43 protein-coding genes and 1 pseudogene (2 of these 44 running past the window's edge) are annotated in these 57,671 nt (G+C 68.2%); 34 read left to right on the top strand and 10 right to left on the bottom strand.

Going from position 1 to position 57,671, the window contains the following annotated elements; genetic code table 11:
• The 13 genes from MLP_RS27785 to MLP_RS01200 form a co-directional block, all read left to right on the top strand.
• Positions 1-12,441 carry the 3' portion of a hybrid non-ribosomal peptide synthetase/type I polyketide synthase gene (locus MLP_RS27785; RefSeq protein WP_041789591.1) on the top strand. Its footprint begins 3,741 nt before the window's first position, so the window shows 12,441 of its 16,182 coding nt (coding positions 3,742-16,182); its start codon lies off the left edge, out of view; the stop codon is at positions 12,439-12,441.
• Positions 12,438-14,282, top strand: a complete 1,845-nt coding sequence (locus MLP_RS01255; RefSeq protein WP_013861169.1) for a polyketide synthase — start codon at positions 12,438-12,440, stop codon at positions 14,280-14,282. Before MLP_RS27785 ends, MLP_RS01255 begins: the two co-directional genes overlap by 4 nt.
• A 16-nt stretch (positions 14,283-14,298) precedes the next feature.
• The gene (locus MLP_RS01250) at positions 14,299-14,541 is read left to right on the top strand and encodes an acyl carrier protein (RefSeq protein WP_013861168.1); all 243 of its coding nucleotides are present in this window, start codon (positions 14,299-14,301) and stop codon (positions 14,539-14,541) included.
• Positions 14,538-15,878, top strand: coding sequence for an aspartate aminotransferase family protein (locus MLP_RS01245; RefSeq protein WP_013861167.1), 1,341 nt, complete (start codon positions 14,538-14,540; stop codon positions 15,876-15,878). Before MLP_RS01250 ends, MLP_RS01245 begins: the two co-directional genes overlap by 4 nt.
• 28 nt (positions 15,879-15,906) lie before the next feature.
• Positions 15,907-16,893 (top strand): hypothetical protein, encoded by a 987-nt coding sequence (locus MLP_RS28455; RefSeq protein ID WP_197536486.1) that lies wholly within the window; start codon positions 15,907-15,909, stop codon positions 16,891-16,893.
• On the top strand, positions 16,890-17,687 hold the full coding sequence (locus MLP_RS01235) for a thioesterase II family protein (RefSeq protein WP_156820983.1): 798 nt from the start codon (positions 16,890-16,892) through the stop codon (positions 17,685-17,687). The genes MLP_RS28455 and MLP_RS01235 overlap by 4 nt, the downstream gene beginning before the upstream one ends.
• Complete coding sequence (locus MLP_RS01230; RefSeq protein ID WP_013861164.1) at positions 17,680-19,050, top strand: MFS transporter; 1,371 nt, start codon at positions 17,680-17,682, stop codon at positions 19,048-19,050. The genes MLP_RS01235 and MLP_RS01230 overlap by 8 nt, the downstream gene beginning before the upstream one ends.
• A 2-nt stretch (positions 19,051-19,052) precedes the next feature.
• Positions 19,053-19,541 (top strand): DUF6790 family protein, encoded by a 489-nt coding sequence (locus MLP_RS01225; protein ID WP_013861163.1) that lies wholly within the window; start codon positions 19,053-19,055, stop codon positions 19,539-19,541.
• Complete coding sequence (locus tag MLP_RS01220; RefSeq protein ID WP_013861162.1) at positions 19,538-21,940, top strand: ABC transporter permease; 2,403 nt, start codon at positions 19,538-19,540, stop codon at positions 21,938-21,940. Before MLP_RS01225 ends, MLP_RS01220 begins: the two co-directional genes overlap by 4 nt.
• A gap of 11 nt (positions 21,941-21,951) precedes the next feature.
• Entirely contained in the window at positions 21,952-22,773 is an 822-nt protein-coding gene (locus tag MLP_RS01215; protein WP_013861161.1) for an ABC transporter ATP-binding protein, read from the top strand.
• A gap of 67 nt (positions 22,774-22,840) precedes the next feature.
• Positions 22,841-23,074 (top strand): acyl carrier protein, encoded by a 234-nt coding sequence (locus MLP_RS01210; RefSeq protein WP_013861160.1) that lies wholly within the window; start codon positions 22,841-22,843, stop codon positions 23,072-23,074.
• Positions 23,075-23,122: 48 nt separating this feature from the next.
• Positions 23,123-24,361, top strand: a complete 1,239-nt coding sequence (locus tag MLP_RS01205; protein ID WP_013861159.1) for a beta-ketoacyl-[acyl-carrier-protein] synthase family protein — start codon at positions 23,123-23,125, stop codon at positions 24,359-24,361.
• Positions 24,361-25,065, top strand: a complete 705-nt coding sequence (locus MLP_RS01200) for a 4'-phosphopantetheinyl transferase family protein (RefSeq protein WP_013861158.1) — start codon at positions 24,361-24,363, stop codon at positions 25,063-25,065. Before MLP_RS01205 ends, MLP_RS01200 begins: the two co-directional genes overlap by 1 nt.
• Before the next feature lie 53 nt (positions 25,066-25,118).
• Here MLP_RS01200 and MLP_RS01195 read toward each other — a convergent pair whose 3' ends face one another.
• Positions 25,119-25,796 carry an HAD-IA family hydrolase gene (locus MLP_RS01195; protein WP_013861157.1) on the bottom strand — a complete coding sequence of 226 codons (678 nt, stop codon included), beginning with the start codon at positions 25,794-25,796 and terminating at the stop codon, positions 25,119-25,121.
• A gap of 153 nt (positions 25,797-25,949) precedes the next feature.
• On the opposite strand from MLP_RS01195, the gene MLP_RS01190 reads away from it, so the two are divergent.
• The 6 genes from MLP_RS01190 to MLP_RS01165 all read left to right on the top strand — a co-directional run bounded on the left by MLP_RS01190 (position 25,950) and on the right by MLP_RS01165 (position 33,735).
• Positions 25,950-27,653: a hypothetical protein gene (locus MLP_RS01190; protein ID WP_013861156.1), complete on the top strand. Its 1,704-nt coding sequence runs from the start codon at positions 25,950-25,952 to the stop codon at positions 27,651-27,653.
• A 137-nt stretch (positions 27,654-27,790) separates the two neighbouring features.
• Positions 27,791-28,603 carry a class I SAM-dependent methyltransferase gene (locus MLP_RS01185; RefSeq protein WP_013861155.1) on the top strand — a complete coding sequence of 271 codons (813 nt, stop codon included), beginning with the start codon at positions 27,791-27,793 and terminating at the stop codon, positions 28,601-28,603.
• Positions 28,604-28,673: 70 nt separating this feature from the next.
• Complete coding sequence (locus MLP_RS01180; protein ID WP_013861154.1) at positions 28,674-29,288, top strand: TetR/AcrR family transcriptional regulator; 615 nt, start codon at positions 28,674-28,676, stop codon at positions 29,286-29,288.
• Positions 29,282-31,018, top strand: a complete 1,737-nt coding sequence (locus tag MLP_RS01175) for an ABC transporter ATP-binding protein (protein WP_013861153.1) — start codon at positions 29,282-29,284, stop codon at positions 31,016-31,018. The genes MLP_RS01180 and MLP_RS01175 overlap by 7 nt, the downstream gene beginning before the upstream one ends.
• On the top strand, positions 31,015-33,138 hold the full coding sequence (locus MLP_RS01170) for an ABC transporter ATP-binding protein (protein WP_013861152.1): 2,124 nt from the start codon (positions 31,015-31,017) through the stop codon (positions 33,136-33,138). Before MLP_RS01175 ends, MLP_RS01170 begins: the two co-directional genes overlap by 4 nt.
• Positions 33,139-33,432: 294 nt before the next feature.
• Complete coding sequence (locus MLP_RS01165; protein ID WP_013861151.1) at positions 33,433-33,735, top strand: antibiotic biosynthesis monooxygenase family protein; 303 nt, start codon at positions 33,433-33,435, stop codon at positions 33,733-33,735.
• Between the two features lie 244 nt (positions 33,736-33,979).
• Here the strand turns inward: MLP_RS01165 and MLP_RS01160 are convergent, their stop codons facing one another.
• The 3 genes from MLP_RS01160 to MLP_RS01150 form a co-directional block, all read right to left on the bottom strand.
• The gene (locus MLP_RS01160; RefSeq protein ID WP_013861149.1) at positions 33,980-34,786 is read right to left on the bottom strand and encodes an alpha/beta fold hydrolase; all 807 of its coding nucleotides are present in this window, start codon (positions 34,784-34,786) and stop codon (positions 33,980-33,982) included.
• Positions 34,787-34,901: 115 nt separating this feature from the next.
• On the bottom strand, positions 34,902-35,906 hold the full coding sequence (locus MLP_RS01155; protein ID WP_013861148.1) for an acyl-CoA thioester hydrolase/BAAT C-terminal domain-containing protein: 1,005 nt from the start codon (positions 35,904-35,906) through the stop codon (positions 34,902-34,904).
• Positions 35,907-35,937: 31 nt separating this feature from the next.
• Positions 35,938-36,126 (bottom strand): hypothetical protein, encoded by a 189-nt coding sequence (locus MLP_RS01150; RefSeq protein ID WP_013861147.1) that lies wholly within the window; start codon positions 36,124-36,126, stop codon positions 35,938-35,940.
• Here MLP_RS01150 and MLP_RS01145 point away from each other — a divergent pair.
• The 4 genes from MLP_RS01145 (at position 36,125) to MLP_RS29315 (ending at position 39,081) form a co-directional block, all read left to right on the top strand.
• Positions 36,125-36,733 (top strand): hypothetical protein, encoded by a 609-nt coding sequence (locus tag MLP_RS01145; protein ID WP_013861146.1) that lies wholly within the window; start codon positions 36,125-36,127, stop codon positions 36,731-36,733. The two genes, MLP_RS01150 and MLP_RS01145, sit on opposite strands and share 2 nt — an antisense overlap.
• A gap of 4 nt (positions 36,734-36,737) precedes the next feature.
• Positions 36,738-38,417, top strand: a complete 1,680-nt coding sequence (locus MLP_RS01140) for an ATP-binding protein (RefSeq protein ID WP_013861145.1) — start codon at positions 36,738-36,740, stop codon at positions 38,415-38,417.
• Positions 38,414-38,737, top strand: coding sequence for a response regulator (locus MLP_RS29320; RefSeq protein ID WP_013861144.1), 324 nt, complete (start codon positions 38,414-38,416; stop codon positions 38,735-38,737). The genes MLP_RS01140 and MLP_RS29320 overlap by 4 nt, the downstream gene beginning before the upstream one ends.
• Positions 38,738-38,814: 77 nt before the next feature.
• On the top strand, positions 38,815-39,081 hold the full coding sequence (locus MLP_RS29315; RefSeq protein ID WP_331442794.1) for a helix-turn-helix domain-containing protein: 267 nt from the start codon (positions 38,815-38,817) through the stop codon (positions 39,079-39,081).
• A gap of 20 nt (positions 39,082-39,101) precedes the next feature.
• Here MLP_RS29315 and ilvA read toward each other — a convergent pair whose 3' ends face one another.
• Positions 39,102-40,448 carry a threonine ammonia-lyase IlvA gene (gene ilvA, locus MLP_RS01130; protein ID WP_013861142.1) on the bottom strand — a complete coding sequence of 449 codons (1,347 nt, stop codon included), beginning with the start codon at positions 40,446-40,448 and terminating at the stop codon, positions 39,102-39,104.
• Between the two features lie 48 nt (positions 40,449-40,496).
• Between ilvA and MLP_RS01125 the strand changes: the two genes are divergently transcribed.
• On the top strand, positions 40,497-42,014 hold the full coding sequence (locus MLP_RS01125) for a molybdopterin-dependent oxidoreductase (protein ID WP_013861141.1): 1,518 nt from the start codon (positions 40,497-40,499) through the stop codon (positions 42,012-42,014).
• 7 nt (positions 42,015-42,021) lie between these two features.
• Here MLP_RS01125 and MLP_RS01120 read toward each other — a convergent pair whose 3' ends face one another.
• Positions 42,022-44,430, bottom strand: coding sequence for a sialidase family protein (locus MLP_RS01120; protein WP_041789584.1), 2,409 nt, complete (start codon positions 44,428-44,430; stop codon positions 42,022-42,024).
• Between the two features lie 269 nt (positions 44,431-44,699).
• Here MLP_RS01120 and MLP_RS01115 point away from each other — a divergent pair, with 269 nt between their 5' ends.
• The 3 genes from MLP_RS01115 to MLP_RS01105 are packed head-to-tail and all read left to right on the top strand — an operon-like array spanning position 44,700 to position 47,572.
• Entirely contained in the window at positions 44,700-45,869 is a 1,170-nt protein-coding gene (locus tag MLP_RS01115) for an NAD(P) transhydrogenase subunit alpha (RefSeq protein ID WP_013861139.1), read from the top strand.
• On the top strand, positions 45,866-46,186 hold the full coding sequence (locus MLP_RS01110) for an NAD(P) transhydrogenase subunit alpha (RefSeq protein ID WP_013861138.1): 321 nt from the start codon (positions 45,866-45,868) through the stop codon (positions 46,184-46,186). The genes MLP_RS01115 and MLP_RS01110 overlap by 4 nt, the downstream gene beginning before the upstream one ends.
• Positions 46,187-46,192: 6 nt before the next feature.
• The gene (locus MLP_RS01105; protein WP_013861137.1) at positions 46,193-47,572 is read left to right on the top strand and encodes an NAD(P)(+) transhydrogenase (Re/Si-specific) subunit beta; all 1,380 of its coding nucleotides are present in this window, start codon (positions 46,193-46,195) and stop codon (positions 47,570-47,572) included.
• A 34-nt stretch (positions 47,573-47,606) separates the two neighbouring features.
• Here the strand turns inward: MLP_RS01105 and MLP_RS01100 are convergent, their stop codons facing one another.
• Positions 47,607-48,893 (bottom strand): type II toxin-antitoxin system HipA family toxin, encoded by a 1,287-nt coding sequence (locus MLP_RS01100; RefSeq protein WP_013861136.1) that lies wholly within the window; start codon positions 48,891-48,893, stop codon positions 47,607-47,609.
• The gene (locus MLP_RS01095) at positions 48,890-49,168 is read right to left on the bottom strand and encodes a helix-turn-helix domain-containing protein (protein WP_013861135.1); all 279 of its coding nucleotides are present in this window, start codon (positions 49,166-49,168) and stop codon (positions 48,890-48,892) included. Before MLP_RS01095 ends, MLP_RS01100 begins: the two co-directional genes overlap by 4 nt.
• Before the next feature lie 739 nt (positions 49,169-49,907).
• Between MLP_RS01095 and MLP_RS28775 the strand changes: the two are divergent.
• From MLP_RS28775 to MLP_RS01070, 6 genes and pseudogenes are all read left to right on the top strand, one after another.
• Positions 49,908-50,378, top strand: a pseudogene (locus tag MLP_RS28775) (ABC transporter ATP-binding protein); the annotation flags it as partial.
• Positions 50,376-50,990, top strand: a complete 615-nt coding sequence (locus MLP_RS28770; protein WP_331442793.1) for an ABC transporter ATP-binding protein — start codon at positions 50,376-50,378, stop codon at positions 50,988-50,990. The pseudogene MLP_RS28775 and the gene MLP_RS28770, both read left to right, overlap by 3 nt.
• Positions 50,987-52,678 (top strand): ABC transporter permease, encoded by a 1,692-nt coding sequence (locus MLP_RS01085; RefSeq protein WP_013861132.1) that lies wholly within the window; start codon positions 50,987-50,989, stop codon positions 52,676-52,678. Before MLP_RS28770 ends, MLP_RS01085 begins: the two co-directional genes overlap by 4 nt.
• Positions 52,679-52,801: 123 nt before the next feature.
• Positions 52,802-53,815, top strand: a complete 1,014-nt coding sequence (locus tag MLP_RS01080; RefSeq protein ID WP_013861131.1) for an ABC transporter substrate-binding protein — start codon at positions 52,802-52,804, stop codon at positions 53,813-53,815.
• Positions 53,816-53,890: 75 nt separating this feature from the next.
• Positions 53,891-54,694, top strand: coding sequence for an inositol monophosphatase family protein (locus tag MLP_RS01075; protein ID WP_013861130.1), 804 nt, complete (start codon positions 53,891-53,893; stop codon positions 54,692-54,694).
• 64 nt (positions 54,695-54,758) lie between these two features.
• Entirely contained in the window at positions 54,759-55,526 is a 768-nt protein-coding gene (locus MLP_RS01070) for a GntR family transcriptional regulator (RefSeq protein ID WP_013861129.1), read from the top strand.
• Here MLP_RS01070 and MLP_RS01065 read toward each other — a convergent pair whose 3' ends face one another.
• Together MLP_RS01065 and MLP_RS01060 are read right to left on the bottom strand one after the other, a co-directional pair.
• On the bottom strand, positions 55,527-55,880 hold the full coding sequence (locus tag MLP_RS01065; RefSeq protein WP_013861128.1) for a universal stress protein: 354 nt from the start codon (positions 55,878-55,880) through the stop codon (positions 55,527-55,529).
• Between the two features lie 216 nt (positions 55,881-56,096).
• Positions 56,097-57,020, bottom strand: a complete 924-nt coding sequence (locus tag MLP_RS01060) for an ornithine cyclodeaminase family protein (RefSeq protein ID WP_013861127.1) — start codon at positions 57,018-57,020, stop codon at positions 56,097-56,099.
• Positions 57,021-57,186: 166 nt separating this feature from the next.
• Here MLP_RS01060 and MLP_RS01055 point away from each other — a divergent pair, with 166 nt between their 5' ends.
• Positions 57,187-57,671, top strand: partial view of a proline racemase family protein gene (locus MLP_RS01055; RefSeq protein WP_013861126.1) — the 5' portion only. 526 nt of this gene lie beyond the right edge of the window; 485 of the gene's 1,011 nt are visible here — the first part of the coding sequence; the start codon lies at positions 57,187-57,189; its stop codon lies beyond the right edge, outside the window.

Genomic DNA, 57,671 nt, shown 5'->3' with positions numbered 1-57,671 from the left:
CTGGCCGTGGCGGGGGGTGTCACCCTGGAGCTGCCCAACGACGGTGGCTACCGCTACGTCGACGGGATGATGCTGTCCCCGGACGGGCACTGCCGACCGTTCGACGCCAAGGCCCGCGGCACCGTGTTCTCCAACGGCGCAGCCCTGATGCTGCTCAAGCCGCTGGCGGCCGCCCTGGCTGACCACGACCCGATCTACGCCGTGATCAAGGGCTCGGCGGTCGGCAACGACGGCCGCCGAAAGGGCTCCTACACCGCACCGAGTGAGGACGGCCAGTACGAGACGATCCGAGCCGCCTACGAGTCCGCGGGGATCGATCCGGCCACAGTGAGCTACGTCGAGGCGCATGGCACCGGCACCTTGCTGGGCGACCCCGTCGAGGTGGCCGCGCTCACCCGCGCCTTCGCCGACGCCCCCGCGGGTCACTGCCTGCTCGGCTCGGTGAAGGGCAACGTCGGACACACCGACTCCGCCGCCGGGGCCGTCGGCCTGAGCAAGGTCGCCCTCAGCCTGCAGCGCCGGTATCTGCCGGGGACCTGCAACTACGAGTCGCCCAACCCACACATCGACTTCGCCGCGACCCCCTTCACGGTGCTCGACCAGGGCCGAGCCTGGCCCGGCGAACGACGTCGCGCCGGAATCAACTCCTTCGGCGTCGGAGGGACGAACGTCCACATGATCATCGAAGAGGCTCCGTCGGTGCTCGATTCCGGGTCACCCCGGGCCGGGACCGACGGCAACGACCGCTCGCGACCACAGCCGTACGAGCTGCTGCAATTCAGCGCGGCGTCGCCGCAGGCCCTGGAGCGGACCTCTGCCCGAGTGCTGACCCATCTGGTCGAGCACCCTGACATCGCGACCGCTGACGTGGCCACGACCCTGCGACGCGGCAGGGCGCAGCTGCCGCACCGCAAGACCCTCGTGGTCGCAGCCGACGAAGCCCGCGACACCTGGCCGCAGCGGATCGCCGCAGCGGCCGCGACGTCGACGGTCGCCGGCGCTCGCACCGCACTGCTCTACTCCGGTCAGGGCAACCAGTACTGCGGCATGGGTCGCGATCTCTACCACAGCTCCAGTGCCGATGGAGAGTGCTTCCGCCACTGGATGGACCAACTGGTCGCCCTGCTCCCCGCCGACGACGCCGACGTCTTCCGTGAGGTCATCTACGGGCAGGCCGACCCGCGGATCAACCGGACCGAGTGGTCCCAGTTCGCGCTGTTCAGCACCCAGTACGCGATGACGAAGGTCTTGCAGTCCTACCAGATCACGCCCGACGTCCTGGTCGGTCACAGCATCGGCGAGCTCACCGCGGCGGCGGTGGCCGGCGTCTGGAGCATCGAGGACGCGGTCCGCCTGGTCCGTCACCGGGGGATGCTGATGCAGGCCCAGCAGCCCGGGGTGATGATCGCCGTCTCGGCGCCTGCCGCTCGGGTTCGCGACGTCATCGCCGATCTGGAGGGGGTCTGGCTGTCCCTGGAGAACTCGGCCGAACGCTCCGTCCTGGGCCTGACCGGCGAAGCGCTCGACGCCGTACTGGACCGGTTGGAGCTCGAAGGGATCTGGGGCAGCCGCCTCCAGACCTCGCACGCCTTCCACACTCCGCTGATGGCCGAGGCCGCCTGCGCCTTCGCCGACGCCGTCGCCGAGGTCGAGAGCCGCGACCCCGAGCTCCCGGTCATCTCCAACCGCTCAGGCTGCGTGGCGCGGGCGGGGGAGCTGACCGATCCGCACTACTGGGGCCAGCACATCACCGACCAGGTCCGGTTCGCGACGTGCCTGAGCACGCTGCTGTCCGATGGGCCACTGTTCGGGATCGAGCTCGGTCCCGGCCAGACCCTGACCAGCTTCGCGGCCCAGGAACCCACGCGGCGGCCGGACCAGGTATTCGTCAACGTGTTGCGCCACGCGGCCGAGACGACCCCGGACGAGCAGCACCTGCTCGGCGCGTTGGGCAGGCTGTGGGGTGCCGGGCTGCCTCTCGACGGCGCCCACGACTCGGGCCGCCGGATCTCGCTGCCGGGTTACGTCTTCGACGAGACACCGCACGTGCAGGACCGCGGGGTCGGCGACCTGAGGCCGCCGGCGGAGCCCACCGTCTCGATCCCCTTCTCGATCGCCCCACCACCCCTGGGCGGCGCCGAGGCGTCCGGTGCCGGGACGTCTGGCCCCGGGAGGTCGGAGTCCGGGGCGCTGGGGGAGGTTCGGGCCGCGTTCCAGCACGTGCTCGGACACTCGGTCGTGGCCGACGACGACGACTTCTTCAGCCTCGGGGGCGACTCGCTCAAGGCGACCGGGCTGTCTGCCCAGTTGCGACAGCGGCTCGGCGTCACCGTGACGGTGGCCGATGTCTTCGCCACCTCGACGCCCGCCGGCCTGGCCCAGCGCTTCGGCGGAATCGGCGAAATCGGTGGTCCGCCGGTGGCTTCCGTCCGCTCGATGCGCAAGGCAGCACCAGCCCCGGACTATCCCCTGAGCCCCGCCCAGCAACGCATGTACCTCGCGGCGAAGCTGGATCCAGCAGGGCTCGTCTACAACATGGCCTCGGCCACCCGTCTGGACGGGTCACTCGATCTCGATCGGGTGCGCCTGGCGCTGCGCCGGCTGGCGGCCCGGCACGAACCGTTGCGGACGACCTTCCTCGAGCGTCAGGGTGACATCAGGCAGCGCATCACGCCGGTGGAGGAGCTGCCGGCGGAGTGGCCGCTGGAGCACCTCACGGCAGACACCGCGGATCAGGCCGTCGCCGGCCTGATGGCGGACTTCGTCCGACCGTTCGATCTGCAGCGCGGCCCGCTGTTTCGGATGGCGATCGTCGACGGCGGCGCGGCGGGCAGCCTGCTGCTGTTCGACATCCACCACATCGTCGCCGACGCGACCTCGGCCGAGATCCTCAGCCGTGACTTCAGCCGGCTCTACCGCGAGGAACTGCCGCCGCTGCCGCTGCAGTACACCGACGTGGTCATGCACCTGGCCCAGCTCGAGGGCTCCGATGCCCTCACCGCCTCCGAGGACGAACTCGTGGCCGGCCTCCGGGATGCTCCCACCGACGAGCTGCTGATCCCCGATCACCCTCGCGGAAGTCGGGAGCCATCGGCCGGGCGCGTCGAGCTGCGGCTCGGGGTGGACCGGGTGGAGGCGATCAAGCGGCTCGGCGACCGGCACGCCGCGACCCCGTTCATGACGATGCTCGCGGCCTGGGGGCTGGTGCTGGCCCGGACCGCCGGCCGCGCCGACCTGGTCGTCGGCGTGCCGGTGACCGGACGAACCCTGGCCGAGACGGCCGAGATGGCCGGGATGTTCGTGAACCTGATGCCGATCCGGCTGCGACCGACGGCGGACACGACATTCAGCGACTGCCTGGAGCAGACCCGGGAGTCGGTGCTGAGCGCCTTGACCCACCAGGATGTGCCGTTCGACCGGGTGGTCGAGCGCCTTGGCGTACGCCGCCACGCCGCACGGCACCCACTGTGCGACGTCTCCCTCGACTACCACAACATCGAACACCACGAGCTCGACATCGACGGCGTGACCGCTCATCAACTCGAGCTGCCGCCCGTCGCCGTCGGGATGGACCTCGTGATCACCTGCACCGAGTCGGCGGATGGGCTGAGGATGCAGGTGGACTACCCGGCGGACGTGTTCCTGGGCACCACCATCGAGCACCTGGTCGCGCAGCTCGACGCGGTGTTGGCCAGTGTGTGCGAGGACGCCGGAGCCCGGCTCGACCAGCTCCCGAGCCCCTCGGCGGCGGAGGAGATCCGTGCTCGTCTGATCGACGAGCCGTTCCGGTCGATCCACGACGTGATCGCCGCGCAGGCCGCCCGGACGCCGGCGGCGACCGCGCTCATCGACGCCACCGGTGATCGTTACAGCTACGCCGAACTAGATGAGATGGCGAACGCCCAGGCGGCCCGGCTGCGCGCCGCCGGTCTGCGTACGGGCGAGACGGTCGCGCTGTTCGCGGTCCGCGACGTCAACCTCTTCGTGGCCCAGCTGGGGATCCTCAAGGCGGGCGGGGCCTATCTGCCGCTCGACCCGTCGCAGCCGGCCGCGCGGCACGCCCGCATCCTGGACGACCTCCGTCCCCGCTTCGGGTTCGCGCCCGCGGGCCTGGCGTCGGCCGCGGCCATCCCGACCGTCTTCGACATCGCGACCTGCACCCAAGCTCGGCTCGGCACCCTCGATGCCTCCCATGGCACGGAGGTCGACGGCACAGGGGTCGACGGCACACGAGTCACCGCCGAGAGCCCCGTCTACGTCGTGTACACGTCAGGCTCGACCGGTGCTCCGAAGGGCATCGTCATCCCCCACCGCGGAGTGGCCAACCTGCTGCGTGACCACCAGGAGCGACGGTTGTTCGCGCCGGGCGACGTCATCATCAGCCTGGCCGACCCGACGTTCGACATCTTCACCTTCGAGAGCCTCATCCCGCTGGCATGCGGTGCGAGCGTGCACATCTGCCCGGTGGCCGACCAGAAGGACGCAGCCGCCATCGCGACCCGGATCACCGCCTTCGCCGTGACGCACGTCCAGATGCCGGTGTCGAAGATGGCTGCCCTGTGCGGGCACCCGCGCTTCCGCGACCGGCTTCGGGATCTCCGGGTCGTCGTCTGCGGAGGCGAGCACTTCGCGGAGAGCTTGCTCGGGTTGTTGCAGGCGGAGACCGACGCGCGCGTGTTCAACATGTACGGCCCGTCGGAGACGACGGTGACCGCCACCGTCAAGGAGTTCGCTCGCGGGGACGACATCACGGTCGGCACCGCCATCCGCGGTGCCGCCGCGTTGATCGTCGACGAGTCCGGCGCGATCGCGCCCGCGGGCGTGACCGGTGAGCTCTGCATCGCCGGCCCAGGACTGGCCCTCGGCTACACCAACGATCCCCAGCGGATGGCCCACGCGTTCACCGAGATCCGGGAACTGCCCGGGATCACGGTCTACCGCACCGGCGACTCGGGACTGCGCCGCGCGGACGGCGAGATCCAGGTGTTGGGGCGGATCGACCAACAGGTCAAGGTCAACGGCAACCGAATCGAGCTCGGCGAGCTCGAGCAGACGGCGATGCGCGTGGCCGGCGTGAGCTATGCCGTCGCCGCGGTCGAGGACGACGCGCTCGTCCTCTACCACTGCACCAGGGACGGCGTCGACCGCGCCACACAGATCCGGGCCGAGGTCGCCGCAGCCCTGCCCTCCTACATGCGACCCGCCCGCATCCGGCTGCTGGCTGAGCTTCCGGTGCTGCCGAACGACAAGGTGGACCGCGCCGCGTTGCGGCTCCTGACCACGCAGCGGGGCGCCGACGTCCTCGATGCCCCGACTCCCGCGTCGACCCCCGAACAGTCAGCCCCCGCACAGGCAGCCCCCGGAGTCACACCTCAGGAGACGCTGGACCACATCCTGGCGGCCTGGGAGTCCGTCCTCGGCCAGGCCGTCCGGGCGGGCGACAACTTCTTCGATGTCGGCGGCAGCTCCTACAAGCTGATGCTGGTCAACAACCGGCTGGCCGAGACGCTCGGCGTGGAAGTGCCACTCACCCAGCTGTTCGAGCACCCGACGCCCCAGAGCCTGGCGGACGTGCTGAGCCGGCCGCACGCCGACCGCCATGACCAGGGAGACGCTGCCGACCCGGAGACCGATCCGCCCATCACCCTGGACGATCTCGCGGCCCTCGACGACTGGCCCGAGCAGCGATCCGGCGACGAGCGCAAGATCGCGGTGATCGGGGTGGCCGGTGAGTTCCCCGGATCGCCCGACCTGAGCACGTACTGGGCCAACCGCTTCGACGGCCGGGTGAGCATCTCCCGGCACACACCCGCCGAGCTGCGGGACGCCGGGATCCCCGAGCACCTGATCGATGACCCCCGCTACGTCAACGCACGCGGTGTCGTGGAGGCCGACGTCTTCGACGCCGACTTCTTCGGCTACTCCGCCAAGGAAGCCGAGACGATGGACCCGCAGCTGCGGCTGCTGCACCAGACCGCGTGGCACGCCCTCGAGGACGCCGGCTACGTACCGGGAGAGCACTCGGCCACCATCGCCCTGTTCGCCGGCAGCGGCAGCAACGTCGCCTGGGTGGCCGGCCTGCTCGGTCGCAACAGCGACCCGATCGGCGCGTACGAGGTGTTGACCGCCAACGAGAAGGACTTCCTGGCCACCAAGGTGGCCTACAAGCTGAACCTGACCGGTCCTGCGATGACCGTCCAGTCAGCCTGCTCGACCTCGCTGGTCGCCGTCCACGAAGCGGTGAGGTGTCTGCGCCAGGGCGACGCCGACATGGCGCTGGCCGGCGGCGTCGCGCTGAACTTCCCCCGCCGGGAGGGCTACGCCTGGTCCGAGGGCATGATCTTCAGCCGGGACGGTGTGTGCCGGCCCTTCTCCGAGGATGCCGACGGCACCGTCGGTGGCCAGGGCTGTGGCGTGGTGCTGCTCAAGCCGCTGAACGCCGCGCTCGCGGACGGCGATCACATCTATGCCGTCATCGCCGGCAGCGCGGTCAACAACGACGGCGGCCAGAAGATGGGCTTCACCGCCCCCAGCGTCGGCGGCCACGAGCAGGTCATCCGGGCCGCGCTCGCCGACGCCGGTGTCGCCGCTGACGCGGTCGGGTTCGTGGAGGCCCACGGCACGGGTACCTCACTCGGCGACCCGATCGAGTACGCCGCCCTGGCCAGGGCTTATGGGCAGAATCGACCCTGCGCTCTCGGCTCGGTCAAGGCGAACATCGGGCACCTGGACGCCGCCGCCGGCATCGCCGGGCTCCTCGGAGCAGTCGGTGTGCTGCGACGCGGTCAGATCCCGCCGATGGCCGGCTTCACCGGGCTGAACTCCCGGATCGAGCAGCAGGGCTCGCTGTTCGTGCCCAGCAAGGTCATGGTGCCCACCGACGAGCTGCGGCTCGCCGCCGTGAGCTCGCTCGGTATCGGGGGGACCAACGCGCACATCGTCCTCGAGCGCGCGCCCGAGCGCCCCGCAGACGAGTCCGAGCTCGGTCCTTGCGTGCTCCCGGTCTCCGCGCGCACCGATGACTCCCGACGGCGCATGCAGGAAGCCCTGGAAGCGTTCTGCCATGGCGGCGCGCCGCTGCGCGACGTCTCGTACACACTGGCGCAGGGCCGCGCGCAGTATCCGTCACGGGCGGCCGCGGTGGCGGCTGCGGACCGCACATTCCGCTGGATCGAGCCGTCGGACGACAGCGCCGCCCTGAACGTCTCCGACGACGTGGACCTCGTGCTCGGGAGCACGGTCCGCGACGACCCGACGCCGGCGGGAGCCGCGCTGCGTGCGGCGCTCGAACGCGAGCTGCACGGTTTCGACGCCGACGTACGCGAACGACTGCGGGCCGCGCTGGAGGGTTCCCGCTCGGTGCCGGTCGGCGTCTGCCGGGTCGCCCAGTTCGTGCTGCGAGCCGCCGTCTTGCGCGTCACCGGCCCGGACGCCCTGTTCGCCCGACCGGGATCGGATCGACTGCTCCGCATCGCCGCCGCAGCGGTGCGCGGAGAGCTGAGGTCGGATCAGATCGTGACGCGCCTGCGCGACGGCGTCGCGCCGACGAGCCCGTCCACCTCGCCGGCTGATGCGGTGTCCCTCGTGTCCGGGCCCGTGGATGCCGCGCTGGTCCGAGAGCTGCTCGTCTCGCTGTGGGTGCACGGGACCGACGTCGATCGGAGCCTGTTCTGCACCCCCGGCCGTCGGGTGCCACTGCCCGGCTATGCCTTCGAGCGGCGCCGGTTCACCTCCGACGTCCGCCTGGACCACCTGCTGGGCCTGAGCCACCCCACGCCGACACCAGTGGCCCAGCCCGCCCTGCCCGCCTCAGCCCCCGCGCCGGCATCGGCGACGGCCGACCAGCCGACGGCGACGGTGGACGCGATCCGCGCCACCTGGTCGGAGGTGCTCGGGACCGCGCCGACACCCGACGCGGATTTCCTCGCCTCGGGCGGCGACTCGCTCACCGCCGTACGCTTCTGTGCCCTGCTGGCAGACCGGGCCGGCGCCGAGCTCACCGTGGCCGATGTCTTCGCCCACTCGCGCTATCGGGACCTCGCCTCGTTGGCCGAGTCCCGCCGCTCCCGGTCGGAGCCGGCCGCCTGCCTCGTGCCGGTGCTCCCCCAACCGGCCCCGGCCGACGCCAGGGCACCACAGGTCGTGCCGGCCTCGCCGGCGCAACAGCGCCTGTACGCCGCCTGCGCCCTGCAGGAGGACACCACCGCCTACAACCTGGCGCTGGCGTACCGGGTGGTCGGACCGTTGGACGTCGACGCCCTGCGCGCCGTCTTCGCCCGTCTCGTCGCTCGGCACGAGCAGCTGCGCACCAGCTTCCACCTCGAGGGCGGCCGCCTGATGCAGCACATCCACGCCTGCGGCGACGACGTCGTCTCGGTGTTGCACCTGAGCGCGGCCCAGGCTGCCGCACGGCGGCAGGCCCGGCCGCGATCGTTCGACCTCTCCAGCGCGCCGCTGCTGCGCGTCGAGGTCGTCCGGGTCAGCGCCGAGGAGCACTTCCTCTCCCTGGATCTGCATCACATCGTCGCCGACCAGACTTCACTGGCGGTCCTGTCCGACGAGATCACCGCCGAGCTGCAGGGCCACCCGGTGGCCGGAGCTCCGATCAGCTACACCGACTACGTCGCCGATCTCCAGGCACGGACCCAATCGGGCGCGTTCGACCAGGACGTGGCCTTCTTCGCCGAGCTGCTCGACGGGGAGATTCCCCGGCTGGAGCTGCCGACGGACCGGACGCCGTCCGGCGCCGCGACCCACGAAGGCGCTCGGCACACCTTCGTCAGCACCGCCCGCCGTCGAGACGTCGCCGACCTGGCACGAGCCTGCGGTGCTACGCCGTACATGGTTCACCTCACCGCCCTGACCCGGCTGCTGAGCCTGTACAGCGGCCAGCCGGAGTTCGTGGTGGGGACCGCCGTCTCCGGACGCACGATGCGCGGGTCCGAGCAGGTGGTGGGCATGTTCGCGAACACGCTGCCGCTGCGCCTGAGGGCTGCGGCCGAGCACTCCGTCGCCGACGCCGTCGGGACCGTTCGAGACGACGTTCTCGCCCTGCTCGCCCACCAGGAGGCCCCCCTCGATCAGGTGCTCGCCCAGCTCCGTCCCGCCGCCGGGGGACCGGACGACGCGCTGTTCGACGTCTTGGTCAACTACGTCACCGTCGGCACCGACGAGCCCGAGCTCGACGGTCTGCGGTTGGAACTGCAGCCCCCCGGTCCGATCATGAGCCGGTACGCGTTGTCGGTCAGCATCGCCGAGCGTGCCGACGACTTCGAGGTGGACATCGAGTACCGCACCGAGCTGTTCGACGCCGGCACGATCAGCCGCCTGGCGCAGCAGCTGGACCTCCTCCTGGTCGAGCTGACCGTGGACCCGTCGCGCCCGCTGCGCGACCTGCGTCTGGAGTCACCAGCCGAGCTCGCTCGGCGCCGGGCCGAGCTGACGGCCGCCGGCCCGGAGATCGACAGCTCCTTGCTCGACCGGCTGCGCACCGCCCTCACCGAGCATGCCCACCGGACGGCCCTGAGCTGGCACGGCCGCGAGTGGACCTACGCGGAGGTCGACCGGATCACGGACTCCATCGCGGGAGGCCTGCAGGAAACGGGTGTCGGCGTCGGTGACTTCGTGGTCTGCCTGGTGGAGCGCGACCCGTGGCAGGTGTTCTGCCGGCTCGCGCTGCTCAAGTGCGGCGCCATCGAGATCCCCCAGGACCCGCAAACACCCCTGCCCCGGCTTGCGCACATCCTCGCCGACAGCGGCGCCCGGGTCGTCCTGGCGACCGATCCCGGCGCCCATCCGTGGTCCGCCGAGGTGACTGCGTACCGCCCGGACGCCCTGGCGGGGTCCTACACGCCGCCGGCGGACCTCACCGCCGCCAGCCCATTGATCCTCATCTACACCTCGGGTACGACGGGACAGCCGAAGGGCACCCTGGTGTCTCACGGAGGTGTCCTGAGTGCCAGCGTGGACAACGGCTACATGGACTACCGGCCGGACCAGCGCATCATGTACCTGACCGGCTCGACGTTCGACCCGTCCCTCCTCGACCTGTACGCCACCCTGCTCAGCGGGGCGACTCTCGTCCTCGGTGACCACACGCTGAACCAGGACATGGCGATGCTCACCAGGTTCTTGCGCGAGGAGCGGATCGACGCGGGCATCTTGATCACCGCGGTGTTCCACCTGCTGATGGCCGAGGATCCCGCGGCCGTGAGCGGACTCACCGCGCTGTACGTCGGCGGCGAGGCCATGCAGCCATGGGCGGCCCGGCGCGCGTTCGACGTGCTGGGGCCCGGACGGTTGTACAACCTGTACGGGCCGACCGAGGCATCGGTGTGCTCGACGTGGTACCGCGTCGACGAAGCACCTGAGGGCGACCGGATGCCGATCGGCTACCCGGCACGCAACCGAGAGCTGTTCATCGTGCACCCGGACGGCACCGACGTGCCGCGCGGCGTGCCTGGGGAGCTGTGTGTGGCCGGACCCGGCGTCGCACTCGGCTACCACCATCGACCTGACCTGACCTCCGAGCGGTTCCCAGCAGAGATCGGCGCGATCCGCCGACGGCTGTACCGCACGGGTGACCGGGTGGTCTTGGACGAGCGAGGGCGGATCGTGTATCTGGACCGCACCGACCGGCAGATCAAGCACGCCGGCCACCGCATCGAGCTGTCCGAGATCGAGTTCGCCGTGCAGGCCTGCACAGGTGTCGGAGAAGCTGTCGTCGTCCACACCAAGGACGGCAACGACAGTCGGCTGACCGCGTTCTACACGGGCGCGTCGGCCCCGGACGAGGATGACCTGCGCGCCGCGCTGCACGCGGCGTTGCCACCCCATCTGGTGCCGCAGCACCTCGTCCGGCTTCCCGGCCTTCCCCTGACCCCGCACGGCAAGGTGGATCACCGGCTACTGGCGAGCCAGGCCCAGCCGGCTCGGACCGAGGACGCCGGCCCAACGGTGACCACGGCGGCGACCGACCTGACGATCCTGGCGACTTTCCGCGAGGTGCTGGGTCGCCCTGAGCTGGGCCTCGACGACGACTTCTTCGCGGCCGGCGCCCAGTCGCTGCAGGCCATCGCGGTGGTGCGCCGGCTGCGAGAGACCGGCCTCGAGGTGCAGATCAGCGACCTGTACCGGCACCCCAGCGCCGCGGCCCTCGCGGTGATCCTGTCGGCGACGGCCGGGAACGCGGGCGTGTGGAGCGAGCCGAGTGCCACCCGGACCCTGGCCGCCGAGCAGGTCCGGCGTCTGGTCACCTGGGCCGTCGCGGACAGCGTCCGGGTGGCCGAGGCGTTCACCGACGAGCAGCCCGACTACCGATTCGAGATAGGAGCGGCGGCTCGGCTGCACCGCTCCAGCGGCGCGGCGACGGGCGGGTACCTGCACGCCATCGACCACGTCGCCCTGTCGCAGCTGAAGGATGCCGTGGCCGCGATCGTGCTGCGGCACGAGATGCTGCGGGCGCGGCTCGTCGGGGATCACTTCGAGGTGCTACCGCCCGAGGCTTTCGAGGGACTGGCGCCGCTGCTGGCGGTGCTGGACCTGCGCGGTGTCGAACCCCAGCAGCTTCAGCAGGTCACCGAGGAGGTCGCGGCGGCCCTGCCGGAGGAGGCCTTCGGCAGCGGGCTGTTGTGGCGGTGCGTCATCCTGCAGGACACCGACGACAGCGTCCGACTGGTCTGGGCCTTTCACCACAGCATCTTCGACGGCTTCAGCGCCGGGATCCTGCGGGAGGAGATCACTTGCCTCGTCCGCGGCGCCGACCTCACCACGGTCCAGCCATACAGCCGCTACGCCGAAGCGGTCGCTGTCGAGCCGGACTGGGGCACCGAGCTGGCCAGCTACGACTACGCGGGCTGGCTCACCGCCAACGCCTCGCTGCTGGACGCCCCCGCCTCGGCACGCCCACGCGGCCGGCGCAGCCTCCGGCTGGAGCGGCACAACCCTCTCGAGCTGGCGATTCGCACCGTGCACGAGGAGTTGTCGCGGCTGAGCGGTCAGAGGTCGATCGCGGTCGGTCTGGTCAACGACTGCCGACGGTGGCTCGGCCAGGACTACACCGACTGCGTCGGTGAGTTCCTCGACGTCGTTCCGGTCCTGCTGCGCGACGGAGCAGGCACTCACGGCATCGCCGAGCGGCTCGACCGAACCCGGGAGGAGGGCGTCCACTTCCTGGACGGGCTGAGCACGACACCCGACCGATCCGGCTTGCTCGGCGACCTCCAACAGGTCTATCGCAACGAGCAGGGCAGGCTCCAGCTGACCCTGGTCAACTTCCAGGGCCACATTCCCGCCCACGAGATGCCGCAAACCACGGCGGACGGACCGGGTCTCGCTCACACCCACGTCAACGTGTGGCACGACGACGAGCACCTGCACCTGGAGTGGCTGGCCGACTCCGTGGAATCGCTCGAGGCCACCTCGATCGGAGCACGGTCGTGACCACCCCCATCGCGATCACCGGCCTCGCGCTGCGCTTGCCGGGCGCCACGACTCAGGACGAGTTCTGGCAGCTCCTGGTCGACGGGGTCGACCGCACCGCCGTGGTGAGCGAACGGCGTCGAGAACTGGCCCGTGCCCCGCACTGGCGCGACACCATTGGCGAGGTCGACGACATCGAGTACTTCGACGCCGGGTTCTTCGGGATCGAGGCCGACGAGGCGCGGTTCATGGACCCACAGCACCGGATGGTGATGGAGCTGAGCTACGAGGCCATGTGCGATGCCGGCCTCTTGGAGACTCGGCGTCAGGCAGGTCCCCGCGCGGCGGATCGTCGCTATGCCGTCCACATGGCGATCGCCAGCAACAGCTACTACCCGCTGGTCTGTCGCTACCTCGACGAGCACGGGACCGCGGACGTGCACCCGCGCACCGTGATGAACGTGATCAACAGCGCCCTCGCCGCCCGGGTGTCGCACCAGTACGACCTCACCGGTCCGGTGATGGCGGTGGACACGGCCTGCTCGTCGTTCCTGACCAGCCTGACGCAGGCGGCGGACGCGATCCGCCATCAGGACTGCGACGGAGCGGTCGTCGGGGGTGCCAACCTGTTCAGCGCCGCCTACAACGCGCAGCTGTGCACCATCGGGGGGATCACCACCTCACACCCCTACACGCGAGTGTTCGACGAGAAGGCGGACGGCACACTGCTGGGCGAGGGGGCGGTGGTCTGCGTCCTCGAGCGCGAGGACATCGCCCTGCGCCGCAACCGCCGGATCTACGGTCGGATCCGGGGGTACGCCATCAACAACGACGGATCGTCGTTGAACATCATGGCCCCCAATCCCCGTGGGCAGGCCAACGTCATCCGGGACTGCTACGCCGACGGACTCGACCACACCCGGGTCTCCTACGTCGAGGCGCACGGCACCGGGACCCGGATCGGCGACCCGATCGAGTTGAACGCCCTGTCCAAGGTGTTCCGCAAGTCCGACTTCGGGGACACGGCGGTCGGGATCGGATCGGTCAAGTCCAACATCGGTCACCTGCTGGGGGCGGCCGGAGGGGCCGGGTTGGCCAAGCTGCTGCTATGCCTCCAGCACGAGCAGCTGGTGCCCAACCTGCACCTGGAGACCGTGAACCCGCTGCTGCAGTTGGAGGACACCCCGTTTCGGGTGATCACCGAGCCGACACTGTGGCCACGGGTGGCAGACCGTCCACGTCAAGGGGCGATCACCTCTCTGGGTCTCGGCGGCACGAATGTGCACGTCGTCATCGAAGAGGGAGACCCGGAACGCCGCGGCACCGAGCTGTCGTGCCCCGTGCTGTGCCTGTCCGCTCAAGACGAGGACGCCCTGCACCGCATGCTCGACGACCTGTCGGCCCAGCTCACCAGGCGTGACGTCGACCCGTACAACCTGGCGATGACGCTGGCCCGGTTCCGACCCGCCTACGACTGGCGGGCGACCGTCCGGTTCGACCCAGCGAGCCGAGCGCTGTGCGAGGTCGGTGTGACACACGTGGACCGCCCGGTGCGACGGGTGCTGCTACGGCCGACCCTTACCGCATCAGCCGGCGAGGAGCGGCTCCGCGCGGCGCTGGCCTCGCCCCTGCTGGTCTCCGACGCCGAACCCGGCCGCAGCGAACTGGCCGTGTCACTCGGATCCGGGGACCACGACCCGCGGACGGTGGTCCTCGATCCCGGGTGGTTGCCGCTGGAGACCGCCGCCGCGCTGTTTGCCGCCGGAGCCGCCGTGGACTGGGAGCACTTCTTCCCCGCCGGCACCGGCACCGTCCTCACCCTGATGCCCTATCCGTACTCGAAGAAGCCGCACTGGCTCTGACCGCGAAAGAGGAACCATGACCAAGGAAACGATCAGGACCGTGCTCCTGCAGGAGATCTCCGCCGAGATCGCCATCCCACCGGCCGACATCGACGACCAGGCGAGCTTCATGCGGCTCGGTGTGTCCTCGGTGCAGGCGCTCAAGATCATCAGCCGGCTGCGCAAGCAGCTCGACCTGGACATCAACCCGGTCGCGCTGTTCGAGTTCAAGACGGTCGACGACATCAGCGAGTACCTCGCCGAGGAGGCTGCGGCGTGACCGTCCTGCAGACGGTCAGCCGCAACCTCGAGTACCACCAGCGGGTCAAGCGCGTCCTCCCCGGCGGGGTTCACTACAACTTCAACATGCCGTGGGCCGAGGTGCCGCTGCATTTCGTCGACGGCGCCGGCAGCCGACTGCGTGACATGGACGGGAACGAGTACCTCGACCTGTACGCCCGCTTCGGCGCGATGGTCCTCGGGCACCGCAACGAGGACTATCTCGATGCCCTGAGCGAGGCCCTGGAACGGGTGCTGTGCGTGAGTCACTGCGACTTCGACGCCGACGCGCTCGAGCTGATGAACACCCACATCCCCTCGGCGGAGATGGTCCGGTTCGGCCTGTCCGGCACCGAGATCCTGCAGACCGCCCTGCGGTTGGCGCGTGCCCACACCGGCCGCAACCGGTTCTTGCGCTTCGAGAACCACTACCACGGCAACGCCGACAACGTGATGGGCGGTCGCGTCCTCGACCCGGCGCGTCCGGTGCCGGTGGACTTCCGCGGCGACTACAAGGGCACGGCCGGTCGAGCCACCGACGTGATGGCCGACCAGTCATTCCTGCTGCCCTGGAACGACGCCGACCGGCTCGAGGACTTCTTCCAGACCTACGGCGAAACCCTGGCCGCGGTGCTGACCGAGCCCATCTGCGTCAACGGTGGTTCGATCGAGCCGTTGCCCGGCTTTCTCGAGCTGCTGCGTCGTCTGTGCACCGAGCACGGCGTGGTGTTGATCTTCGACGAGATGATCACCGGCGTACGGCTGGGGGTCGGCGGCGCCCAGAAGCGGCTCGGTGTCACCCCCGACCTGTCCACTTTCGGCAAGGCGATCGGTGGCGGCGGCGTGCCCGTGTCTGCGGTCGTCGGCAAGCGCGAGATCATGGGCCTGCTGGAGAGCAAGCAGGTGATCCACGCCGGAACCTACAACGGCTATCCGCTGGGTACCGCGGCCGTGAAGGCCACGTACGAGATCTTCGCCCGCGACGACGAGGCGCTGCTGCACGCGATGCACCGCCGAGCCGCCGCACTGCAGGACATCTTGACGCTCGAGGCCCACCGCGTCGGTCTGCCGTTGGTGGTGCAGGGCCCGCCCGGTGTGTCCGCCTTCCACTGCCGGGCGACACCGCTGGAGCGACCCAGCGACTACGACTTCGAGTTGATGGGCAAAGACATCATCCTCGCCACCGCCATGCAGCGCCATGGGGTGCTGATCTCCAGCATCTCCCGGATGTACCCGAACGCCCAGCTGTCCGAGGACGACCTCGACTTCTTCCAGCCGCGGGCCCGCCGTGCGGTGGCCGAAGCCAAGCAGTCCATCGACGACATCTACGGACTCTGAGCCCCCAACCGAACCTGGAGTGATCGTCGTGTTTGAAGCCGCTCGCGCAGCCAAGAAGCCGGCCCAGCCCTACACCAAGTACCTGGTCCTGTTCGTGGTCCTGACCATCGGATCGGTCTGGGGTCTGTCGCTGTTCTACCTGTTCGCCCATGACACCGCGGTGGCGGTGCTGGGCGACCTGGAACTGCTCAGCCCCGTGGTGATCGTGATCTTGCACAGCCCGGCCATCGCCACTTTGTTGATCTTGCTGCACTACGACGGCGGACGCGGCGTCGCCAACTTCGCCCGGACGCTCATCCCCCGCCGGCGTGATCTGATCTGGATCCCGGCGCTGATGCTGACGATGCTGGGCTACATCTTCGCGGTGCGTTACCTCTGCGTCACCTTCGGTGTTCCCGTGCCACCCGAGACCCTCACTCCGCCGGGCATGGCGCTCACGTTCCTGCGGCTGTTCGTGATGGAGGTCGGGATGGTGGCGATTGCCATCGGCTGGTTCGGGTTCTTCCTCCCGTTCGTCCAGCGGGTCACCGGCAGCCCCGTCGTCGCCGGTGTCGCCACCGGGTTGGGCATCGGCATCTTCGTCGCCCCGGGGAACCTGTTCGCCTCGTTCGAGCTGGCCACGGCCTGGCCGCTGTATGTGGCCCAGCTGTGTGTGCTCGGTGTCGGGATGGCCCTGCTGTTGAACCGGATGAAGGGCAACGTGTTGTTCTTCCTGCTCCCGTTCTGGGTCTCCGCGTCCGGCAGCCACTTCAAGCTGTACTACTTCATGGTCTCGACCCAACTGATCCAGCTGGTGCTGTTCAGCCTGTTGGTGCTGCTCGGCTACGTCGTGCTGAGGCGACAGGGACACGGAGTCCTCGACCCGCCGACCAGCTTCCCGGAGTACCTCGAGCACGCCTACACCACGCGCGTGCACGCCGTCGTGCCGGGAGTCGGGGACGCGAGCCGGGCGCCCCGGCCGAGCACGACGCATCCGCTCGAGCCAGTAGCGGTCGGGCAGGAGGATCTCACATGAGCTCGACAGCGGTCCGTGACCTCCGGTCCGTCCCGACCAGGCGTGCCACGCGCCTGGCTACGGCGACGACGTCGGTCCTGTGGAACCTCCGGCCTTCACCGAACGGACGTCAACTCGTCATGTTCCCTTACCTGGGCGGCTTCGGAGCCTCGTTCAACGGGCTGGTCGGCCACCTCAGCGGCAACTGGGACGTGTGGACCGTCAACCCACCGGGTCACGGGCCGTCGAACCTGGCGGCGCACCGTCGACTCGGACCGCTGGTCAGGTGCTATCTCGACGCTCTGCGGGAGATCCTGCTGCCCGGGGCGGTGTTCTTTGGTCACAGCATGGGCGGGATCGTGGCCTACCACGTCCTGCTCGCGATGGCGGACCGGCCGGAGTTCTGGCACCGGCAGCCCGGCGACCTCGTGCTGTCCGCCTCGTGCGCCCCGCGCGACCTGTCGGTCGCCGGCCATGCCGCCTCCTCCGAGCAGGATCTGCTGCGCCACCTGTCCGGGTTCGGGGCGATCCCGACGGAGGTGGCCAGCGACCCGGCTCTGGTCTCGTACTTCCTGCCTGCCTTCCGGGCGGACTACCAGGTGCTGGAGGAGGCCAAGCGGCAACCCGCAGGCCGTCTCGACGTCTCGACCCGGCTGGTGCTGGGCGAGCACGACCACCACACCCCCGAGGGGACGGCATCGGCCTGGCAGGACTACCTCGCGCGGCCGCTCCGCACCCACGTCCTCGAGGGCGAGGGACACATGTTCGTCCGGCACGCATTCGGGCCTCTCGACGCGATCGTGAACGATGTCTGAGTCCACGTCTGGGTCCACCGGCGCCACCGCAACGGTCCCGGCGCAGCCGCGCCGAGCCAAGTCCCCGGACGGGTTCCGCTCGTTCATGGTGATCTGGGCGGCTCAGCTCGTGGCCCGGGTCGGTAACGGGCTGACCGCGTTCGGCCTCGCCGTGCAGGTCTACCACCAGACCCGCAGCAGCACCGCGGTGGCCGTGGTCATGTTGGCGGCGTTCCTGCCCGGTGTGCTGCTGACCCCGCTGGGCGGCGTGCTCGCCGACCGATTCGACCGACGCCTGCTGATGATCCTGGGCGACACGTTCTCCGCGATCGGCTTGGTCGTACTCCTGCTGGCCTTCCGGGACGGAGTCGCGAGCACCGCCGTCGTCTGCGCGTGCGTCGCTCTCAGCTCGGTGTTCACGTCGGTGATGGACCCGGCCTACCGGGCGACCGTCACCGATCTCCTCACCCCCGAGCAATACACCCGGGCCGGCGGCCTGGTGCAGTTCGCCTCGGCGGCCCAGTTTCTGGTCTCCCCCGCGATCGCCGGCCTGCTGATGGCGCACTTCGGGATCCAGCTCGTGTTGGTACTCGACATCACCACCATGATCGTGACCACGTCGTGCATGGTGGTGGTCTGGCGCGGGATCGGGAGCACGAGGCCATCGGTCCGGCACAGCATCCGAAACGACCTGTCCGTCGGTGTGGGCTTCCTGATCCGCCATCGTGGGATCACGGTGCTGATGGTGCTGGCGACCCTGGTGACCTTCTGCATGGGGTTCCTGCAGACTCTGCTCACTCCGATGCTGCTGGAGCTCTCCGACGAGCAGAGCCTGGGCCTCGTCCGGTCCCTGGCGGCGGTCGGCATGCTGGTCTCCAGCCTGGCCATCAGCCTCTTCACCATGCGGCACCGGCAGAGCACGTACCTCTCGCTCTCGCTGGCCATGGCCGGAGTCGCCGTGGCCGCGATGGGGATCACGGTCGACGTCGTCTGGATCGGGATCTTCGCCTTCTTCTTCTTCCTGACGCTGCCGGTCCTGAACACCAGCGTCGAGGTGCTCGCTCGAGCGTCGATCCCGAACGCCGTGCAAGGTCGGGTCTGGGGCCTGATGGGGCTGATCTCACAGCTCGGCTACATCGTCGCCTACACCGTCTCCGGTGTGCTCGCCGACGCGGTCTTCACCCCGCTGCTCACCGCCGACGGCGCCCTGGCCGGCTCGCTGGGACGACTGATCGGCGTCGGAAGCTCACGCGGGATCGGTCTGATGCTGGTCCTCGTCGCGGCGGGCCTGATTGCGGTGGCCGCGGTCACCCCCCGGCTACGCAGCATCGGAGAGCTCGACAACCACCTGCGGCAGACGACTGCCCAAACCAAGGAGATCTGAACATGTGGATCGTCGCGATCATCGGCGCGGGATTGGTCACCGGTGTGGTGCAGCTCGCCCTGCAAGGCTTCCCCGCCGACCACGTCGTCGTGCTGGAGACAATGCTGCTGCACCAGTTCGCGGTCTCGCACGGGATCATCGCCGTGCTCGGGTTCATCATCAACGTGCTCATCCCGGAGAAGACCGCAGCGCAGCTGGGTTGGCCCGGTGGACCGTTCCAGGTCAAGTACGGGTTCGCCCAGCTCGGTCTGGGCGTGATGGGCGTGATGGCGATCTGGTTCCAGGGCAACTTCTGGGCCGCCACGCTCGTCACCCTCTACATCTATGGCCTGAGCGGGTTGTGGACCCACACGCAGGAGATCTGGCGCAAGCGCCGGAAGACCGGCAGGGTCGACTGGGTCGAGTTCGGCAACATCGTGCTGGACGTCGTCTACCACGTCGTGCTGACCGTGATGTCGTTGCAGATCCCCGGCGTCTGGAGCCTGGCATGACGAACCGCAACTCACTGCTGCTGCGCTACGCCGGCAACGACCTGATCAAGAACAAGGGCGTGAACCTCGCACTCCTCGTCGTCTTGGTGCTCTCAGCGTTCCTGATGGCCACGGGGGCGATGGTGATCGAGCGACTCGTGGGCGCGGTCGACCAGCTCTACGCCGAGGCGAAGCCCCCACACTTCCTCCAGATGCACAAAGGGGACTACGACGCCGAGGCACTGCAGCGGTTCGCGGCCGGACAGCCGGACATCCAGGCCTGGACCGTGGTTCGGATGTACGGATTCGACAGCTCGGCTCTGTCGTGGCAGCGCCCCTCGACGGGGCAGACCGGCGACCTGTCGGACAGCCTGATCGACAACCTGTTCGTCCAGCAGAATCCCGACTTCGACTACCTGATCGACCAGGCCGGCAACATCGCCCAGCCAGGCCCCGGCGAGGTCTACCTGCCGGTGGCCTACCAGCAGCGCTTCGGTCTGCAGGAGGGCGACCGGCTCAGGGTCGGTGCCGAGGCCGGCAGCCTCGAACTGGTCGTCCGCGGATTCGTCCGGGACGCGCAGATGGCGTCCTCGCTGTCGTCCTCGACCCGGTTCCTGGTCTCGCCGGCCGATCTGGTGACGCTCGGCCGCTCCGCCGGCGCCGAGCCGGAGATCATCGTGGAGTACCGGCTGAAGGATCCTGGCGCCACCGCGCAGCTGCAGGGCGCCTACGATGCGGACGCTGCGCTGCCCAAGAACGGGCAGGCGGTGACCTACCAGATGATCCGTATCATCAACGCCTTCAGCGACGGTCTGGTCGCGATAGCACTGATGTTCGCCAGCGTCGTGCTGATCATCATCGCCATGTTGAACCTCCGCTTCGTGATCCGAGGAACACTGCAGGACCAGGTCCGCGAGATCGGCGCGATGAAGGCGATCGGGATCCCCGATCGAGAGGTCTCGCGGCTGTACCTGGCGAAATACGGCGTGATGACCCTCGTTGCGTGCGTGATCGGCGGCCTGCTCGCGATCCTGGCGGCCGGTCTGCTGAGCCGAGACGTCCGGGTGAACTACGCGGCTGCGCCCCTCAGCGTCTGGACGTTCCTGGTGCCGACACTCGCACTGGTCGCCGTCTACCTCGTGGTCCTGGTCATCTGCCGGAGCGTCCTGCGCCGGGTGCGCCGGATCGAGGTGGTGAACGCGCTCGTGCACGGGAGCACCTTGACCGAGCGACAGACGGCGAAGCAGGCCCGGCGAGCGGCCCAGCGGGTCCGCAGTACCAGCTTGATCTCCTCCCGTGGCGGCAGTCTCAACCGTCGGCTGGCGTGGCTGGACCTCCGTGCGGAGGCGCGGCAGTGGGCGCTGCTACCGGCCGTGTTCTTCCTCGCCGCGGTGCTGATGGCACTGCCGATGAACCTGCTCAGCACCTTCGAGAGTCCTCGGTTCGTCACCTACCTGGGCGCCCCGGAGAGCGACATCCGCGCTGACCTCGCCTACACCGATGACCTCGACGCGGTGCGCTCCAAGCTGGCCGGTCAGCTCGCCGACGACGACCGGCTCCTCGACGTGCGCTCCTACGCCAAGATCCTCGGCGAGGTGGCGGGCCCCGAAGGTGCCGAAACACTCGATGTCGAAGTCGGTGACTACACCGGCCGCACGGTGGACTTCCTGGAGGGCGGGCCGCCGGCTGAGGGCGAGATCGCGCTCTCGGTGCTGAACGCGCAGAAATACCAGGTCGGACCCGGGGATCAGCTGCGCGTCCGCCAGGACCAGGAGTGGACGAGCCACGTCGTCAGCGGGATTTACCAGGACGTGACCAGCGGTGGCTACACCGCCAAGATGCAGGGCGAGGTGACGCAGGGAGCGGCGGGTTACGTCATCTACGCCGATGTCGCCGACGGCGTCGACCCGGCCGCGATCGCAGCCGAGTACGGTGCTCGGTTCCCCGCTGCCGCGGTGATCCCGATGCGGGACTACGTTCAGCAGACACTGGCGTACGTCACCGACGCCTTCGCCAGTGCCGCCGTGCTCAGCTTCGCGTTCGGCATCGGGGTCGCGGTGCTCATCACGAGCCTGTTCCTCAAGCTCCGGATGTCGAGCGACCGGCGCAAGATGGGGGTGCTGTCCGCCATCGGGTTCTCAGCCCGGGAGATCATCGCGCAGACCCGAGGCAAAACGCTGCTGCTGGCGGCCCTCGGGACCGTGGCAGGCCTGGTGTTCACCGCGACGCTGGGCGAGTCGTTGGTCGGCGGGTTGATCTCGCTGGCCGGGCTGGGCATTGCCCAGCTGGAGTTCCTGCCGACCGTCTGGCTGGTCTACGGGGTCTACCCGTTGATCCTCGTCGGCGCCGGCTACCTCGGGGCCGTTCTGCTTACCCAGCGGCTCCGCCGCACCGACAAGAGCGCATGGCTGAATCAATGACGGGAGCAATCATGACCATGACCGATCGAATGAACCTGGAAGGACAGCAGGTCACCCCGACACCCGGCACCAGTGATCAGCCGACGCTGGAGTGCCGCGGCATCACCAAGACCTACCAATCGACCGACCCGCCCACCCATGTGCTGAACGGGATCGACCTGCAGGTCCGCCCCGGCGAGTTCCTGGTGATCATGGGCGCGTCCGGGTCCGGCAAGTCGACGCTGCTGTACAGCATCAGCGGGATGGACCGTCCCTCCAGCGGGACCGTCCTGCTGGAGGGAGGTCCGCTGACCTCGCTCAGCGACACGGAGATGAGCCGGGTTCGGCTGACCCGGATGGGCTTCGTGTTCCAACAGGCCTACCTGCTGGCCAACCTCAACATCGGGGACAACATCTTGTTGCCGGCGCTGAAGGCCAATCCCAAGGACAAAGCGGCCGCCACAGCACGGGTCGATGCCCTGATGGAGCGGTTCGACATCGCGCACGTGAGAACCCACGGGATCACCCAGGTGTCCGGTGGGCAGCTGCAGCGCGCGTCGATCTGCCGGGCGCTGGCCTGCGAGCCGGCGATCCTGTTCGCCGACGAACCCACGGGGGCGCTGAACAGCAGCATGACCATCGAGGTCATGGACGCCCTGTCCGACGTGCACGCCGCTGGCACCACGGTCGTCATGGTCACGCACGACCCGTCCTGCGCGGCGCGTGGAGATCGCGTCATCTACCTCCGCGACGGCTCACTGGTCAACTCTCGTGAGTTGGGCCGGTGGACCGCGGAACGCGCCGGCCAGCGCGAGGACGACCTGCTCGCCTGGCTGCGCCACGAGGGATTCTGACCAATCCGACCCGAGGCATCGCCCCACCGCCCGACCGATACACCGACATCACACAAGGAGCAGGGACATGAATGAGAACGACTTCAAGCAGGCGCTGGCCCAATTCAGCCGGAAGCCGGCCGAGGAGCTGGCGATGAGCGACGATCTGACAGCGATCGGGGTCGACTCGATCGACGTCTTCGAGTTCACCATGAACGTCGAGGACGCGATCGGCAGCAGCGTGGACGTGTCGAAGGCCGTCACCTCCGTCCAAGACCTCTACGACTGCGTCGTCGAAGCCACCGGGGTCGGCGGCCACTGATCCGACCCCGGACACCACAGTTCCGTGAGATCAAAGGAGTAAGGTGCGATGCCACCGAAGGAAAGACGCCCGGAGCGGGCGGTGGTCACCGGTCTCGGCGTCATCAGCCCGATCGGGAACTCGGTCCACACGTTCGAACAGAGCTTGTTCGAGGGCCGCCATGGCGTGGTCCCCGTGGACCACATCGACAACTCGGACCTGGGCGTACGCGTGTACGCGCCCGTCGCCGACCTGCCGCCGGAGAGTTCCCTGCCGACCAGGGAAGCACGACGACTGGACGCCTTCGCCCTGTTCGGCCTGCTTGCCGCGAGGCAGGCGGTGGCGGACTCCGGCATCGTCGGCAGCGTCGACCCATTCCGCCTCGGCGTCTTCATGAGCACGGGACTGGCGGGGGTCGGCTCTGTTCTCGAGGAGCTCGAGACGATGCGGAGTCGCGGTCCGGGGCGGGTATCGCCCCTGCTGGTGCCCAAGATGGCCGGGAACATGCTGGCCGGTGCCGTCGCGATCGACACAGGAGCCCGTGGTCCCGCGCTGGCCCACCTGGCCGCCTGCGCGTCGAGCGCGGCGAGCATCGGCGAAGCCGTGCGGGCCATCCGCCACGGCTACGCCGACGCTGTCATCTGCGGCGGAGCCGAGGCCATCACCCAGAAGCTGATCATGGCCGGGTTCGAGAACCTCCGTGCGCTGAGCCCGGCAGCCGATCCGGACCGGGCCAGCATCCCGTTCGATCGCGACCGGGCGGGATTCGTGATGGGGGAAGGGGGCGCCGCACTCGTGCTGGAGAGCGAGTCCCACGCGCGGGCTCGCGGCGCGACCATCTACGCCGAGGTCTCGGGCTACGGCATCACCAGCGACGCGTCGCACATCACCGCCCCGGCGGAGGGTGGCGAGGCCGTCTGCCGGGCCATCACCGAGGCGATCGACGAGGCCGGTGAGATCGATCAGCCCGTCCACGTCAACGCCCACGGGACCGGGACGATGCTGAACGACCAGGTGGAGGCCAACGCGATCGAGCGCGTGTTCGGCGAGGCGACCGTGACCACCTCGACCAAGTCCATGACCGGACACATGCTGGGCGCAGCCGGCGCCGCGGAGGCCATCGTCTGCGTACTTTCCCTCCGGCGAGGACAGGTGCCGGCCACGGTCGGGACCGTGGACCTCGAGGACGGCATGGCCATCGACGTCGTCCGCGACCGGCCGCGCGCCGCGCCGCAGTCGCGGGCCGTATCGCTCTCACTCGGATTCGGCGGCCACAACGTCGCGCTCGTGATCGATCGGGCAGCCTGATGATCGAGCTGGCCATCTGCCGTTCCGACCTCGTCAACGAAGCCACGATCGACCGGCTTCATGCGGCACTGCCCGCGCACCGAAAGGTCAAGAGCGACGCCTACTACCGGCAGATCGACCGCCGGACCAGCATCGTGTCGTTTGCCTTGCTGCAGCTGCTGTGGTCGGAGAAGTTCACCGAGCCGCTGCCCGAGATCGTCCTCGGGGTCTTCGGCAAACCCGCCTTCGCCAGACGCGCGACCACGTACTTCAACATCTCTCACGACCAGACCGTGTGTGCCTGTGTGCTCGCTCCCATCGCTGTGGGCGTCGACATCCAGTCGCGCATCCCGTTCGACGACGACTTGTTCGACCGGATCGCGTCGCCTCCGGAACTGGAGCTGCGGGACCAGCTGGCGGCCCTGGACGATCTCAGCCCATTGTGGACGCGGAAGGAGGCAGTGGTGAAACGGACCGGGCGCGGTCTGACCACACCGTTCCAGGCGATCGAGGCGTTGTCGGCTCCCGGGGTGCTCACCATGACCTGCGACGACCCGGACGTGCGGCTGAGTCTGTCGGCGGCCGGGCGGACGACTCAGGACCTGCTCTGCGACGTCCGCATCCGCTTCCTCCAGCCGCACCGGGACGCGGACGCGTGGTCAAGCGTTCCCGGCGACGAGTTCGTGCGTCCCTTCACCGGCTTTGAGAACGCACTCGCATGCTGAGTCGCTCCGGGTCGGGGTGGGTCGACGACGGTCGGGTGACCCCGTGCATGCTGCTACCAGGACGACCGCGCCCGGACCCGGATGCTGCCGTCTGCCCCGAGCACGAACTCGACATCGCCGAGGTTGCGGACGATGCCGTCAGCCACCAGATCCTCTTCCCGAGTGGTGGTGACCACCGCCAGCCGATAGCAGCCTGCCGCCTCGGCGGCCACCAACCCGGCCGGTGCGTCCTCGACCACCAGGCACCGCCGCGGCGAGACACCGAGTCGTTCGGCGGCGAGCAGGAACGGGTCCGGTGCCGGCTTGCCGTGTTTGACCTGGTCAGCGGTCACCAGCACCGAGGGTGGAGTCAGCTGGGCGGCCGCGATCCTCGCTCTGGCCAGCGGCAACGTACACGACGTGGCGATCGCACTCCGCGCTGACGCCAGCGCCTCAAGCGCCTCGATCGCCCCGGGCAGCACGACGATGTCGTGCACGTCGTCGATCTCCAACGCGTTGATCCGGTCGATCGCAGACTCATGACGGTGCTCGGGCAACAGCCGGCGGACCACGCCCGCAGACGGCATCCCGTGATGCCCGGCGAGTTGCTCGGCAGTCACGCCGTGCTCCTTCGCCCAGATCGTCCAGGCCCGGATCACCGCCGGCGTGGAATCGATCAATGTGCCGTCCATGTCGAAGATGACGGCGTCGAAGTCCAGCTCCGTCAACCTGCCCAGCACCACCGTGCTCACTTCTTTCTCTGTTGCGGGTGTCAGCCCCGAGCGCGCGGTGACTCGACACCGCGAAACTGAGTCACAGTATCCCTGATGCCTCCCATCCCTGAGGCCTCCGCATGAGCCGTCAGCCAGTCACTGCCAGACTTGCACCTGACCGGGGGAGATCGGGTGGTTGTCTCGACAGATCAAGTGACACCGTGGCTGCTGCTGGTCGGCCTCGTCCTGATCGGCTATCTGCTGGCGGGACTGGGCTCCTGGCCGGTTTGCGCGCTCTTGTTGCACCGGTATCGACGGCTGATCGCCCGTGGCATGCGACCCAGCCTGCCGGGCGCCCCACCGGCCGCCGCACCACCCGCCGATCTGTCAGCACCCGCGGTCGCCAGGACGGGCGCGGAAACCGCGGCTCCGGGGCGAGTCACAATCCGGATCCAGTCGGCCGATCGACCGAGCCGTGGTCATCCGCTGCTGGACCGCGCCCGACGTCACTGCCACCGCGCCCAGGTGCTGTTCATCGTCCTCGGCGGGTGCTTCGGTCTGGGCAGCGCAACGGTCTTCTTGGTCGTCGACCCCGAGCAGCGACATCCCTGGACGTTCCTCGCATATGCATTGCTCGGCAGCTGGCTGATCGTCCCCACCGTGCTCGCCCTGTCGACTCGGCGTGGTCGATGGCCTTGGCTGCTGTGGCTCGGCTATTTCGGCGCCACGATTCCGATGCTCTATCTGGCGGGCGTGGGAGCGCAGCAGCTACCCGCGGCGACGCGACCGATCGCCGAACTCGTCGCCGCCGTGGGCATGCCCCTGATCTTCGTGCTCGCCACCGGTCGCCGGTCGATGCGCGGAGCAGTCTGGCTGGTCGGCCCCGTGCTGATGATGGTCGGTGCGGTGTTGAATGCAGCGCTGGTGATCAGCGGCGGGTACCTGCTCGCCGGTAACCCCTTGGATTCCTTCGGCTGGCAGGTGCTGGGGGCCGGCGTCGGGCTGCTCGTCGCCGGAACCGTCCTGGTGATCGCCATCGTGCGCCTCTACCAGGCCAAATGGCTCGGCGATCAGACTCTGCTGATCCTGCAGTGGTGGCTGGTGTTGGCGTTGTGGTGGACTCTCCTGCTCAGCGCCGCGGGACCGCTCGGCGCAGCCCTCGGCACACTGCCGTACGTGGTCTTGATCGGGCTGCTGCTGGTCGCCCTTGGTCGTCGAGTCACCCTGTCCGGTCGATTCGACGACGCCCACCAACCCGTACGGCTGTTGTTGCTGCGCACCTTCGGCGCCCGGGAGCGTAGCTCGCGACTGCTGCAGGATCTGACCCGTCAATGGCGCTGGATCGGCAGTGTCGAACTGATCACCGCACCGGACCTCGCCGGCGAGACGCTCGAGCCCGACGAGTTCTTGGACTTCATCCGCGGTCGGCTGCGAGACCGGTTCGTGCGCGATGCCGACGGGCTGGACCACCGGCTGGCGCATCTCGATCTGCGACGCGACCGCGACGGGCGCTACCGGGTCAACGAGCTGATGTGTGCCGACACGACCTGGCAACTCGCCCTGGACCGTCTGGCCGCAGACACCGACGTCATCTTGATCGACCTCCGTGGCTTCACTCCGCAGCATCCGGGTGTCGACCACGAGATCCAGCGGGTCGTCGCATTGCAGCCACTGTCCCGAGTGGTGGCCATCGTCGACCAGAGCACCGACGAGGTGACCCTCCGTACCTCGCTGGACCGCGCGGCGGACCTCGCCCCGCCGACGTCCCCACTGCACACGGATCCCGATCCTGCCCTGCGCGTGATCGGCTGGGACTCGGCGCGGACCGATGCCGAGGAACTGATGTCGGCGCTCGCCGCGGCCGCGGCTATCCCGCACCGAGCAGCGCCCGGCTGAACCGATCTGCTCACACCACCAAAGCTCTGGTAGCGATCCTTGGGGGCACCGGTGAGCACTGACTCCGTAGCGGCGCACATGATCTCGGTAGCCACTACCGATGCGTCACCTGGCCTGTTCGCGGCTCACTTGAGTGCATGACCATGACCAGCTCACCGTCCGCTTCCTCGGCCGGCGGCTACCTGCTCGACAACGCCGGCGATCAGGTGCCCGACCGTTGGGATGCGCTGTCCCGGCTCTACGATGAGCCGACGTTCCGGCGATTCCAGGAGGTCGGGATCAGGCCCGGCTGGCGCTGCCTCGAGGTCGGAGCCGGTAGCGGGTCGGTCGCCTGCTGGCTCGCCGAGCGGGTCGGGCCGGCCGGCCGGGTGACCGCCACCGATCTCGACACCCGCTGGCTGGACCGCCTACAGCTCCCGAACCTGACGGTCGCGCGGCATGACATCACGTGCGATCGGCTGCCGGTGCTCAGGTATGACCTGATCCATTGTCGACTCGTGCTCAGCCACCTGCCCAACCCGGAGGCGGTGATCGACCGCCTGATCCGGTCGCTGCGGCCACGCGGCTGGCTGGTGCTGGAGGAGTTCGACACCGGCTGTCTGGACGGGGCGTGCCCTCGACCACGGACCGAGCGCGAGCACCGCGCCAACCGGATCCGGGAGGCGTTCACCCGGCTGATCGAGAAACGGGGAGCGGACCTCGGATTCGCCTCGCGGCTGCCGGTGCTGCTCACCGACCGCGGCTTCCAGGCCGTCGAGGTCCGTGGCTCGTACGAGAGCGGGCCGAGCGTCCGGCTGCTGGAGCGCGCCAACCTCGAGCAGTCCCGCGCTGAGCTGATCGAGAACGGGGTCACCCCAGCGGATCTGGACGCGCACCTCGACCAACTTCCCCGATTGCCGCTGCTGATGCCGATGATGATCAGCGTGGTCGCGCGGAAGTGGCCGTCCTGAAGCCCCCGGGCCTGACTTCACCCCGAAAACCTATTGATGAGTGAGCACTCACTCATTACTGTGATTGGACGTGGCACGAGCAACACGCCTCCCGGCCGAGGAGCGACGAGCAGCGATCCTGGCGGCGACCGAGCCGCTGGTGATGCAGTACGGACGCGAGGTCAGCACCCGGCAGATCGCCGATGCCGCGGGCATCGCGGAGGGCACCATCTTCCGGGTCTTCCCGAACAAGGACGCCGTCATCGACGCCGTCATCGAGGAGGCGTTCGACACCCGGCAGACCGTCGCGTCGCTCATGGCGATCGACCCGGACCTCGATCTCAGCACCCGGCTCGCGCAGGCCGTGGAGATCCTCGAAGCGCGGATGCGGCGGGTCGTCGCCATGTTCGGCGCCCTGCGCGGCAGCCCGGCCCCACCGCCGTCGAGCTCGGCACACGAGTCGCACGAACGGCGTGGCCGGGAGAGCAACGCCAAGATCACCATGGCGCTGACGGCTGTGATCGGACCGGAGGCCGCCAGCCTCCGGATACCCGTGGAACACGCCGCCGACCTGCTCCGCGGGCTCGTCTTCACCGTCACCCATCCGGCGATCGGGGCCACCTTCTCCGATGAGCCCCCCGTCATCGTCGACATCGTGCTGCACGGCATCCTGACCCCCAGCACCCAGGAGTCCCGCCCATGTTGATGCGCCTGCTCCGGCAGTATCTCGAGCCCTACCGTTCCATGATCATCGCCACCATCGTGCTGGCCACCCTCGGCACCATGGGGGCGCTCTATCTGCCGAGCCTGAACGCCGCGATCATCGACGAGGGCGTCGCCAAAGGCGATACCGACTTCATCTGGCGGACCGGAATGATCATGCTCGCGGTCAGCGCGGTGCAGATCGTCTGCTCGATCGGCTCGGTCTATTTCGGCGCCAAGACCGCCATGGCCTTCGGCCGGGATCTACGGGCCGCGATCTTCGACCGGGTGCTGACCTTCTCCGCCCGAGAGCTGAACCGCTACGGCGCACCATCGCTGATCACCCGCAACACCAACGACGTCCAGCAGGTGCAGATGCTGGTGGTCATGTCGGCCACCATGCTGTTGTCGGCACCGATCACCATGGTCGGCGGCATCTTCATGGCCCTGCAGGAAGACGTTGGTCTCTCCTGGCTGGTCGTCGTCGCGGTGCCGGTGCTGGCCGGCTCGATCTGGCTGGTGATCCGCAAGCTCCCGCCGCTGTTCCGCGCAATGCAGACCCGGGTCGATGCGGTGAACCGGATCCTGCGCGAGCAGATCACCGGTATCCGGGTGGTCCGCGCGTTCGTGCGCGAACCGTACGAGACCGCGCGATTCGAGCGCGCCAGCGCCGAGCTGACCGAGAGCCAGACCCTGGTCGGGCAGCGCTTCGCCATGATGTTCCCGATCGTGATGCTGGTGCTGAACGTCAGCAGCGTCGCGGTGCTTTGGTTCGGCGCCCATCGGGTGGATGCCGGCAACATGCAGATCGGCTCGTTGACCGCGTTCTTGACCTATCTGATCCAGATCCTGATGTCGGTGATGATGGCGACGTTCTTGATGATGCTGCTGCCGCGGGCGATGGTCTGCGCCGAACGGATCGGTGAGGTGTTGGACACCGAATCGTCGGTGGTGACCGCGGCCGATCCGATCAGCCGGCTGGCGCAGACATCGGTGGTCGAGCTGGATCACGCCGAGTTCACCTATCCGGGGGCCGACTTCCCGGTCCTGCGCGACATCTCGTTCACCGCCCAAGCTGGTGAGACGACCGCGATCGTCGGGTCCACCGGTGCCGGCAAGACCACCTTGATCTCGCTGCTGCCCCGGCTGTTCGACGCGACCGGCGGATCCGTACGCGTCGACGGCGCCGATGTCCGCGAGATCGAGCCGGAACTGCTCTGGAGCAAGATCGGCCTGGTGCCGCAGAAGCCGTTCCTGTTCACCGGGACGGTCGCCTCCAACCTGCGCTATGGCAATCCGGACGCCACCGACGAGGAGTTGTGGCACGCGCTGCGGATCGCCCAGGCTTCCGACTTCGTCGGCGCCATGCCCGGCCAGTTGGACGCGCCGATCGCGCAGGGCGGCACCAACGTGTCCGGCGGTCAGCGACAACGACTCTCCATCGCGCGGGCGCTGGTGAAACGACCGGAGATCTATGTGTTCGACGACTCGTTCTCCGCGCTCGATGTAGCCACCGATGCCCGGCTGCGGGCGGCACTGCGTACGGAGACGACCGACGCCTGCGTGATCATCGTCGCGCAGCGGGTCGCGACCATCCGCGATGCCGACAAGATCCTCGTCCTCGACGACGGCGAGCTGGTCGGCAGCGGCAGCCACGACGACCTGCTGATCAGCTGCGCCACCTATGCGGAGATCGTCGACTCCCAGCTGAGCGCGGCGGAGGCAGCGGCATGAGTGAGCAGAGTCGGGCCGACGGCGTACGTCGAGACGGTGCGCCGACTGACGGCGTCCCCACGGACGGTGTCCTCGAGGGCGATGGGCGGGCCGAGGACGCGCCCCTGACCAGGGCACCCCAGCGGCCCAAGTACGCACCTCCGGCGGGACCGCGGCCACCCGGTGCCGCGATCGCGGTGGAGAGGTCGCTGAACTTCGGGCCGTCGCTGAAGCGACTGCTCGGGCACCTGTCGCCGGAACGACTGGTCATCGGCTTCTGCATCCTGCTGGCCGTGGCCGGCATCGTGCTCAGCGTGGTCGGACCCAAGATCCTGGGCTGGGCGACCGACGTGATCTTCACCGGCGTGATCGGCAAACAGCTGCCCGCCGGGGCGACCAAGGACCAGGTCATCACCCAACTCCGGGCCCAGGGACAGGACACGTTCGCCGACATGGTGCAGCGGCTGCCTGTCGTGCCCGGCAGTGGCATCGACTTCGGACATCTGGGCGAGATCTTGCTGCTGGCCCTCGGACTGTATGTGATCAGCTCGCTCCTGCTGTGGTGGCAGGGATATCTGCTCAACCAGGCAGTGCAGCGCTCGATCTACCGGATGCGCAACGAGGTGCAGGGCAAGATCAACCGGCTGCCGCTGTCGTACTTCGACCGCTCCCCGCGTGGTGAGCTGTTGAGCCGGGTCACCAACGACATCGACAACATCGCCCAGGCGCTGCAGCAGACCCTGTCCCAGCTGCTCACCTCGCTGCTGACGGTGGTCGGAGTGGTGGTCATGATGTTCGTGGTCTCGCCGGTGCTGGCCCTGATCGCCTTGATCACGATTCCGCTGTCGGTGCTGGTCACCGGCTTCATCGGCAAGCGGGCCCAGAAGCAGTTCGTGGCCCAGTGGCGCACCACCGGTGAGCTGAACAGCCACATCGAGGAGGCATTCACCGGTCAGTCCCTGGTCAAGGTGTTCGGCCGTCGCAAGGAGGTGGAGCAGGTCTTCACCGAGCGCAACCACGGGCTCTACGAGTCCTCGTTCAAGGCGCAGTTCATCTCCGGGATGATCATGCCGATGATGATGTTCATCGGGAACCTGAACTACGTCATCATCGCGGTGGTCGGCGGGCTCCGGGTGGCGACCGGGACGATGAATCTCGGCGACGTGCAGGCGTTCATCCAGTACACCCGGATGTTCACCCAGCCACTCACCCAGGTGGCGTCAATGGCCAACCTCTTGCAGTCCGGGGTCGCCTCGGCGGAGCGGGTGTTCGAGGTGCTGGATGCGCCGGAATCGGTGCCGGACGCCGACGGGGCGCTCAATCCGGTGCGGGGCGAGGTCGACTTCGAGCACGTGACCTTCTCCTACACGGCGGACAAGCCCCTGATCGGTGATCTGAACCTGCCCGTCTCGCCCGGGCAGACGGTCGCGATCGTCGGGCCGACCGGCGCCGGCAAGACCACCCTGGTGAACCTGATCATGCGGTTCTACGAGCTGAACCAGGGGCGGATCCTGCTCGATGGCGTGGACATCGCTTCGGTGCCGCGCGCGGCGCTGCGCAGTCAGGTCGGCATGGTGCTGCAGGACACCTGGCTGTTTCACGGCACCATCCGGGACAACATCGCGTACGGCCGGCCGGAGGCGAGTGCCGAGGACATCCTGGCGGCGGCCGAGGCCACCTATGTCGACCGGTTCGTGCATTCGCTGCCGGATGGCTACGACACCGTGATCGACGAGGAGGGCAGCAACATCAGCGCCGGTGAGAAGCAGTTGATCACCATCGCGCGGGCGTTCCTCGCCGATCCGGCACTGTTGATCCTGGACGAGGCGACCAGCTCCGTCGACACTCGGACCGAGGTGCTGGTGCAAGACGCGATGGCGGCGCTGCGCAGCGATAGGACCAGCTTCGTGATCGCGCACCGGCTCTCCACCATCCGCGATGCCGACGTCATCCTGGTGATGGAGAACGGCACGATCATCGAGCAGGGTTCACACCTGGAGCTGTTGGAGTCCGAGGGTGCGTACTGGCGGCTCTACAACGCCCAGTTCGCCGGCGCGATCTCCGATTCCGATGCGGACGAGGCCGCGGTAGCAGCGGCTGCCGGTGGTCCAGGCGGCCCGAGCGTGCCCGGTCGGTTCTGACGGTCCGCCCTTGCGCTAGGTCGTTTGTGGCATCCCTTGTGCGAGAACGTCCGTGGCCCGTCCTTGTGCGGGATCGTTCGTGGCCCGCCGGCGCTTGACGTCCGCGGGCTGCGAGCCACCGGCGTACGTTCATGGCCCGGTGGCGCCAGCCGTACCCGGACCCCGCGTAACCGGCGTACGTTCATGGCCCCGCGGCGCCGAACGCCGATCAGCGCGAGCCGACGACGAGCTTGCGGCCGGCGTCTTCCACCACGTCCAGGTTCGCCACCGGGCGTCGCACGGCAGAATGTAGCCATGGATCGCCCGTGCACCCTGACGTCGTGGCGCGTTCTTCCCGGCCAGGTGGATGCCTTCCTGGACACCGCGCGACAGCTGGCCGAAGTGCTGCGGCAGCTTCCCGGTGCACCTGGCAACCTGACTCTGATCCAAAGCGTCGAGGACCCGGCCGTGTTCCACTCGATCGGTTGGTTCCACAGCGAAGGGGAACTGGAGGCGATGCGGCGCGACACCGCCGCGCGCCAGCTGCTGGAGCACCTCGTGACACTCAGCGCGGAGTGTCGGCCGAGCGCGCATCGCGTCATCTATCCGGACCGCTGAGCCACACGCCGGACCGTTGCCACCGAGACCGGGCAGGAGCTCACAGTCGACCACGAGAAGGAGAATCGGCACCCAAGATCGGCCCGAACGGGTGCCGTACCTCCTTCTCGCGAACCGCCAATGTCTTCTCGCGATCCTCACCGCCCAAGCAGTCAGCTCGCGGCAGCGGCGTGGGCAGCGATCTCGTCGATGATCCGCGACCACAACGGGCGCGGCAGGTCGTGTCCGATCCCAGGGAAGGTGATCAGCCGGGCACCAGGGATCGCCGTGGCGGTTGCCTGCCCGCCGGGCAACTGCACCAGAGGATCCGCGTCACCGTGCAGCACCAAGGTCGGCGCCACGATCCCGCGAAGTCGCTCTGTTCGGTCACCGGAGGCCTGGATGGCGGCAAACTGTCGAGCAACCCCGCCTGGGTCCCGGGCCCGGCGGAAAGCTGCCGCGGTGGCGGCGAGCAGCCGGGCCTCATCCAAGGGATAGCCCGGTGAGCCATAAACTCGGGCTCCGGCCAAGGCACTCGCGCACGCCTCTTCTCGGTAGTCGCAGGCGGAGCCAGCAGTGCCGCGGCTGCCTCCGGCGTGGGCGCGCCGATCGCGGGGGACGAGGTCGACATGATCGACGTCAGGCTGAGCGTTCGGTCGGGATGATGCGCCGCTACCTCCTGCGCGATCATGCCGCCCATCGACAACCCGACGATGTGCGCGCGCTCGACCCCGAGCACGTCGAGCAGGTCCACCACGTCCTGAGCCATGTCCGCCAGCAGATACGGCGCCTCAGCGATCGGCTCACCACGCAACAGAGGTGTCAGATCGGGCACGCCGGCCTCGTGCAGATGGGTGGAGAGCCCGACATCACGGTTGTCGAACCTCACCACGCGGAATCCGTGGCCGGCCAACTCCCGGCAGAAGTCCACGTCCCAGCCCAACAGCTGGCTGGACACACCAGCGATCAGCACGAGCATCGGATCGTCGCGGGAACCGAACGTCTCGTACGCGATCTCGATCTCGCCGCCCGCCGCAAACTGAACGGATGATCCCGTGCTGCCCGCTGCCAACTCCGGTGAATCAGGGTCACAGTCCGACCGTATCCACCCGGTCGGACAAGGTGAAGGCTCGTCCCCCGATGACGGGGACGAGCCTTCGGCCAACAGACCGGTCCATGGTCAGCGGCTACAGCGACCTCTTCAAGAAGGCCACCAGCTGCGGCCAGGCCTGCGCGCGGGCCGCGGCGTTGGCCTGGGCCGTGCCACCACCGGACTCGATCTGCGCCGGGTCGAGATCGCCGGGCGGCCCCTGCACGAAGTGCCCAGCGTCTGGATAGTCGAGCACGGTGAGGTGCTGCTTGTCGGAGGCGGCGGCCGCGATCTCCTCCGCCATCGGACACGAGGGCCACACGGTGTCCCGGCCGCCGCAGGTCAACAGCACCGGCGCCTCGATCGCGTCGATATCGATCCGCGACGCAGGCGGCACTCCCGCGTCCAGAGCCTGCTGGTAGATCTCCGTCAGTGTCTCGGGTGGCAGGGCGCCGGATGCCAGCGACGCGTACGGCAGTGGCTGCCCGCGGTCCGACCAGGACGAGCGTGGGTCGGTCCCCATCCGCCAGGGGCGGACCAGGTCGAGCCCCTGCCAGACCACATGGCTCGGCACGTTCGCCACCACGGCGGCCAGCCGGTCGCGCCGGGAAGCCATCAACAGCGCCGCCTCGGCGCCCTTCGAACCGCCGACCATGCCGATCCGTTCCGGGTCGACCTCGGGCTGACGAGCCAGCCAGTCGATGCCGGCATCGAAGGTCTCCAGCGGGATGTCCACCAGCGCGTCGGATTGCCCCTCGGCACCGAAGTAGGCCAGGGCGAGGACCGAGAACCCCTCCGCCTGGAGGGCCGTGGCCTGCGCCACCAGTCTTGGTTGCAAGCCGCCTTCGGATCCGCTGACCAGGAGGACACCGGGGCCGTCGTCGGCGTCCTCCGCCGGATACCAGTGGCCGAGCACGCCGTCCGCCCGGACCCACTCACCACTCGCCGCCGGTTCGGCGACCCGCATCTCGGGCGCCCAGGGCTTCCAGATCCACAGGGCGACGCCGCCCGCGCTCAGCACCAGCACGACGGCCAGGGCGATGATCCCGAGCCGCCGGGCAAGGCTCCTACGCTTCGCCGGCCGATGCCCCTCTGCGGTCATCGCCCGATGGTACCCGAGCGCCGGTTTCAGGTCACCGGAACACCGTGACATCCCGCCGATCGGAGGTGATGACCTCCGTCGTACGGATGACCCGGAATGGTCCCAACGCGACTCGGAGCAGTACCCACGACCGACGCGGCCACGGCGAGTGCAGCGGCACGCTGATTTGCAGTCGGCTCCGGATCCGCCGGAGCGCCTGCACCCGAAGGGGTTTCGCCATGAAGATCCATCACAAGGTCGCGTTCCCGCTCGCCGCTGCCGTCTTCGCCTTGCTGGTCTTCGATACCGTCGTGCGCCTGGTAACCGGCCACTGGACCCCGGTGACCGACGATCAACTGGGCTCGGCCCTCACCAGGGTCGCGATCTCGGTGCTGGTCGGCGCAACATTCGGCGCCCTGTTGTTCGTCGTCTTCCGTGAGCGCGCGGCGTTCGCCGCCGGCAACCGGGTGGTTCGGCTGTGCCGGTGGCCGCTGCTGGTCGGGCTGGGCCTGCTTGTCTTCATGTTCGCCGTCCCGCCCTCCGTGGCCGCACAGATACCTGAGGTCGTTCGCAGCCTGATCGGTTCGCTGACTCTGCTGCTCACCTTTGTGACGGCCATGGTCATCGGCCTGGCCACGCTACGGCACAACCCGCTCGGCCTCGGCGCCCGGATCCTGGTCGCCGTCCCGATCGTGTTCGGCCTCGCCGTGCTCCTGATGGCGATCGACAGCCCGGTCGGCAGCCCCGCGCCGGTCACCGGACTCGCCGCGCTGGGGATTTCCCTCCTGGGGGCGTCGACGCGTCATCCTCAAGGACGACGACCGGTGGTCGCCGCGGCCATATCCTGAACCGATGACACGGCCCCGGCTCGGCACGGGCCGGCTCACCCGGCTCGGAGTCCCCGTGCTGCTCGTAGCCGCCTCGGCGGTCGCGAGTGCACTGCTGATGGTGGCCGGCGACGGCCTCGGGGAGTGGGTGTTCTTCACCGTGGTGCTCAGCGCAGGTGCGCTGACCGGGTGGGCGGCGCTGCGGAGTCTGAGCCAGGCGGTCCGGCAGCGCCGCGCCGTCGAGCGGTTGCGCCGGGTGGACCCGTCCGGGGCCGCCCGGGCCGCCGTCCGGGTCGAACGCGACCGGCTGAGCAGGCAGATCAGCGCCGGCCTCAGTCGCACCCTGGCGGGAATAGCCGACGACGCAGAACGCGCGCTGCACGAGGACGATCCGAGCCGGGCGCTGCGGTCGATCCACGAGCAGGCCCGCGGGGCGACCAGTGAGCTGCGCCGCCAGCTCGGTCTGCTGCGGGAGACCCCCGATCAGCCGGGCGGCGGGGCGACCGACGATCCCGCCGGCGCGGTCCGCCGCCGACGGGTCGGCCGCGCCGACCTCGTGCTCGCGGCGCTGGCTGCCACTTTGGCTCTGGTCGAGTCGGTCGGATACTCACTCCTCGCGCAGGACTGGGTGTACTGGCCGATTGTGATCCTCACGGTCCTGGCGGCGAGCACCGTCCTGGGCCGGACCGTGGCTCCGGCCGCGGCGGTGCTGGCGGCAGCCGGCCTGCTCGTCGGAGGCTGGCTCACCTCGGTCCTCGTCGACCTTGCCGTCGTTCCCATCATCGGCGGGTTCTGGTGGTTCGCGAGCTTCTGCGTGCTGGTCTGGACGATCGGGGTCCACGCCGGACGGTCGGTCGCCGAGCTGCTGTCCGTTGCGTTCTTCATCGCGACGGCCGTCACGACGATCTGGCTGATCGATCCGGCGAATGTGCCGATCACGATCCTCGTGCTGGTCGGCGCGCTGGCGACCGGACTGGCCACCGGCTGGTGGCGCCGGCAGGCCCGCCATGCCGGGGGCGCGATCGCGGATCGAGAGGCGGTCCTGGAGGAGGCTCGCCGGGCCGCGGTCGACGCCGAGCGTCTCACCATGGCTCGCGACGTCCACGACGTGGTCTCCCACGGGGTGGGGGTGATCGCGATGCAGGCCGCGGCGGCGCAGGTGTGCTGGCCGCAGCAGCCGGAGTCCATGCGTCGATGTGTGCAGATCATCCGCGACACCGTGGCGACGACGCAGGCCGAGCTGGGCTCGCTCCCGCTGCCCACGGTGGCTCGCGACGAAACCGACCTGCGTGCGCTGGTCGGCCGGATTCGGGCGTCGGAAACCTCGGTCGAGCTGCGGCTGCGCGACCAGGTCCCGCCAGGCACAGGCGAGGTGATCTACCGGGTGGTGCAGGAGTCGTTGACGAACGTGATGCGGCATGCGCCCGGATCACAGGTCACGGTCGACATCGAATGCATCGAGGTTTCCGACGATGCCGGCGGACGGGCCGTACGGGTCCGGGTGACCGACGACGGGCCGGGCTGTCCGACGGGAGCGGGACGAGGGTACGGCTTGATCGGTCTGGAGGAACGTGTCCGGTTCGCCGGCGGGTCGCTCACCCTGCGCCAGCGCGGTCCCGGGTTCGCGGTCGAAGCCGTGCTGCCGGTGCCGGCCGGCTCGACCCTCTCCGACGTACCAGCTCAGGTCCAGGGCGAGTCGCCATGAGCGGCCCCGCCGAGGTTCCCGCCCCGCTGCGGGTGTTGATCGCCGACGACAACGACCTGCTGCGCGCCGGGCTGGTTACCGTCCTGAGCAGCGACCCGGGTATCCGGGTGTGCGGTGAGGCCGCCGACGGGCCCGGAGCCGTACGACTGGCGGTGCGCACTCAGCCGCAGGTCGTGCTGATGGATATCGAGATGCCCGGCGGCGACGGCATCACCGCCACCCGGGAGCTGGTCCGCAACCTGCCGGACACCCGCGTACTGGTGCTGACCATGTTCGATCTCGACGACTACATCGTGGAGGCGCGGCGGGCTTCCTGCTGAAGACGACCGGCCCGCAGCAACTGATAGCGGCCGTCAGAGCGTGCGCGGCCGGGGAGGTCACCCTTGGTCCGACGGTGATGCAGCATCTGGTCGAGTCGTATCTGGGCCGGCCCGCGGCGGCGGTAGTGGTGCCCGGGCTCGACAGCCTGACCGAGCGGGAGAACGATGTGCTGCGCGCGATGGCCGACAGGCTCTCGAACGCAGAGATCGCCAGGTCGCTCTTCCTGGCTGAGACCACGGTGAAGACCCACGTGGCGCGAGTGCTGGCCAAACTCGGTGTTCGTGACCGGGTGCAAGCGGTCGTCCTCGCCCACCGCGCCGGACTCATCGATCCTGACCTGTGATCCGGTGTTAGCGATTCGGCTCACATCAGCAGCCGGAACATCGCGCTGTCGGCATCGATCCGAGTGCACTTGGTCGGCGAGACTGCCATCCGCTCGAGCAGACCTGACAGGTCCTCGGGTCGGGACAGCTCGATGCCGACGATCGCCGGCCCGGTCTCCCGGTTGCTGCGCTTGACGTACTCGAACAGCGTGATGTCGTCTTCGGGACCGAGCACCTCGTCCAGGAACCGGCGCAACGCACCGGGCTCCTGCGTGAACTCGACCATGAAGTAGTGCTTGCGACCCTCGTGCACCAGGGCCCGCTCGACCACCTCGGCATACCGGCTGACGTCGTTGTTGCCGCCGGACAGGATGACGACGACCGTCGAGCCGGCCGTCAGCTCGCCACGCAGAGCCAACTCGTGCAGCCCGGCCGTGGCCAACGCACCCGCCGGCTCCAAGACGATGCCGTCCGCCGCGTAGTAATCGAGCATCTCCACGCAGACCTGGCCCTCCGGTGCGGTGATCATCTCGACCTCGGCTGCGGCGATCAACGGCAAGGTGAGTTCACCGGCCCGCCGGACGGCGGCTCCGTCGACGAAGGTGTCGAGCTCCGCCAGCTCAACCGGGTGCCCGGCCGCCAGGCCCGCAGCGACCTCCGCTGCACCGGCCGGTTCGACCCCGACGATCCGTACGCCGGGATGCCGCTCCCGCAGCCAGGTCGCGCCGCCGGCCAGCAGTCCGCCACCGCCGACCGGCACCACGATGAGGTCCGGCGTCCGATCGAGCTCGGCGAGCTGGTCGACCACCTCGATCGCGACAGTGCCTTGGCCGGCGATCGTGTACGGGTCGTCGAAGGCCGGCACGACGGTGGCCCCGGTTCGCCGGGCGTCCTCGAGCGCCGCAGCGTTCGCGTCGTCATAGGTGTCGCCGCCGAGCACGATCTCGATCTGGTCGCCGCCGATCGCAGCGATCCGGTCCCTCTTCTGCCGGGGCGTGTTGTGCGGCAGATAGACCCGGCCGTGAACACCGAGCGCCGCGCACGCGTACGCCAGTCCCTGCCCGTGATTGCCGGCGCTGGCACACACCACCCCGCGGGAGCGAGCTGCGGCATCCAGTCGGTTGACCACGGTGTACGCACCGCGGACCTTGTAGGAGCGGACGACCTGCAGGTCCTCTCGTTTCAGATAGACGTCGACCCCGAATCGCGCGGACAGCCGAGAGCTGTGCACCAGTTCGGTACGCGTCACCACGCCGGTCAAGGCCGCCTCGGCCGCCTCCACCAGCGCTGCATCGACTTTGGTTCCCGATCCACCCACGGCGTGATCATCCCGCACCGGCAGCCCGGTTGCCGCTGCGTCCAGCGTGAGCGTGATCACCGGCGCCACGACCGATTCAGGTTGGCACCGCTTGAGTGGACCCAGCAAGATGGTCTGGTGTCACAGGGAGGTCTGCTTGGACTGAGTCGGGTTGCCGGAGGAGTAGCCGGGCTGGTCGGGCTGGCTGTAGCCGAGCTCGGCGCCGGCTTGATCGCCCGAGATGGCTCCCCGGTCATGGACCTCGCAACCGTCCTCGCCTGGCCGCTGTCATCGTTCTGGAACAGTGGCACCGGCAGGGTTCTGCTGATGGTCCTCGTCGTGATTGCCTGGTTGGTGCTGGCGGCGTTCGCCGGCCAGCTGGAGTTGCGTCGGCGCCATCTCAGCCTGTTCGTGATCGTGCCCCTCGCCACGGCGACGCTGCTGGCAGTCAGCACCCAGGTGGGGCCGGGTGCGCTCGGCTATGTGCCGGCCGTGCTGGGGCTGGCGGCGATCTATGTGACGTTGCGGGTGCTGATCGCCGAACTGCGTCGCCCACCGGGGGCCCTGGAGCCGTTGGTCGCCGAACGCCGTAACTTCCTGAAGACCGCCGGACTGATCACCCTGGGCGGGATCATCGTCGCGGGGACCGGCCGGTTGCTGATCCAAGCCTCCAACAAGGTCGCCGAGGTACGAAAGAAGATCTCCCTGCCGGAACCGGCGAACCCCGCCCCAACGATCGCCGCCGGCACCGATCTGAACGTCGCCGGGTTGTCGCCGTACCTGAGCACCAACGGCTCCTTCTATCGGATCGATACCGCCTTGCAGCTACCGGCGATCGATCCCGACACCTGGACGTTGCGGGTGACCGGGTTGGTCGAGAACGAGCTGACTCTGACGTACGCGCAGCTGCTCGAACGACCGCTGACCGAGCATGTGACCACCCTGTCGTGCATGTCGAACGAGGTGGGTGGGGCGCTGGCCGGCAATGCGGTCTGGCTCGGCCTGCCGGTCCGTGACCTGCTGGCCGAGGCCGTGCCGCAGTCGGGCGCGACCATGGTGTTGTCGACCAGTCACGACGGCTGGAGCGCCGCCACCCCACTCAGCGTGCTGCGTGACCCCGACGTCGCCGCGCTGTTGGCCGTCGGGATGAACGGGGACCCACTGCCGCCCGAGCACGGCTTCCCGGTCCGGATGGTCGTCCCTGGGCTGTACGGGGACGTCTCCGCAACCAAGTGGCTCACGCAGCTGAAGGTGACGACCTATCAGGAGGACAGCGGCTACTGGGCGCAGAAGGGCTGGGCGGCTCGGGGACCGGTCAAGATCACCTCGCGGATCGACACCCCGACCCGCTCGGTGATCGGGGCGGGCACCGTGATCGTCGCGGGCGTGGCATGGGCGCCACCGATCGGCATCTCGGCAGTCCATGTCCAGGTGAATGACGGCTCCTGGCACAAGGCCGAACTGGCCGAGACCACCGGGCCCGACAGCTGGCGGCAATGGGTGTACGAGTGGGAGGTCGACGAGCCGGGCGACTACACCCTCACCGTGCGCGCCACCGACGCCAACGGCCGGATCCAGAGCAGCAAGGTCGCCCCACCCTTCCCCAGCGGCGCGAGCGGGCTGCACACCGTACCGGTCAAGATCCGACCCAGCTGAGCCTGCACTAGCGGGTGGACTGGACGACCAGGCGGGTGCCGGCACCAACGCTGTTGGTCGTTCGGATCAGCAACCACAGATCGTCGCCGTCAGCCAGCGCACCAGCGGGACCGGCACCTTCGCCAACCGACAGGTGCACCGCGGACACCGGCTGCTCGCGCCAGCTCGCCCCATCCTCGGAGAGCAACAGCACCGGGCGACTGGTCTGCTCGATGCGCGAGCTGACCAGCGCGAAACCGCTCTTCAGTGCCACCAGCTCCACAACATCGGCATCCAGGCCCGGATCGAGCAACTGCTGGCGGAATGTCTTGCCGCCATTGGTGGAATTCCAGAGCACCAGCCGATCGGGCGCCCCGTCTCGCTCGGCGCCGGTGCCGACGACGACCACTGTCGAACCCCGGACGACCACCCGCACCATCGACGATCGATACAGACCGCCCAGCGGCAGTCGACGCATCGTCCACGTGCGCGCATCGTCGGAGGTCCACACCGTTGCCGCGGTGCCCTTGCCAGCCGACGACTTGCCTTCGGCGGAATCTCCCACCGCGATCAGCCGCTTGCCGACCTGTGCGACGCCGTGCATGGCTCGCCGCCGATCGTGGTCGCCTTGCAGATCGGTCACGTCGTACCAGACGTCCCCGCCGGCCTTGGCGAACCGCCGGGCGGCCCGGCCCTTCGTCCACTGGCTTCCATCGGTCGAGGTCGCCACCAGGGCGGAGTCGTTGATGTTGCCGTTGTCGCTGGTCTCCCCGACCGCCACCCACCGGCCGCGCAACCAGGCGATCTGGGCGATGGAACTGGAGGCATAACGTCGCTTCGCTTTGGAGAAGGTTCCGGCCGCCGTGGCGATCCAGCGATCGTCTTCCTGACGCCACACGATGGCTGCACTCACTCCGGCGGCATCTCGCACCCCCCACGTCAGCACCTGACCTGGGCCTGTCGCGGCGCCCTCCACCCGATCGCTGCTGCGCTTGGAGATCAGGGCCGCCGGGCCGAAGGGTTCAGTGCCCGTACGCGTCCACACCACCGGGCGACGTCGGCTGTCACCGAAGACCAGCGTGTCCTGACCGAAGCGCAGTGGCCAGTAAGCGGCGGTCGTGGGCTGATTCAGTTCGGCATCCGGTCGCGGCACCGTGACGAAGGTTTGCCCGCCATCGGTGGAACGCCACAACTCGCCGACGACCTGGCCGTTGCGCGACAGGTGCACCGTGGCGAGCCACGAATCTCCGACTCGGACGAGTTTGCCGAAACTCCAATCGCCTTCCGCCAATCGGGACTTCCGGTCGAGTGGGGTACGAGCCCTGGTCCAGTCGAGACCGGTCCGGAGCCAGATCTGCGGTCGGCTCCGCGGTTCGTAGTCCTCGGTGACCGCGAGGTCATGGCCCCCGCCACTCCCGACTGCTCTGCCGAACCGATCGCTGGTCGGCGCCGAGCCCATGGCGACCGAGTCGAGTCGCCAGGACCGCCCGTTCTTCGAGCTGTAGGTCACCGGCTGCCAAACCTTGGCGCTATAGGAACCGATGGCCAGGAAGCCGTCCTCGGTCGTCGTCAGGCCTGCGAGGCTGCGCGAGAAGTTGTCGTCGTCGCCCGGCTTCGGCGGCTTGTCCCCCCGCTGCCACGTCGTGCCTCGGTCTGTCGAGAACCAGGTCGCGTACGAATCCTCGTACTCACCGACCGCGACGACCGTGCTGCCCTTGGACGCGACCGCCGCTGGAGCGCCTGCGCCACCCATCCGCCGCGGCTGCCAGTCGATGCCGTCCGCGCTGGTCCATGCGGTGGGTTTGTCGCGGGCATCCGTGCCCACCATGACGAAACCGTCGGGAACCGCGGTGATCAGCTCGACGTTGGCGTTCTCGGCGATCTGGTCAGGCTTGGGCTCATGCCGGTCCCAGGTCCGACCGTCGTCACTGGTCCAGGTCAGCTCACGCTTCCAGTCGGAACCAATCGCCACCCAGCGGGTCGCTCCGTTCACCGTCGCCACCGCGACGTCTTCGGTCTGATCGCCTTGGTCCGGTGGGGCTTGCTCGGCGGTCTCGCTGAGCCGACCAAGCTCCCAGGTCGCTCCACCATCAGTGGAGTAACGGAAGGCCGGCGCCAGCCGGTCGCCGTAGACGATGCCGGCCGCGACTACCATGTCGCCCGATACCGCCAACCCAGTGAAGAAATCATTCGCCCCGGTGCCGAGTGGTTTCCCGCTTCCCAACGCGTCGTCGGCAAGTGGGACGAAATCGGTCGGCGGCGGTGCGATGACCTCGGGTGGCGGCACGAGCCCGGGTTCAGGCTGTGGGCTGCAGGCGGCGAGGGCCGTGCAGATGATGGCCAGGCTCGCGACGCAGATTCGTCGTACGACGCGTCGCGGCCGTTGGTCGGCGCGGGCCAGCGGTGGACCGCCTACGTACCCCGGATGAATGCTCATCCCACGACTCTCACAGCAGCTACCGACGGCTGCCAAGCAGAGCGTCACAGTTATCCACAGACGGTGGATAACTTTCCGGGCGCCCGGGAGACTTTTGGTCAGGTATCCCGTCCACGCAGGGCTTTCTGACCAAAACGCCCCCGTCGGACGAGGATCCGCGATGCCGGCGGGACCTTCGGCCCGGTGCCGGCACGACCTGGGTCGCGGGGATGGCCTGACCGGGTGTCGGCAGCCGGGCTCGGGGGGTGTGGTGAGTTAGGTTCGTTCTCGTGCGGATTGCGGTCGCTCGGGAGACCGAGCCGGGAGAGACCAGAGTTGCGCTCGTCCCCGAGCTGGTCGGTCGGTTGGTCAGTGCCGGGTACGAGGTGGCCGTCGAACCCGGCGCCGGGCGAGCGGCATTGCTCGACGATCAGGAGTACGCCGATGCCGGCGCGACCGTGAGCGACAACGCGCTGCACGGTGCCGGCTTGGTGCTGAGTGTCCAGCCGGTCAAACCGGAGGCGCTGCGCTTCTGCGCCCCGCGCGCCGCCACGGTGTCGTTCCTGTTCGCAGGTCGCCACGCCGATGAGGTGGCCCAGCGGCAGTCCGCCGGCATCACCACTTTCGCCATGGAGCAGGTGCCCCGGATCTCGCGGGCGCAGTCGATGGACGCGCTCAGCTCGCAGGCGCTGGTCTCCGGCTATCGCTGCGCGATCGTCGCTGCCGGGCGACTGCGCGAGTTCTTCCCGCTGAGCATGACCGCTGCCGGTACGGTCCGGCCGGCCCAGGTGCTGGTGCTCGGTGCCGGGGTCGCCGGGCTGCAGGCCATCGCCACCTGCCGGCGGCTGGGCGCGGTGGTGAAGGGGTACGACGTGCGAGCAGCCGCCGCCGAGGAGATCGCCTCGCTCGGGGCTACCGCGATCGACCTGGAGCTGCCCACCTTGGAGGGTTCCGGTGGGTATGCCCGCGAGATGACCGAAGAACGGGCCCAACTGCAGCGGGAGCGGCTCGCTCCCCACATCGCCGCCGCCCACGCGCTGATCACCACCGCCGCCGTGCCCGGCCGCCAGGCACCGCTGCTGGTGACCGCCGAGATGGTCGCCGGGATGCGTCCTGGTTCGGTGGTCGTCGACCTGGCCGCCGATTCCGGTGGCAACGTCGAGGGCGTGGTCGCGGGCAGTGTGGTCAATGTCCCAACTGCCACCGGACACGGCAGTGTCCAGCTCTGGGGCGGCGCAAACGTACCTAGTCAGATGCCGGCGCCGGCCAGCCGGCTGTATGCGCAGAACGTCGTCAACGTGATCCAGCTGATGACCCGCGATGGGATGTTCGATCCTGACCTCAACGACGAGATCGTGGCGGGGATGCTGGTGACGCACCCCAGCCTGGCAGCCCAGGCGGCACCGACCGAGATCGCACCCGCCGAGACCGTGGACACTCCCGAGAGGCTCGAATCATGACCGAGGCCATCACCTGGCTCACCATCTTCGTGCTGGCGGCGTTCGTCGGCATCGAGGTGATCTCCAAGGTGTCCTCGACGCTGCACACGCCGCTGATGTCGGGGGCCAACGCCATTCACGGCATCATCTTGGTGGGCGCGATCCTGGTCGCCGGGCACACCGACAGCACGCCGATCCTGGGGCTCAGTCTCGTCGCCGTCGTCTTGGCCGCCATCAACCTGGCCGGCGGATTCGTGGTCACCGACCGGATGTTGCAGATGTTCATCCGCAAGCGGCCGGTCAGCGGCGGCGATCAGCGACCCGGAATCGAAGGCTGATCACCGATGCCACCAGTCTGGGCCCAGGTCGTCTATCTGGCTGCCGCCGTCTGCTTCATCCTCGCGCTGAAGGGTCTCTCCTCACCCAAGACGGCCCGTCGCGGCAACCTGATCGGTGCTGCGGGCGCCACGTTGGCCACCGTCACCGTGCTGATCTCCGGCAAGCTCGATCACCTGCTGCCGATCGGCATTGCCATCGTCGTCGGCATCGCGATCGGCACGATCGGCGCCTACCGCGTGCAGATGACCCAGATGCCGCAGCTCGTCGCGCTGTTCAACGGCGTCGGCGGCGGGGCGGCGGCAATCGTCGCGCTGGTCGAACTGCACGAGATCTCCGAGCGCGGCGGTGCACCGACCTTCCATCTGATCGCGACCGCGCTCACCATCATCATCGGCTCGGTCTCCTTCACCGGCTCGATCGTCACCTTCCTCAAGCTCCAGGAGCTGATGACGACCCGGCCGATCACGTTCGCCGGCTACCCGATCCTGTACGGGCTCGCCCTGCTGTCGGCCATCGGCTTCGCCGTCTTCCTCGCCCTGTTCCCGACCATGGTCGCCGGCATCGCGTTGGCGGTGATCGGGGCCGGCGTCGGCGTGCTGCTCGTGTTGCCGGTGGGCGGCGCCGACGTACCGATCGTGATCTCGCTGCTCAACGCGTTCACCGGCCTCAGTGTCGCCGCCAGCGGCTACGTGCTGGAGAACCCGCTGCTGCTGGTCGGTGGCACGCTGGTCGGCGCGGCGGGCACCCTGCTCACCAAGCTGATGGCAACGGCCATGGGGCGCTCGCTCGGCAACACCTTGTTCGGCGCGCTGAAGGGCGGTTCCACGCTGGGGGCCGGCGAGGCCAGCCAGCGACCGGTCAAGTCCACCGGACCGGCCGACGTGGCGATCCTGCTGGCGTACGCCAACCGGGTGATCATCGTCCCCGGCTACGGCTTGGCGGTCGCCCAGGCCCAGCACACCCTGCGCCAGCTGGTCGACGTGCTGACCGAGCGCGGCGTGCAGGTCGACTACGCCATCCACCCGGTCGCCGGCCGGATGCCAGGCCATATGAACGTGCTGCTCGCCGAGGCTCAGGTGCCGTACGCGCAGCTGCGCGAGGCCGACGAGATCGACTCGGAGTTCCGCAATGCCGACGTGGCCCTGGTGGTCGGCGCCAACGACGTGGTCAACCCGGCCGCCGAGACCACCCCTGGCGCACCGATCTACGGCATGCCCATCCTGCACGCCATCCAGGCCCGGCAGGTGATCTTCCTGAAGCGGTCGATGCGACCCGGCTTCGCCGGCATCGAGAACGAGCTGCTGTACGAGCCGCAGACCTCGCTGCTGTTCGGTGACGCCAAGGACAGCCTGGCGAAGGTGCTGGCCGAGGTGAAGGCCCTGTAGCGATCAGGACCTGTAGCGATCGGACCTGTGGGGATCAGTCCGCAGAGGGTTCGCTCAGCCGGGTCAGGCACATCTCGGCGTGCCGACGGGCCCTGTCGCTGGTCCAGTTCCATACCTGGTCAGCCGCAGGGGTGCCTACCTCGGCCAGCGCATCGCCGAAGGCGTCCGGGAAGCCGGCGACAAGCTCACGTGCTCGATGCCTCACCTCGTCCTCGGAGATGTGCAGCTCTCTCGCCAGCCGAGCCCACTGCTTGGCGTGGATGTCGTTGATCCGGCGACGGCCGCCGATGGAGAGCGCCAGATCCCGGTCGAAGCCGCCCCGGTCGTACGGAAGCGCCGACGCGAGGTCGTACAACGGAGCGAGCCGGATATCGCTGGCCGACGGCAGGATCTGGATGGAGAGGTTCTTGGCGTGCCCGTCGGGCGCCTCCGCCGCGTAGTTGATGAGCACGAAGTCAAGCAGTCCGGAGATGTTCCGCGACTTCTCATACGCATGCAGACTCAAGGTCTTGACCATCTCTCGGACGCTCGGCCCGCTGTTCTCCTCGTACTTGCGCTCGGGCATCCGACCGAGCGCCTGGCACATGTCCTCCTGGTGCAGGCGCAGGACTTGGTCCCGTGAGCCTCGGAGTCGGTCGAACCGTTCGACGACAATGGCCGGGCGGCCGGCGAACTCGGTGTAGGTGGTCCGCGCGACGTTCACTCCGAGTGTCGCGGCCGCCCGCATCGTGGCGTGTTCCACCAGTGCCTGGTAGGCCAACCGCCCGATCCCCGGTTTGATGATGTGTGTAGTGGGCGCAGTCCCTTTCGCCTCGGCCCAGCCCTGCTCCGTACGGGCGAGCGCGAACTTCGACTGCTGGCCGGCCAGCGACCAATGCTCCCCTGGCCTCGTCCATGAGGCATCGTCGTCTCGCAGCCGATCTAGCCGGGCCGCGATGTCGGAATCGGTGACCTGGACGAGGAGGCCTGGGCGTCGAAGCATCTCCTCGAGGCGCTCGGGCAGCGTGAACTGGACAGCACCCGGGCAGTCCCAGCCGGCCTTCGACAGCAGCGACAGGGCGTCTGGCTGCACGTCCAGCTCACGAGCCATCCGTCGACGCACCTCGGCGTTCTCGGGGAGCATGCCTTCGAGGAAGGGCAGGACGACACGGCTGGGATAGACGGTTCCCGACGGCGGCATGTTCACCGACAGCGGAGGCGCGTTACGCGGATACTCGGGGTCATAGTGGAAGACCGGACCCCGCGGACCTCGATCGAGCTGGCCGATCACTCTTCCGTACAGCACAACGAGCAGGGCAGGACCGGTCGACGGCTCCGTCATGCGAGGCCAGCCCGGCGGAGTGCTTCGGCCAGCTCAGGGTCGACGTCCGGCGGGGTACGCGGCACCACCGCCAGGGAGAGATCCAGGGCGGCAAGTGTCCGCATCAGATACTCGATCTCCGCCTTGCGGTGACCGGACTCAACCCGGGCAAGCCAGGCGCGGGAGACGCCGGCCCGTTCGGCCAGTGCGTGCTGAGTGAGACCTGAGCGGGCTCGACCGTCGCGGATGACCCGGCCCAACTGGACCCAGTGGTCCACCTCCTCGACCGCCGCCATCCTCGGGCTCCCTTCGAATATCTACGTTCATAGACAAGTGCAACTGTCTACGTTCGTGTACAACTGCGGCTTGTCCACGAACGATGACAATCACACTAGTCCACGTTCGTAGACAAGTCACCGGCGGAGCCGTCAGGGTACGCAGCGAGATTGAGAACCGTGACAGATGCGTGGCTCAATGGCTGCACAAGCCGCGACACGCCGCTCTCCGCCGGTTGAGCCGCACGTCTGTCCCGATGTGGGCATCGACCCTCGGCGTCACGAGCTAATGAGTGCTCACTCACTGGTGCGTGGATGTTGTTTCCCGGCACCCGAAGCAACCACAGCGCACCAGTGGATGTAGCGAGCCGACGCCGGACGAGCAGACGACGGCGGTGCTGCTGGGCTAGGCGTCGTTGCTCCGGGAGCCCTGACTCATCCACCGGCGGAGCAGAACGCGGATCGCCGAAGTAATTATGACTACCGCAGGCTCCCGCTCGTCCGAGCACCTCACTGCCATCCTCGCTGGTGGCGCTACCCGGATCGAGAAACATCCTTCTATACAAAGGTCTTCTCCTGCCCTTGGGCCCTCGACCCGCGATACCCAGCTGGCGACGCTGCCCCGCCACCTCTTGTGAAACGCAATCGTTTCAAACAATCTGCCAAACCTGTCTTTACAAGTTCTCGCAGGCCTTGCTAGTTTCAACCATCTGCTGCGGAGCCCAGCAACGAGGCTGAAAGAAGCTGTGAAGGGGAACCCATGACATCCATCCGCATCGACAAGCTCAAGATCACCTACGGCGACACGACCGTGATCTCAGAACTCGACCTGATGATCGAGAACGGCGAGTTCTTCACTCTGCTCGGACCCTCGGGATGCGGCAAGACGACGCTGCTGCGCGCGATCGCCGGATTCATCACGCCCGCCAGCGGACACATCGCGTTCGGCGAGCAGGACGTGACGAAGATCCCGACCTACCGACGCAACATCGGCATGATGTTCTAGGACTACGCGTTGTTCCCGGACAAGACCGTCGCCACCAACGTCGCATACGGGCTGAAGGCACGCAAGACGCCACGGGGCGAGATCGCGGGCCGGGTCTCGGAAGCCCTGGAGCGGGTCGGCATGGCCGGGTTCGCCGACCGGCTGCCGGGCGCGCTTTCCGGCGGACAACGGCAGCGGGTCGCACTGGCCCGGGCGCTCGTGATCAGACCGAGCGTGCTCCTCATGGACGAGCCGCTGTCTGCGCTGGACACCAAGCTGAGACTCCAGATCCGCGAGGCGATCTCCGACCTGCAGCGCGAAGTGGGCATCACGACCGTGTTCGTGACCCACGATCAGGAAGAGGCGCTGTCGATGTCGGACCGGATCGCGCTGTTCCGCACCGGCAAGATCGAACAGCTCGGCACTCCTACCGAGATCTACCAGTCACCGGTGTCCAGCTATGCCGCGGACTTCATCGGCGCCGCGAATGTGTTGTCTGTATCAGTTTCGGCCGACGCAGTGCAGACCCCGGGTGAGTCCGTCACCGTCACTCTCGGCCAGGTGCCGCTGCGCGGTGTGCGTCGGACCGAGCTCGGCGTCGGGGACGCGTACGCGATCGCCCGCCCGGAGCACCTGCGGCTGGTCGCGGCCGGCGCCGCGGCCGACCCATCGGTCACCGCCGTGGCCGGCGAGGTCGTCCGCCAGCAGTATCTCGGCCACCGGCAACAGCATCGGGTTCGGTTGTCGACCGGAACGGTGATCGAGACCTCCGAGCCGGCCAGCAGCAAGGGTTTCGCCGCGGGCGACCGGGTTTCGGTGCTGTTCCCGGCACACGAGACCCTGGTGATGGCGTCATGAGCGTCCAGACCGAGCCCGACACCCAGGTGCCGACCCCGACCCCCGCTCGGCGGAAGGAACCACTCGAGATCTCACCATGGCTGGTCCTCACCCTGGTGGCGGTGGCGCTGTCGCTGATCTTCATCGTCTGGCCGATCCTGAGCGTGCTGCTCGGCTCGCTCTCCGGCGGTGGGCTCGGCGGTTGGGTCGAGTTCTTCACCGGCGGGGAGTATCTACAAGCTGTCGGCAACACCTTGCTGCTCGCGGCGATCGTCACTGTGCTGGCCACCGCGATCGGCGTCTTCCTCGCCTATTTCACCTCTCGCTTCAAGTTCTGGCTGAAGGCCGTCGTTGCGGTGCTGCCGATCACCGCGCTGCTGGTGCCCGAGGTGATCGTGACCCAGGCATGGCTGATGTTCCTGGGGAACAACGGCTTCCTGACCCGGTTCATGCGCGACCAGTTCGACATCGCCCTGCCGACGCTGTACGGCTGGCGAGGGCTGATCCTCATCCTGCCGCTGCTCTATTACACCTATGTCTATCTGGGCACCCTCGCTGCCTTGAAGAGCTTCGACTCGCAGCTGGAGGAGGCGGCGATGAGCCTCGGCTCCTCTCCCCTGGCGGCCCGGCTGAAGGTCATGATCCCAACCATTCTGCCGGCCGTCGGGGCGACGTCGATCCTGGTGTTCACCCTGACCATCGGCAACTTCGCCACCTCGGCGATCATCGGCGGCAAGGTGCCGCTGCTGGCGCCGCTGACCTACAAGGTGTTCCTCGCCGAGACCGGCGGGAACCCGATGATGCAATCCACGCTGGCCACCGTGTCGATCGCGATCGTCGCCCTCATCCTGTTCATCCAGCGACGGACGGTCGGCCGCCGCAGCTACGAGATGGTGCAGGGCCGCTCCTGGGTGCCGATCAAGCTGCGTGGCGTCCAAGGTGTGCTGCTCTCGCTGATCGCCGCTGTGCTGCTGATCGCCTCGACGCTGCCGATGGTGATGGTCACCGTGATGGCCTTCACGGTCAGTCGCGGGCCGGTGTTGCGGTGGGGCGAGTTCTCCCTGGACAACATCCGGCGAGTCCTGACCCGGGAGCCGCAGCCGATCCTGAACACGATCGCGTTCGGCGCAATGGCCTGTCTGATCGGCATCATCGTCAGCATCGTGATCAGCGTCGTGATCGTGAAGAAGAAGAATCCCCTCACCCCGGCGCTGGACTACATCATCATGCTGCCGATGGCGCTGTCCGGCACCGTGCTGGGCATCGGCATGATGACCGCCTTCGGCAGCGGCCCGATCACCCTCTCCGGCACCACCGCGATCATCGTGCTGGTGCTCGTCGTCCGCCGTCTGCCACACGGGATCCGCAACTCCTCGGCGACCTTGCACTCCATCCCGAACTCGCTCGAGGACGCCTCGGTCAGCCTCGGCGTACCACCGTTCCGATCGTTCCTGAAGGTCGTGCTGCCGCTGATGGTTCCCGGCATCGCAGCCGCCACTGTGCTGACCTGGACGACCATGATCGCCGAACTGTCGGCCTCGTTGGTGGTCTATTCCGCCGGCAAGGAGACCATCACGATCAAGGTGTTCCAGTTGATGAACACCGGGCTGAACGGTCAGGCCGCAGCCTACGGACTGATCCTGACGCTGCTCGCGATCGTGCCGATCGTCATCGCAACGAAGGTCTTCAAGATCAGGCTCTTCGGCTGATCCCTCTCATCCCCCTACTTCCGCGTCAGCTGACTCCAGTCAGTTGATTCGCATCCACCTCAGAAGTGATCTCCGGTCAACCCCCGGAAGCCCCAGCACCCCTGAAGCACGGAAAGGACTCTCATGAAACTCACCAGACTCACCAAGCTCGGCGCCGTGGCGGCGGTGGCCGCCCTCGCGCTGACCGGCTGCGGCGGCAGCAGCAGCGGCGGCGGAGAGACAGGCGGCGGCGAGAACACCGCTGTCATGTACAGCTCCAACAACGAGACCACGATCGGCGTGGTCGTCGATCAGGCCGCCAAGGCGGATCCGAAGCTGAAGGTGGAGGTCGTCACCGGCAGCTCGGGCCCGTTGCTCGAGCGGATCAAGGCCGAGGCCGGCAAGAACAGCGCCGACGTCTTCTACGGTGCCCCGGCCGCCACCCTCGAGGAGTACGCCGACCTGGTCGAGCCGTACGAGTCGCCCGAGGCGAAGGCGATCCCGGAGAACCTGGTCGACCCGGAGCACCGCTGGACCGCGACCAACGTGCACGTCGTGGCGTTCATGGCGAACACCGACCAGATCGACAACAAGACCGCACCGAAGACCTGGAAAGAGCTCACCGACCCGAAGTGGAAGGGCAAGCTGATCGTCGCCGACCCGGAGCAGTCCACCACCGCGCTGACCGCCCTCTACGGTGCCTACAAGGTGCTGGGTGAGGCCGACTTCAAGAAGCTCGCCGCCAATCTCGAGGTGTCCGCAAGCTCGGGCAACGTCTATCCGGCGGTGGCGAACGGCGAGTACGCCGTGTCCATCGGCTACGAGTCGAACATCTACCCGTACGTGGCCGGTGGCCAGGCGGGCGTGGAGATCGTCTATCCCTCCGACGGCACCTTCGTCGAGGAGGACTCGGTGATCATCATCAAGGATCCGGCTCATCCGGACGCCGCGAAGCAGCTGATCGACACCATCCTCGCCAAGGAGACCCAGGAGGAGCTGCTCGCCCAGTCCTACCGGCGACCGAGCCGATCCGACATCGATGTCAGCCAGTTCGTCGAGTTCCCCAAGCTCGAGGACCTGACGATCGTCGACATCCACGCCGACGAGGACACCAAGGGCCGGACGGACTTCCTCAAGTTCTGGAAGTCGGTGTCCTGAGCCTCGAAGGTTCCTAAGCATCGACGGTACTGAGCTGAAAACGGACCGTCCTTGAAAGGTACGGGATTGATCCAGATGTCCTTCTCCGAACACCCCTTCTCCGAGCATCCACAATGCGATGAGTTCGTAGGCTTCATCGAAGAACTGGCCGACGCGGCCCGCGTGGTCCTCTCCAAACGGCTCAACGACAGCCGGTTCGAGACCAAGGACGATGCTAGCCCGGTCACCGAGTTCGATCGTGGGGTCGAGCAGACGCTTCGTTCGATGATCCGTGACCGGTATCCCGAGCACGGCATCATCGGTGAGGAGTTCCCGCCCGAGAACCCCGATGCCGAGTTCGTGTGGATCATGGATCCGATCGACGGCACGAAGTCCTTCGTCGTGGGGATCCCGGTGTTCACCACCTTGATCGCGCTCTGCCGGCACAGCCGACCGGTGATCGGGATCATCGACGCAGCATCGACTCAGGATCGCTGGCTCGGGGTGGATGGACGCACCACCACGCAGAACGGCGTGCCGGTGCACACCAGTGGGCGCACCACGCTCGACGGTGCAACGGTCTCCTGGAGCAACCCGGAGGTGGTACTCGAGGAACAGCGCGCCGGCCGCGATGTCCTCAACAGCCGTACCGCGTGGCGGGTCTTCGGGGCTGCTGCGTACGGGGTTGGCCGACTGGCCTCGGGCGCACTCGATATCGCGGTGGAGAGCGGCACGGTGGGCGCGTACGACATCTGCTCGTTCGTGCCGATCATCGAGGGTGCCGGTGGCGTGGTCACCGACGGCTTCGGTGGCCCGGTCACCATCGCGACTCAGTTGACCTGTGTCGCGGCTGCCACCCGAGAGCTCCACGAGGAGGCTATTCGCGTCCTGAATGGATGAGTTGGACATCCTGAGTTGGACATACTGGGCCACGGCGCCCCCTCCGCACCGGTAGGGTGGCGCCGTGGCCGCCAGCCAGCCGTTGTATAGCCAACTTTATGACGTTCTCGCCGAACGGATCCGCTCAGGAGACTGGGAGGAAGGCAAGCAGCTGCCGAGCGAGAAGGCCCTGGTCGCCGAGTTCGGCACCTCGCGCGGACCGGTGCGACAAGCGCTCGCCAAGCTCCGCACCGAGGGACTCGTCGTCGGTGGGCGTGGCGCGCCCCCGCGAGTCCAACGCGCAGTCCGTTCTCAGTCGTTCGACACCTTCATCTCGTTCACGGAGTGGGTCGAGGAATTGGGCCGTACGCCGGGTGCAAAGGTCATCGAACTGACCCAGCGGCTGGCCGACGAGCGCCTGGCCCGCGACCTCGACATCGCCGTGGAAAGTCCTGTTGTCGCCGTGGTCAGGCTGCGCCTGGTCGATGGCGAACCGGTCATGTTCGAGCGCAGCGTGTACGTGATCGACGCCGGGCGGCACCTGCTCCGCGTCGACCTGGAGGCCGAGAGCATCTATCAGACACTGCGGAACCAGGGGATCTTCCCCACCCGGGCACATAACGTGATCGATGCTGTCGGTGCCGGCGAGATCGAGGCACGCTGGCTCGAGGTCAAACCGGGTAGTCCGCTGTTGCGCGTGCGCCGCACCACCCTCGACCAGCACGGCACGGTCCTCGACATCGCCGACAATCGCTATCTGCCCAACAAGGCGAACTTCGCCGTGGACAACAGCACGCTCAATCCGACACCGCTGACCCGCATCGCCGTCGACGATGCGGGCAGCGGTGGATGATCAGTCCTCTTCGTCCTCGTCCACCTTGACGGACAGGACGGGAATGGGGCTCTGCAGCAGCAGTTGCTGGCTGATGCTGCCGAGCAGGGCCTTGCCCACCGGCGTACGGCGCTTGAGGCCGATCACCAGCCGGCTGGCGTTGTACTCCGAGATCACCGCCAGCACACCGTCGACCTGATCACTGGTAGGTGACAGGGTCAGGACGGTGACGCCCTCGTAAGCGCTGATGTCGAGATGTCCCCGACCGAAGTTGACCGCAACCACGTCGGTGTCGAACAACTTTGCCTCGGCGACCGCGGCCTGGAGCGCGAGGGTTCCTTCGGCGCTGTCCGGTACGGCGACGACGACTGTCATTTCTTGCATTCTCCTTGATAGGGGTTGGTTGACGTCTCAGGCAAAGCACCTCTGCGCGAGTAGCTGAGCATCGACCCAGCCTCAGCAGGGAGCACGACCGCAGACATAAATCATCATACGCCGATTTTCTGAAAACCGACATAGCTGACGGCATTTATTCTGACAATGCCTACATAGAGCCACTCAATGGGCGCGAATCGACGGCACACGACTCAATCAAGCAAGACATTTCTGGGCGAGCAGGTGGGCAATGGCCCAGTCTTGCAGGGCTACGCCGACAGACTTGAACACCGTACGTCCGGTTCGCGCCGGCACCCCGCCGCCAAGGGCGTCAGACAGCTCGATCAGGTCGCTCTCGGTGATCGCGCCGCTGCCGATGGCGTGCAGGACCTCGCCCGACTCCTCGAGGATGGCCTCCAACTCGTCGATCACGACCGTGGCGTCGGCAAGCAACTCATCGGGCAGCTCGCGCATGGTGGGACGGAAGGCCCCGATGGCATTGACGTGGACCTCCGGGGCCAAGGACTCCAGGCAGAACAACGGAGCGGTGGCCGTGGTCGCGCAGCAGACGATGTCGGCATCACGGACGCTCTCGTCGGCATCGTCGCTGACCCTGACATCGGTGATGCCCAACTCGCTGCTGGCGAGGGCGGCGAGTTGTTCAGCTCGCTCCAGGTCGCGGTCCACCACACGCAAAAAGGAGAGCGGCCGGACCGCATGGACGGCACGCACCTGATCGGCCGACTGACCACCGGCCCCGATGATGGTGCAGGTGCTGGCATCGGCACGGGCCAGCAGGTCGGTAGCGGCACCGGTGATCGCGCCGGTGCGCAGAGCCGTGACCGCGGAGGCGTCGGCGACCAGATGGTCGGTCCGGTTGAGGTCACTCCAGACCACGGTGCCCACGATCGCGGGCGTCCGACCGGCGAAGTTGAGACTGAGGGTCTTGATCATGGCCGACTCGGTGGGCCGATGGTGGGCCGACATCACCAGGAATTGGCCGTCCCGCAGGGCAGTTCGGGTCGGCATCTCGAACTCACCACGACCGAGCGCGAGGAAACCCTCCCGGACAGCCTGAATGGCATCCTGCATGCTGACCAGAGACCGGACCTGCTCGGGTCCGACGGTAATGACCTCCATTGATGACTCTCCTCGTACGTGGACTTACTGCTCCTGCCTGTGCAATTGTACAGTACAATTTCTCTGATGAAACTACCTCTGCTGCTCCGGATGGGATCAACACAGAGGAGTGACACAGTGGCCCCAAGCAACAGCCCAGCGCAGTGACCTCGATAGGAGGATGGAGATGACCACGGTCGAGACGGTCGACTATCACACGGCGGGTGAGCCGTTCCGCATCGTGCAGCCGGAGACAACGATCCCCGGCGCCACGGTGGCCGAACGCCGAGTCGCCGCGATCGGTGACGACGCCGTCCAATCGCTGCGCCGGCTGCTGTGCTTCGAACCCCGCGGCCACGCCGACATGTACGGCGGCTTCCTGGTGCCGCCGGACGACGAGGACGCCCAATTCGGAGTCTTGTTCTGGCACAAGGACGGCTTCTCGACTGCGTGTGGTCACGGCACGATCGCACTCGGCGCGTGGGCGATCCACACCGGGCTGGTGAGACCGGATCCCTCCGGAGTCACCGATGTTCGGATCGACGTTCCCTCCGGCCGGGTCACCGCTCGGGTGCGTACCGATGGTTCTCAGGTGGTCGGTGTCGACTTCATCAACGTGCCGAGCTATGTGCTGCACCGCGATGTGCGCGTGCCGACGTCGCGCGGTGACGT

This window comes from Microlunatus phosphovorus NM-1 (assembly GCF_000270245.1).
Classification (GTDB): domain Bacteria; phylum Actinomycetota; class Actinomycetes; order Propionibacteriales; family Propionibacteriaceae; genus Microlunatus; species Microlunatus phosphovorus.
Note: the sequence above shows the minus strand (reverse complement) of the source record. Positions and strands in the feature narration are given on the sequence as shown.

Excerpts from the sequence above, each read along its gene's own strand:
- MLP_RS01250 (WP_013861168.1), top strand. The coding sequence starts at position 14,299 with ATGACCAAGGAAACGATCAGGACCGTGCTCCTGCAGGAGATCTCCGCC.
- MLP_RS01235 (WP_156820983.1), top strand. The coding sequence starts at position 16,890 with ATGAGCTCGACAGCGGTCCGTGACCTCCGGTCCGTCCCGACCAGGCGT.
- MLP_RS01230 (WP_013861164.1), top strand. The coding sequence starts at position 17,680 with ATGTCTGAGTCCACGTCTGGGTCCACCGGCGCCACCGCAACGGTCCCG.
- MLP_RS01225 (WP_013861163.1), top strand. The coding sequence starts at position 19,053 with ATGTGGATCGTCGCGATCATCGGCGCGGGATTGGTCACCGGTGTGGTG.
- MLP_RS01220 (WP_013861162.1), top strand. The coding sequence starts at position 19,538 with ATGACGAACCGCAACTCACTGCTGCTGCGCTACGCCGGCAACGACCTG.
- MLP_RS01215 (WP_013861161.1), top strand. The coding sequence starts at position 21,952 with ATGACCATGACCGATCGAATGAACCTGGAAGGACAGCAGGTCACCCCG.
- MLP_RS01210 (WP_013861160.1), top strand. The coding sequence starts at position 22,841 with ATGAATGAGAACGACTTCAAGCAGGCGCTGGCCCAATTCAGCCGGAAG.
- MLP_RS01205 (WP_013861159.1), top strand. The coding sequence starts at position 23,123 with ATGCCACCGAAGGAAAGACGCCCGGAGCGGGCGGTGGTCACCGGTCTC.
- MLP_RS01200 (WP_013861158.1), top strand. The coding sequence starts at position 24,361 with ATGATCGAGCTGGCCATCTGCCGTTCCGACCTCGTCAACGAAGCCACG.
- MLP_RS01185 (WP_013861155.1), top strand. The coding sequence starts at position 27,791 with ATGACCATGACCAGCTCACCGTCCGCTTCCTCGGCCGGCGGCTACCTG.
- MLP_RS01175 (WP_013861153.1), top strand. The coding sequence starts at position 29,282 with ATGTTGATGCGCCTGCTCCGGCAGTATCTCGAGCCCTACCGTTCCATG.
- MLP_RS01170 (WP_013861152.1), top strand. The coding sequence starts at position 31,015 with ATGAGTGAGCAGAGTCGGGCCGACGGCGTACGTCGAGACGGTGCGCCG.
- MLP_RS01165 (WP_013861151.1), top strand. The coding sequence starts at position 33,433 with ATGGATCGCCCGTGCACCCTGACGTCGTGGCGCGTTCTTCCCGGCCAG.
- MLP_RS01155 (WP_013861148.1), bottom strand. The coding sequence starts at position 35,906 with ATGACCGCAGAGGGGCATCGGCCGGCGAAGCGTAGGAGCCTTGCCCGG.
- MLP_RS01145 (WP_013861146.1), top strand. The coding sequence starts at position 36,125 with ATGAAGATCCATCACAAGGTCGCGTTCCCGCTCGCCGCTGCCGTCTTC.
- MLP_RS01150 (WP_013861147.1), bottom strand. The coding sequence starts at position 36,126 with ATGGCGAAACCCCTTCGGGTGCAGGCGCTCCGGCGGATCCGGAGCCGA.
- MLP_RS01140 (WP_013861145.1), top strand. The coding sequence starts at position 36,738 with ATGACACGGCCCCGGCTCGGCACGGGCCGGCTCACCCGGCTCGGAGTC.
- MLP_RS29320 (WP_013861144.1), top strand. The coding sequence starts at position 38,414 with ATGAGCGGCCCCGCCGAGGTTCCCGCCCCGCTGCGGGTGTTGATCGCC.
- MLP_RS29315 (WP_331442794.1), top strand. The coding sequence starts at position 38,815 with ATGCAGCATCTGGTCGAGTCGTATCTGGGCCGGCCCGCGGCGGCGGTA.
- MLP_RS01120 (WP_041789584.1), bottom strand. The coding sequence starts at position 44,430 with ATGAGCATTCATCCGGGGTACGTAGGCGGTCCACCGCTGGCCCGCGCC.
- MLP_RS01110 (WP_013861138.1), top strand. The coding sequence starts at position 45,866 with ATGACCGAGGCCATCACCTGGCTCACCATCTTCGTGCTGGCGGCGTTC.
- MLP_RS01105 (WP_013861137.1), top strand. The coding sequence starts at position 46,193 with ATGCCACCAGTCTGGGCCCAGGTCGTCTATCTGGCTGCCGCCGTCTGC.
- MLP_RS01100 (WP_013861136.1), bottom strand. The coding sequence starts at position 48,893 with ATGACGGAGCCGTCGACCGGTCCTGCCCTGCTCGTTGTGCTGTACGGA.
- MLP_RS01095 (WP_013861135.1), bottom strand. The coding sequence starts at position 49,168 with ATGGCGGCGGTCGAGGAGGTGGACCACTGGGTCCAGTTGGGCCGGGTC.
- MLP_RS28770 (WP_331442793.1), top strand. The coding sequence starts at position 50,376 with ATGGACGAGCCGCTGTCTGCGCTGGACACCAAGCTGAGACTCCAGATC.
- MLP_RS01085 (WP_013861132.1), top strand. The coding sequence starts at position 50,987 with ATGAGCGTCCAGACCGAGCCCGACACCCAGGTGCCGACCCCGACCCCC.
- MLP_RS01080 (WP_013861131.1), top strand. The coding sequence starts at position 52,802 with ATGAAACTCACCAGACTCACCAAGCTCGGCGCCGTGGCGGCGGTGGCC.
- MLP_RS01075 (WP_013861130.1), top strand. The coding sequence starts at position 53,891 with ATGTCCTTCTCCGAACACCCCTTCTCCGAGCATCCACAATGCGATGAG.
- MLP_RS01065 (WP_013861128.1), bottom strand. The coding sequence starts at position 55,880 with ATGACAGTCGTCGTCGCCGTACCGGACAGCGCCGAAGGAACCCTCGCG.
- MLP_RS01060 (WP_013861127.1), bottom strand. The coding sequence starts at position 57,020 with ATGGAGGTCATTACCGTCGGACCCGAGCAGGTCCGGTCTCTGGTCAGC.